This is a genomic window from Streptomyces sp. NPDC101152, assembly GCF_044768275.1.
Taxonomy (GTDB): domain Bacteria; phylum Actinomycetota; class Actinomycetes; order Streptomycetales; family Streptomycetaceae; genus Streptomyces.
The window spans coordinates 7799-53997 of record NZ_JBIWPO010000053.1; the positions used below are offsets into that span (position 1 = coordinate 7799).

General features: G+C 69.9%; 50 protein-coding genes. 35 read left to right on the forward strand and 15 right to left on the reverse strand.

Going from position 1 to position 46199, the window contains the following annotated elements:
• The first annotated feature begins 155 nt into the window (after window positions 1-155).
• Window positions 156-689, forward strand: a complete 534-nt coding sequence (locus tag ACIRVK_RS38250; RefSeq protein ID WP_404255528.1) for a GDSL-type esterase/lipase family protein — start codon at window positions 156-158, stop codon at window positions 687-689.
• Window positions 690-887: 198 nt separating this feature from the next.
• Here ACIRVK_RS38250 and ACIRVK_RS38255 read toward each other — a convergent pair whose 3' ends face one another.
• Window positions 888-1757 carry a helix-turn-helix transcriptional regulator gene (locus ACIRVK_RS38255; protein ID WP_404255530.1) on the reverse strand — a complete coding sequence of 290 codons (870 nt, stop codon included), beginning with the start codon at window positions 1755-1757 and terminating at the stop codon, window positions 888-890.
• A gap of 57 nt (window positions 1758-1814) precedes the next feature.
• Window positions 1815-2684 (reverse strand): helix-turn-helix domain-containing protein, encoded by an 870-nt coding sequence (locus tag ACIRVK_RS38260; RefSeq protein ID WP_404255532.1) that lies wholly within the window; start codon window positions 2682-2684, stop codon window positions 1815-1817.
• Between the two features lie 226 nt (window positions 2685-2910).
• On the opposite strand from ACIRVK_RS38260, the gene ACIRVK_RS38265 reads away from it, so the two are divergent.
• From ACIRVK_RS38265 to ACIRVK_RS38295, 7 genes are all read left to right on the forward strand, one after another.
• Window positions 2911-3243 carry a carboxymuconolactone decarboxylase family protein gene (locus ACIRVK_RS38265; protein WP_404255534.1) on the forward strand — a complete coding sequence of 111 codons (333 nt, stop codon included), beginning with the start codon at window positions 2911-2913 and terminating at the stop codon, window positions 3241-3243.
• A gap of 62 nt (window positions 3244-3305) precedes the next feature.
• Complete coding sequence (locus ACIRVK_RS38270) at window positions 3306-4322, forward strand: zinc-dependent alcohol dehydrogenase family protein (RefSeq protein WP_404255536.1); 1017 nt, start codon at window positions 3306-3308, stop codon at window positions 4320-4322.
• 23 nt (window positions 4323-4345) lie between these two features.
• Window positions 4346-4771, forward strand: coding sequence for a nuclear transport factor 2 family protein (locus tag ACIRVK_RS38275; RefSeq protein ID WP_404255538.1), 426 nt, complete (start codon window positions 4346-4348; stop codon window positions 4769-4771).
• 43 nt (window positions 4772-4814) lie between these two features.
• Window positions 4815-5186, forward strand: coding sequence for a DUF2255 family protein (locus ACIRVK_RS38280; RefSeq protein WP_360514899.1), 372 nt, complete (start codon window positions 4815-4817; stop codon window positions 5184-5186).
• 65 nt (window positions 5187-5251) lie between these two features.
• Window positions 5252-6838, forward strand: coding sequence for a Na+/H+ antiporter (locus ACIRVK_RS38285; protein ID WP_404255540.1), 1587 nt, complete (start codon window positions 5252-5254; stop codon window positions 6836-6838).
• A gap of 56 nt (window positions 6839-6894) precedes the next feature.
• The gene (locus ACIRVK_RS38290; RefSeq protein ID WP_404255542.1) at window positions 6895-7857 is read left to right on the forward strand and encodes an amidohydrolase family protein; all 963 of its coding nucleotides are present in this window, start codon (window positions 6895-6897) and stop codon (window positions 7855-7857) included.
• A 20-nt stretch (window positions 7858-7877) separates the two neighbouring features.
• A complete protein-coding gene (locus ACIRVK_RS38295; protein WP_404255544.1) occupies window positions 7878-8864 on the forward strand; it encodes an aldo/keto reductase in 987 nt (328 codons plus the stop codon).
• A gap of 67 nt (window positions 8865-8931) precedes the next feature.
• Here ACIRVK_RS38295 and ACIRVK_RS38300 read toward each other — a convergent pair whose 3' ends face one another.
• On the reverse strand, window positions 8932-9606 hold the full coding sequence (locus tag ACIRVK_RS38300; protein ID WP_404255546.1) for an SDR family NAD(P)-dependent oxidoreductase: 675 nt from the start codon (window positions 9604-9606) through the stop codon (window positions 8932-8934).
• A 196-nt stretch (window positions 9607-9802) separates the two neighbouring features.
• On the opposite strand from ACIRVK_RS38300, the gene ACIRVK_RS38305 reads away from it, so the two are divergent.
• Both ACIRVK_RS38305 and ACIRVK_RS38310 read left to right on the forward strand, forming a co-directional pair.
• A complete protein-coding gene (locus ACIRVK_RS38305) occupies window positions 9803-10501 on the forward strand; it encodes a TetR/AcrR family transcriptional regulator (RefSeq protein ID WP_404255548.1) in 699 nt (232 codons plus the stop codon).
• A 176-nt stretch (window positions 10502-10677) separates the two neighbouring features.
• Complete coding sequence (locus ACIRVK_RS38310; protein ID WP_404255550.1) at window positions 10678-11268, forward strand: TetR/AcrR family transcriptional regulator; 591 nt, start codon at window positions 10678-10680, stop codon at window positions 11266-11268.
• Between the two features lie 266 nt (window positions 11269-11534).
• On the opposite strand, the gene ACIRVK_RS38315 is transcribed toward ACIRVK_RS38310, so the two are convergent.
• Window positions 11535-11900 (reverse strand): hypothetical protein, encoded by a 366-nt coding sequence (locus ACIRVK_RS38315; RefSeq protein WP_404255552.1) that lies wholly within the window; start codon window positions 11898-11900, stop codon window positions 11535-11537.
• A gap of 14 nt (window positions 11901-11914) precedes the next feature.
• Here ACIRVK_RS38315 and ACIRVK_RS38320 point away from each other — a divergent pair, with 14 nt between their 5' ends.
• Entirely contained in the window at window positions 11915-12169 is a 255-nt protein-coding gene (locus ACIRVK_RS38320; RefSeq protein ID WP_404255554.1) for a hypothetical protein, read from the forward strand.
• A 59-nt stretch (window positions 12170-12228) separates the two neighbouring features.
• On the opposite strand, the gene ACIRVK_RS38325 is transcribed toward ACIRVK_RS38320, so the two are convergent.
• Window positions 12229-13113 (reverse strand): helix-turn-helix transcriptional regulator, encoded by an 885-nt coding sequence (locus tag ACIRVK_RS38325; protein ID WP_404255556.1) that lies wholly within the window; start codon window positions 13111-13113, stop codon window positions 12229-12231.
• Window positions 13114-13324: 211 nt separating this feature from the next.
• Between ACIRVK_RS38325 and ACIRVK_RS38330 the strand changes: the two genes are divergently transcribed.
• The 5 genes from ACIRVK_RS38330 to ACIRVK_RS38350 all read left to right on the forward strand — a co-directional run bounded on the left by ACIRVK_RS38330 (window position 13325) and on the right by ACIRVK_RS38350 (window position 18041).
• The gene (locus ACIRVK_RS38330) at window positions 13325-14581 is read left to right on the forward strand and encodes an MFS transporter (RefSeq protein WP_404255558.1); all 1257 of its coding nucleotides are present in this window, start codon (window positions 13325-13327) and stop codon (window positions 14579-14581) included.
• Between the two features lie 53 nt (window positions 14582-14634).
• Window positions 14635-15069 carry a cupin domain-containing protein gene (locus ACIRVK_RS38335; RefSeq protein ID WP_404255560.1) on the forward strand — a complete coding sequence of 145 codons (435 nt, stop codon included), beginning with the start codon at window positions 14635-14637 and terminating at the stop codon, window positions 15067-15069.
• The gene (locus ACIRVK_RS38340; RefSeq protein WP_404255562.1) at window positions 15066-15923 is read left to right on the forward strand and encodes an aldo/keto reductase; all 858 of its coding nucleotides are present in this window, start codon (window positions 15066-15068) and stop codon (window positions 15921-15923) included. Before ACIRVK_RS38335 ends, ACIRVK_RS38340 begins: the two co-directional genes overlap by 4 nt.
• A 120-nt stretch (window positions 15924-16043) precedes the next feature.
• Window positions 16044-17438, forward strand: a complete 1395-nt coding sequence (locus ACIRVK_RS38345) for an MFS transporter (protein ID WP_404255564.1) — start codon at window positions 16044-16046, stop codon at window positions 17436-17438.
• Window positions 17439-17873: 435 nt separating this feature from the next.
• A complete protein-coding gene (locus ACIRVK_RS38350; RefSeq protein WP_404255566.1) occupies window positions 17874-18041 on the forward strand; it encodes a hypothetical protein in 168 nt (55 codons plus the stop codon).
• 437 nt (window positions 18042-18478) lie between these two features.
• Here the strand turns inward: ACIRVK_RS38350 and ACIRVK_RS38355 are convergent, their stop codons facing one another.
• Entirely contained in the window at window positions 18479-19246 is a 768-nt protein-coding gene (locus ACIRVK_RS38355; RefSeq protein ID WP_404255568.1) for a transposase, read from the reverse strand.
• Window positions 19247-19444: 198 nt separating this feature from the next.
• Window positions 19445-19777 (reverse strand): hypothetical protein, encoded by a 333-nt coding sequence (locus ACIRVK_RS38360; protein ID WP_404255570.1) that lies wholly within the window; start codon window positions 19775-19777, stop codon window positions 19445-19447.
• Window positions 19778-20052: 275 nt separating this feature from the next.
• Here ACIRVK_RS38360 and ACIRVK_RS38365 point away from each other — a divergent pair, with 275 nt between their 5' ends.
• Complete coding sequence (locus ACIRVK_RS38365; RefSeq protein WP_404255572.1) at window positions 20053-20376, forward strand: hypothetical protein; 324 nt, start codon at window positions 20053-20055, stop codon at window positions 20374-20376.
• Window positions 20377-20924: 548 nt separating this feature from the next.
• Here the strand turns inward: ACIRVK_RS38365 and ACIRVK_RS38370 are convergent.
• From ACIRVK_RS38370 to ACIRVK_RS38385, 4 genes are all read right to left on the reverse strand, one after another.
• The gene (locus tag ACIRVK_RS38370) at window positions 20925-21215 is read right to left on the reverse strand and encodes a hypothetical protein (protein WP_404255574.1); all 291 of its coding nucleotides are present in this window, start codon (window positions 21213-21215) and stop codon (window positions 20925-20927) included.
• Between the two features lie 127 nt (window positions 21216-21342).
• On the reverse strand, window positions 21343-22656 hold the full coding sequence (locus tag ACIRVK_RS38375) for a replication-associated recombination protein A (protein ID WP_404255576.1): 1314 nt from the start codon (window positions 22654-22656) through the stop codon (window positions 21343-21345).
• A 122-nt stretch (window positions 22657-22778) separates the two neighbouring features.
• Window positions 22779-23147: an MmcQ/YjbR family DNA-binding protein gene (locus ACIRVK_RS38380; protein ID WP_404255578.1), complete on the reverse strand. Its 369-nt coding sequence runs from the start codon at window positions 23145-23147 to the stop codon at window positions 22779-22781.
• Complete coding sequence (locus ACIRVK_RS38385; protein WP_404255580.1) at window positions 23144-23539, reverse strand: MmcQ/YjbR family DNA-binding protein; 396 nt, start codon at window positions 23537-23539, stop codon at window positions 23144-23146. Before ACIRVK_RS38385 ends, ACIRVK_RS38380 begins: the two co-directional genes overlap by 4 nt.
• A gap of 235 nt (window positions 23540-23774) precedes the next feature.
• On the opposite strand from ACIRVK_RS38385, the gene ACIRVK_RS38390 reads away from it, so the two are divergent.
• The 4 genes from ACIRVK_RS38390 (at window position 23775) to ACIRVK_RS38405 (ending at window position 28708) form a co-directional block, all read left to right on the forward strand.
• On the forward strand, window positions 23775-24605 hold the full coding sequence (locus tag ACIRVK_RS38390) for a helix-turn-helix domain-containing protein (RefSeq protein WP_404255582.1): 831 nt from the start codon (window positions 23775-23777) through the stop codon (window positions 24603-24605).
• 455 nt (window positions 24606-25060) lie between these two features.
• A complete protein-coding gene (locus tag ACIRVK_RS38395; RefSeq protein ID WP_404255584.1) occupies window positions 25061-26497 on the forward strand; it encodes a carboxylesterase family protein in 1437 nt (478 codons plus the stop codon).
• Between the two features lie 44 nt (window positions 26498-26541).
• A complete protein-coding gene (locus ACIRVK_RS38400; RefSeq protein ID WP_404255586.1) occupies window positions 26542-27564 on the forward strand; it encodes an alcohol dehydrogenase catalytic domain-containing protein in 1023 nt (340 codons plus the stop codon).
• A 130-nt stretch (window positions 27565-27694) separates the two neighbouring features.
• On the forward strand, window positions 27695-28708 hold the full coding sequence (locus ACIRVK_RS38405; protein WP_404255588.1) for an alpha/beta hydrolase fold domain-containing protein: 1014 nt from the start codon (window positions 27695-27697) through the stop codon (window positions 28706-28708).
• A 746-nt stretch (window positions 28709-29454) separates the two neighbouring features.
• Here the strand turns inward: ACIRVK_RS38405 and ACIRVK_RS38410 are convergent.
• Window positions 29455-30033 carry a TetR/AcrR family transcriptional regulator gene (locus ACIRVK_RS38410; protein ID WP_404255590.1) on the reverse strand — a complete coding sequence of 193 codons (579 nt, stop codon included), beginning with the start codon at window positions 30031-30033 and terminating at the stop codon, window positions 29455-29457.
• Window positions 30034-30198: 165 nt separating this feature from the next.
• Between ACIRVK_RS38410 and ACIRVK_RS38415 the strand changes: the two genes are divergently transcribed.
• From ACIRVK_RS38415 to ACIRVK_RS38460, 10 genes are all read left to right on the forward strand, one after another.
• Window positions 30199-31017 carry an oxidoreductase gene (locus tag ACIRVK_RS38415; RefSeq protein ID WP_404255592.1) on the forward strand — a complete coding sequence of 273 codons (819 nt, stop codon included), beginning with the start codon at window positions 30199-30201 and terminating at the stop codon, window positions 31015-31017.
• Window positions 31018-31076: 59 nt separating this feature from the next.
• Complete coding sequence (locus ACIRVK_RS38420) at window positions 31077-31928, forward strand: alpha/beta fold hydrolase (protein ID WP_404255594.1); 852 nt, start codon at window positions 31077-31079, stop codon at window positions 31926-31928.
• A 162-nt stretch (window positions 31929-32090) separates the two neighbouring features.
• The gene (locus ACIRVK_RS38425) at window positions 32091-33257 is read left to right on the forward strand and encodes a low temperature requirement protein A (protein WP_404255596.1); all 1167 of its coding nucleotides are present in this window, start codon (window positions 32091-32093) and stop codon (window positions 33255-33257) included.
• Window positions 33258-33555: 298 nt separating this feature from the next.
• Window positions 33556-34215 (forward strand): response regulator, encoded by a 660-nt coding sequence (locus ACIRVK_RS38430; RefSeq protein WP_404255598.1) that lies wholly within the window; start codon window positions 33556-33558, stop codon window positions 34213-34215.
• A gap of 57 nt (window positions 34216-34272) precedes the next feature.
• Window positions 34273-34890, forward strand: a complete 618-nt coding sequence (locus tag ACIRVK_RS38435) for a class I SAM-dependent methyltransferase (protein ID WP_404255600.1) — start codon at window positions 34273-34275, stop codon at window positions 34888-34890.
• Between the two features lie 60 nt (window positions 34891-34950).
• The gene (locus tag ACIRVK_RS38440; protein WP_404255602.1) at window positions 34951-35784 is read left to right on the forward strand and encodes an enoyl-CoA hydratase/isomerase family protein; all 834 of its coding nucleotides are present in this window, start codon (window positions 34951-34953) and stop codon (window positions 35782-35784) included.
• A 93-nt stretch (window positions 35785-35877) separates the two neighbouring features.
• Complete coding sequence (locus ACIRVK_RS38445; RefSeq protein ID WP_404255604.1) at window positions 35878-36309, forward strand: nuclear transport factor 2 family protein; 432 nt, start codon at window positions 35878-35880, stop codon at window positions 36307-36309.
• Window positions 36310-36675: 366 nt separating this feature from the next.
• A complete protein-coding gene (locus ACIRVK_RS38450) occupies window positions 36676-38172 on the forward strand; it encodes an MFS transporter (protein WP_404255624.1) in 1497 nt (498 codons plus the stop codon).
• Entirely contained in the window at window positions 38169-38729 is a 561-nt protein-coding gene (locus ACIRVK_RS38455) for a PaaI family thioesterase (RefSeq protein WP_404255606.1), read from the forward strand. The genes ACIRVK_RS38450 and ACIRVK_RS38455 overlap by 4 nt, the downstream gene beginning before the upstream one ends.
• 33 nt (window positions 38730-38762) lie before the next feature.
• Entirely contained in the window at window positions 38763-39461 is a 699-nt protein-coding gene (locus ACIRVK_RS38460; protein WP_404255608.1) for an SDR family oxidoreductase, read from the forward strand.
• 480 nt (window positions 39462-39941) lie between these two features.
• On the opposite strand, the gene ACIRVK_RS38465 is transcribed toward ACIRVK_RS38460, so the two are convergent.
• Together ACIRVK_RS38465 and ACIRVK_RS38470 are read right to left on the reverse strand one after the other, a co-directional pair.
• On the reverse strand, window positions 39942-40379 hold the full coding sequence (locus tag ACIRVK_RS38465; RefSeq protein ID WP_404255610.1) for a hypothetical protein: 438 nt from the start codon (window positions 40377-40379) through the stop codon (window positions 39942-39944).
• A gap of 746 nt (window positions 40380-41125) precedes the next feature.
• A complete protein-coding gene (locus tag ACIRVK_RS38470) occupies window positions 41126-41359 on the reverse strand; it encodes a hypothetical protein (RefSeq protein WP_404255612.1) in 234 nt (77 codons plus the stop codon).
• A gap of 499 nt (window positions 41360-41858) precedes the next feature.
• Here ACIRVK_RS38470 and ACIRVK_RS38475 point away from each other — a divergent pair, with 499 nt between their 5' ends.
• Window positions 41859-42419, forward strand: coding sequence for a replication-relaxation family protein (locus tag ACIRVK_RS38475; RefSeq protein ID WP_404255614.1), 561 nt, complete (start codon window positions 41859-41861; stop codon window positions 42417-42419).
• The gene (locus tag ACIRVK_RS38480) at window positions 42389-42841 is read left to right on the forward strand and encodes a hypothetical protein (protein WP_404255616.1); all 453 of its coding nucleotides are present in this window, start codon (window positions 42389-42391) and stop codon (window positions 42839-42841) included. The genes ACIRVK_RS38475 and ACIRVK_RS38480 overlap by 31 nt, the downstream gene beginning before the upstream one ends.
• Window positions 42842-42891: 50 nt before the next feature.
• On the opposite strand, the gene ACIRVK_RS38485 is transcribed toward ACIRVK_RS38480, so the two are convergent.
• Entirely contained in the window at window positions 42892-43038 is a 147-nt protein-coding gene (locus ACIRVK_RS38485) for a hypothetical protein (protein ID WP_404255618.1), read from the reverse strand.
• A gap of 188 nt (window positions 43039-43226) precedes the next feature.
• Here ACIRVK_RS38485 and ACIRVK_RS38490 point away from each other — a divergent pair, with 188 nt between their 5' ends.
• Both ACIRVK_RS38490 and ACIRVK_RS38495 read left to right on the forward strand, forming a co-directional pair.
• A complete protein-coding gene (locus ACIRVK_RS38490; protein ID WP_404255620.1) occupies window positions 43227-44465 on the forward strand; it encodes a hypothetical protein in 1239 nt (412 codons plus the stop codon).
• A gap of 515 nt (window positions 44466-44980) precedes the next feature.
• Window positions 44981-46108, forward strand: a complete 1128-nt coding sequence (locus tag ACIRVK_RS38495; RefSeq protein WP_404255622.1) for a cellulase family glycosylhydrolase — start codon at window positions 44981-44983, stop codon at window positions 46106-46108.
• Window positions 46109-46199: the final 91 nt, after the last annotated feature.

Below are 46199 nucleotides of genomic sequence, written 5' to 3' on the forward strand. Positions count from 1 at the left end.
CGGAAGACATCCGGCCGCACCCGCGGGCTATGCGGCGAACGCGTTCACACTCGTCAGCTCCGCCGACAGCTCCCACAGGCGTGCTGCCTGCTCCGGGTCGGTCGCCCAGTCCTTGACGCCGCGCCGCGCAGCCGGGCGGCAGTCGCGTGGGCGTCGTGAACGCGTGCATCAGCGGCAACCGGGTCCTCACCGACGCACCGGCCGACCAGCCCGAACTCGGCATCAGCGGACTGGACCGCTTCGCCCACGACGCCCTCGGCAAACCCCGGGTCCGCAGCGTGATCCTGCTCGAAGGCATCAACGACATCGGCAACAACGCCGGCCCCGACGGCAGGCCACTCACCGCCCAAAACCTGATCGACGGCTACCGCACCCTGATCGCCAAGGCGCACGCCGCCCACGTCCGCATCTACGGCGGCACCCTCCTCTCCTACAAGGGCGCCGCCTACACAAACACCAAGGGCGGCCCCTACTACACCGCCGCCGGTGACGCGATCCGCCGGAAGGTCAACCACTGGATCCTCACCAGTCACGCCTTCGACGGCACCGTCGACTTCGCCAAGACCGTCGCCGACCCCTCCGACCCGCTGAAGCTCCGCGCCGCCTACGACAGCGGAGACCACCTGCACCCGAACTCCCTGGGCGACCAGGCGATGGCGAACGCCATAGACCTCGCGCAACTGCACTGACCGCGGGTCCGATGACCGAGTGGGGGCGCGGCGTTGCAGGCGAATGAGACGCGCGGCGCCCTGCGCGACGGGCGCGGTCCCGGGGCAGCTGGACATGCGGTCGTTCCCGACGGAACCGCGGCCCCCCGGGGCATACGCCCTTGCGGGCGGGCCCAAGCAGCACCTGTCCCCGCGGCGAGCCACCTGGGCTCCGAGACCTCAGACTGCCGCATCCTGTGCGGGCTCGTCCCGTTCCGCGGTCCACGATGCCAGGAACAGAAGGCCGTCGTGGGACGGGGCACCGGGAGCGGCGGTCGCGATCAACAGCTTCTGCGTGGGGTCGGCGGCGCAGGTCAGGCTGTCCCAGTCGAGGGTGAGGTCGCCGACGATCGGGTGGCGCACCCTCTTGGTGCCCATCCGCAGGCCAGTCATCTGGCGGCCCGCCCACCACTGCCGGAAGTCGGCGTCGGCGACGGACAACTCGCCGACGAGTGCGATCAGTCCGGGGTCGCCAGGGTATCGGGCTGCCTCCATGCGCAGATGGGCGACGCAGGTGCGGGCGTTGGTCCTCCAGTCGAGGCAGAGCTCTCGGAAGGCGGGGTCGGTGAACATCAGCCGCGCGTAGTTGCGCCTCTTGGCGGGCACGTTGTCGAAGTCGGTGAGCAGAGCGGCCGCCAGAGGATTCCAGCCGAGGATGTCGAGGCGCCGGCCGAGGACGAGTGCAGGGGTCGTGGACAGCTCGTCCAGGATGCGTCTGAGCTGCGAGTGAACCTTCTGCACCGGTCGACGGCGCGGTTCGCGGGCGCCCGCCGCGGCCAGCTCGAACAGGTGGTCCCGCTGGGCGTCGTCGAGGTGCAGGACGCGGGCGAGGGTGGCGAGCACCGTCCTCGGCACGGGGGCGCGCCCCTGTTCCAGCCGCGTGTAGGCGTGGGTGCTGATGCCCGCGAGGTGGGCGACCTCCTCCCGGCGCAGGCCGGGCACCCGCCGGGGCGCCCCGGACTCGGGCAGACCGACGGTCCGCGGGCTGAGTTGGGCCCGGCACACCTTGAGGAATTCTCCCAGTTCAGTCACATGACCTTTGGTGTACATAGCAGCGAGTGTCACAGTGTTCAGCCGAGATGTGAGGGGGAGGTTTCCCTCCCCGGTCTAGACGGCACGGCCGGCCGTGAGCCCGCCGGGCCGACCGGTGGCCTGCGAGGCGAGGGCGCGCAGTCCGTCGTACGACGGCGTGCCCGGCTCCGCCGTCCAGACGACGAGTTTCTGATCGGGATCGCTGCCGCAGACGAGGGTGTCCCGGCCCAGGACGAGTTCGCCGACGAGGGGATGGTTGAGCCTCTTGACGCCCGGCCTGCGCGACGGCTCGCGGCGGCTTCCCCACCACTGACCGAAGTCGCTGTCCTTCACGGAGAGTTCGCCGACCAGGCTCATCAACAGCGGATCCCCCGGGTGCTCGGCGGCCTCACCGCGCAGAAGGGACACGCAGGCACGGGCGACGGCCCGCCAGTCCGCGTAGAGCGTCCGCATGGCAGGATCGGTGAAGAGGATGCGGACGCAGTTCCGCCTGCCTTCCGGGACCTTCGCGAAATCGGTGAACAGGGCGACGGCGAGCGGGTTCCACGCCAGGATGTCCATGCGGCGACCGATCACCACGCCGGGACTCGCGGTGAGATCGTCGAGCAGACGGCGCAACTGCGGGTGGGGTCTCTGCGTGGCCGGCCGGCGGTGTAGTGCTGATGGCCGGCCGGCCAGCTCGAACAGGTCGTCCCGCTGATGGTCGGACAGGTGCAGAATGCGGGCGAGCGTGGCCAGCACGGACGCGGACGGCTGGACGCGGCCCTGCTCCACCCGCGTGTAGTAGTCGGTGCTGATGGAGGCGAGCAGGGCGACCTCCTCCCTGCGCAGGCCGGGCACACGTCGGTTGTGGGTGTCGGGCAGACCGAGAGTGCGCGGGGTCAGCTCGGCCCTGCGCGCCTTGAGGAATTCTCCCAGCTCATTCGGATGCGCGTCGCCGGTCATAGCGCCAGTGTGGCATCGCTCGGGCGCCGGGAGGGGGGTAAGGATTTCTCCCCTGGATAGAGAGTTCCCCGGAGGGAATTCTCCCCTTTGCGGGTCTCCGGGGAAGTGTCAAAGTCGGTGGCATGTCGGGCTGCCGGGATGACGAGCGTCCACTGGAATCCAGACCGGAATTTCACCGGTGCCCCGCACAGTCCCCCCACTCGAATCCACGCAGGAGCACCACCTCATGTCCGAACGGAAGAAGTTCGCCCCGCCGGCCATCCAGGAGTTCGCCCCCAAGCTCGCGGAGGTGACCGACACCGTCCTCTTCGGCGACATCTGGGAGCGGCCGGGCCTGTCCCCGCGCGATCGCAGCCTCGTCACCGTCACCGCTCTGGCCTCCCTGTACCGGGCCGACCAGCTCGGCTTCCACCTCGGCAAGGCCCTGGAGAACGGTGTCACCAAGGACGAACTGATCGAGGTCATCACCCATCTGGCCTTCTACGCCGGATGGCCCAACGCCATGACCGCGATGACGCAGCTCAAGGAGATCGTGGAGAAGGCGGAGCAGTCGGGCTGACGCCTGAGGAGCGCGCCCGCCCCTGACGGCACGACACACGCGAAGAGAGCTGGTAAGGCACCATGCGAGCAACCATCATTCACGCGCCGGGTGACATCCGGGTGGAGAACGCCCCCGAGCCGACGATCACGGCACCGACCGACGCGGTCATCCGCACCGTCGCCACCTGCGTGTGCGGCTCCGACCTGTGGAGCTACCGGGGCGTCCTGCCGGTCGCCGAACCGCAGCCGATCGGCCACGAGTACGTCGGCGTCGTCGAGGAGGTCGGCAGCGAGGTCTCGACCGTCCGGCCGGGACAGTTCGTCATCGGTTCCTTCGTGGCCTCCGACAACGTCTGCCCGATCTGTCAGGCCGGCTACCAGACCTCCTGCCAGCACGCGCAGTGGGTCAACGGCGCCCAGGCCGAGTACGTCCGCATCCCTCTCGCCGACGGCACCCTGGTCGCCACCCCGGAGCAGCCGGACGAGGAGCTGATCCCGAGCCTGCTGACCCTGTCCGATGTCATGGGCACGGGCTGGTACGCGGCCAGGGCCGCCGAGGTCAGGCCCGGTTCGACGGCCGTGGTCGTCGGTGACGGCGCGGTCGGCCTGTCCGGCGTCATCGCCGCGAAGGAACTCGGCGCCGAGCGGATCATCGCCATGAGCCGGCACGATTCCCGGCAGAAGCTGGCCCTGGAGTTCGGCGCCACCGACATCGTCACCGAGCGCGGCGAGGAAGGCGTAGCCCGCGTCAAGGAACTGACGAACGGCATCGGCGCCGACTCGGTCCTCGAGTGCGTCGGCACACAGGAGTCGATGCACCAGGGTCTCCAGTCCGCGCGTCCCGGTGGCAACGTCGGCTTCGTCGGCTTCCCGCACGGTACGCAGATCGACGGCCAGGAGCTCTTCTTCTCCCACGTCGGCCTGCGCGGTGGCCCCGCCCCCGTGCGCGCCTACCTTCCCGACCTGATCGACCGGGTCTTCGACGGCCGTATCAACCCGGGCAAGGTCTTCGACCTCACTCTCTCTCTGGACGAGGCCGCCGAGGGCTACAAAGCCATGGACGAGCGCCGCGCCATCAAGACGCTGCTGCGTCCGTGACCGGCGCAGCAGGACCGACAGCCATGACCAGCCGGGCGATCATCACCGTCGAGGCGTACTTGGATGCCTTCGGCGCGCGCGACATGGAGCGGACCCTCTCCCACTTCGCGGCCGACGCGACCTGGACGATCCCGGGCGATCCGGCTCTGACGCCCTGGGCCGGGACCCGCAGCGGACCAGAAGGGATCCGGCAGTCCCTCAACGCGTTCTTCACGGCCGTCGAGCCGCTCGCATTCGAACTGGGGACCCTGACGGAGGCCGACGCACGAGTCCTGGTGCCTGGCCGGTACTCCTCCCGGTTCCATCCCTCCGGGCAGGTGCTCGAAAGCGAGATGATCATGCGTTTCACCGTCACGGACGGCCTGATCACCGACTACCGCGTCTTCGAGGACTCACTCGGCATCACTCGCGCCCACCTCGGTGAGCCCCGCACCGCCGCTCCCGCCTGACGACGGCGTCTTCCCCACCGGATCACGAGGACAGGAACACCCGATGACGACCTGGACAGGCGACGAACTCGACCGCATCGCCGGGGCCGACGAACTGGAGATGGCCCCGGTCCGACGTGACGGCACGCTGCGCGCGCCGGTGCCGATCTGGGTCGTCCGCGACGGCGACGACCTGTACGTCCGTTCCTTCCGCGGTGAGCGGGGCGGCTGGTGGCGCACCGCTGTCGCGACCCACGCGGGCCACGTCCGCTCGGGCGGGGTCGACAAGGACGTCACGCTCGCCGAGGTGCCGGACCCCGAGACCAACGACCGCCTCGACACGGCGTACCGGAGCAAGTACGGCCGTTTCGGCGGCGCGTATGTCGATCCCATGGTGGCCGCGCGTGCCACGACGCTGCGGCTGCTGCCCAGATGACCAGGAAGATCCCCGCCCGACCCGCTGAGCCGTCACCGCCGGCCGGCCCCGCACCGGAGTAAGTCATGCTCGGTCTCGAACTCGTCGTCGTCCTGGGTGCGGCGGTGCTGGCGGGGAACTTCCTGGGACAGCGCTTCCGCGTCGCCCCGCCCGTCGTGCTCTTGGTCCTGGGTGCCCTCATCGGCCTCGTCCCGGCCGTCCGCCAGACCCAACTCCCTCCCGACGTCGTGCTGTTGCTCTTCCTTCCGGTACTGCTGTACTGGGAGAGCCTGACCACATCGATGCGGGAGATCCGGACGAACCTGCGCGGCATCGTCCTGCTCAGCACGGTGCTGGTGATCCTCACCGCGGGGGCGGTGGCGGTCGCCGGGCACGCGCTCGGGCTGCCGTGGGGACCGGCCTGGGCCCTGGGCGCGGCCGTGGCACCGACCGACGCCACGGCCGTGAGCGCCCTGGCCGGTTCCCTGCCGCGCCGTCAGATCACCGTCCTGCGTGCGGAAAGCCTCGTCAACGACGGCACCGCGCTGGTGATTTACGGCCTGGCGGTCGGCATCACCGTGGGCGAGGAACACCTCACCCTTCCGCATGTGGGCGCGCTGTTCCTGTTGGCGTACGGCGGCGGGGCCGCGGTCGGTGTCGCGGTCGCCTGGGTCAACATGAACCTGCGGCGTCGGCTGGACGATCCCCTGCTCGGCAACCTCGTCATGATTCTCGCCCCGTTCACGGCGTATCTGCTGGCCGAGTTGATCCACGCCTCGGGCGTCCTCGCGATCGTGGTCAGCGGCCTGATCATGGCCCAGGTGGCGCCCAGCCTCATCCGGGCCGAGCACCGCCGCCAGGCACTGGCATTCTGGCCGCTGGCCACGTTCATCATCAACGGCGCGCTGTTCGTCCTGGTGGGAGTGGAACTGCAGTACGCGCTGTACCACTTGAGCCGGTCCGACCTCGCGGACGCCCTCATCGCGATCGGGGCCGTCAGCGCGGTCCTCGTCGCGGTCCGGTTCGCCTTCCTGTTCTCCTCCGCCTACCTGATCCGCACGATCGACCGCCGTCCCGAACAGCGGCTGCGGAGAATGAGCGACCGGGCCCGTGTCGTCAGCGGGCTGGCGGGGTTCCGTGGCGCGGTGTCCCTGGCCGTGGCCCTGTCGGTGCCCGAGACCCTCGACTCCGGAGCGCCCTTCCCGGACCGCGCCTTCATCGTCTTCGTCACCTCCGGCGTCATCGTGGTGACCCTCGTCGTGCAGGGGCTGCTGCTGCCCGGCGTGGTGCGCTGGGCCAAGCTGCCCCGCGACACCTCCGTCGACGACGAGCAGATCCTCGCCGAGACCACAGCCGCCGAGGAAGCCATCAAGGCGCTCCCCCGGCTCTCGGCCGAACTGGGCACCACCCCCAAGGTCGCGGAGTGGCTGCGCCAGGAGTACGAGGCCAACCTGGCGACCGTACGGGCACGGGGCGCGGGCACCGACGACGATCCCGCACTGCTCCACAACCGCCACTACACCGACCTCCGCCTCGCCCTCATCGCCACCAAACGCGCGACCGTGGTCCGCCTGAGGGACGAGGCGCAAATCGACGACACCGTGCTCCGCCGACTCCAGGCAGCCCTGGACAACGAAGAGGTCCGGCTGGCCGGAGGCGAGCAGGTGGAGTAGGCGCAGCAGCCCCCCGGCCGCCACGTCCCAAGCCCCCGAGAAGGAAGCGCGTCACCATGACCACCGGCCTCATCGACGTCCACGCCCACCACCTGCCCGACTTCTATGTCGAGCAGGCGACCGCGGCCGGCCACGCCCACCCCGACGGCATGGGCGGCTGGCCGTCGTGGTCCGTACCCGACCACCTGAAGCTGATGGACCGCAACGGCATCGAGACCGCGATGCTCTCCCTGTCCTCGCCCGGCGTGCACTTCGGCGACGACAAGGCGGCCCGCCTCCTGGCCCGGCGCGTCAACGAGTACACCGCCGAACTGGCACGCGACCACCGCGGCCGCTTCGGCACCTTCGTGTCGCTGCCGCTGCCGGACGTGGACGGCGCGTTGGAGGAGATCGCCTTCGCCTACGACCAACTGGCCGCGGACGGTGTGGCGTTGCTGACCCACACCCACGGCATGTACCTGGGCGACGCACGCCTCGAACCGGTCTTCGCGGAGCTGAACCGCCGGAAGGCCGTGGTCTTCCTGCACCCCACCTCCCCGGTGTGCTGGGAGCAGTCCGCCCTCGGCAGACCGCGCCCGATGGTCGAGTACATCTTCGACACCGCCCGCACCGTCACGGACCTGGTGATGGCGGGCGTCCTGACCCGCCACCCCAACCTGCGGGTGATCGTCCCGCACTGCGGTGGCGCGATCCCCGTCCTGGCCGACCGCATCGACGAGTTCATGCACCTCTTCGTACCGTCACAAGATGCGCCCCCGCGCGACGCCGTGCAGCAACTGCGCTCCCTGTACTACGACATGGCGGGTACGGCCTTCCCGCGCCAGGTTCCCGCACTGCTGAACCTCGTCGACCCCGACCGCGTGCTGTACGGCAGTGACTACTGCTGGACGCCCGCGCCGCTTGCCGACGCCCACATCGCGGCGATCGACACGGCCGCCCCACCGGCCGAAGGCACCACGTGGCGCTCACTCACCACGGCCAACGCCCTGCGCCTGTTCCCGCAGGTCCCGCCACGGTGACACACCCCCAAGGAGGAAGCATGCACACGCGCACTCTCGGACGCGACCTACAGGTCTCCGCCATCGGCCTCGGCGCCATGGGCATGTCCCAGAGTTACGGCCCCAACCCCGGCGACCGCAGCGACATGATCGGCGTCCTGCGGGGCGCCGTGGATCTGGGCGTCACGTTCTTCGACACAGCGGAGGTGTACGGCCCCTACGTCAACGAAGAACTCGTCGGAGAGGCCCTGGCCCCGGTCCGCGACCAGGTGGTCATCGCCACCAAGTTCGGCTTCCGCATCGAGAACGGGGCGTCCATCGGGCTGAACAGCCGCCCCGAGCAGATCCGTTCCGTCGCGAACGCCTCGCTCAAACGGCTCGGGGTCGAGCGGCTCGACCTGTTCTACCAGCACCGCGTCGACCCGAACGTGCCCATCGAGGACGTCGCCGGCACGGTGGGCGAGCTCGTGCAGGAGGGCAAGGTCCGCTGCTTCGGACTCTCTGAGGCCGGCGCTCAGACCATCCGGCGCGCCCACGCCGTCCACCCCGTGACGGCGGTGCAGAGCGAGTACTCGCTGTGGACCCGGGACCCCGAGCCGGAGGTCCTGCCGACGTGCACGGCGCTCGGCATCGGACTCGTACCTTTCAGCCCCCTCGGCAAGGGGTTCCTGACCGGGGCGGTGGACGCCTCGACGCCGTTCGCCGCCAATGACGTACGCACCACCATTCCCCGGTTCACGGCCGAGAACCGGGCGGCGAACCAGGCACTCGTCGAACACATCGGGGCCCTCGCGACGACCAAGGGCGCCACACCGGGGCAGGTGGCCCTCGCCTGGCTGCTCGCCCAGCATCCGTCGATCGTCCCGATCCCCGGAACCCGCCGCACCACGCGCATCGAGGAGAACGCCGGCGCCACACGCCTCCCGCTCTCCGCGGACGAACTGTCGGATCTCAACGAGCTCGCAGGACGGATCGGGGTCAAGGGAGACCGCTACAACGAGCACCACATGTCGCTGGTGGATAAGTAGCCAACCCGTGTTCACCTGCCCGGTGAGGGTTGGCTGAGCCGCGCCAGGGGGGCGAGAGCCGGGCGGGTCAGAGGCTGAAGACGAGTTCGGCCTGGTCGCGCTTGGTGGTGTGCAGGTCCCAGTAGACGGGGGAGATCTGCTCGGGCTGGGCTGTCGGGAATCCGGGGAACGCCGGCACACCGATGGACACGTCGATGGCGACGTGGGCGGCCTGGACGCCGGTGCCTTCCAGCTCCTTGTGGAGGTTGATGACCCAGTTGCGCAGGGCCGCGGCGGCGGCGTTGACGTTGGCGATCTGCGGCACGGGGTCGATGGATCCGGCACCGGTGGTGTAGAGCAGGGTGCCCGCTTCGGCTTCGCGCATGGCGGGCAGCACCGCACGGGTGGCGGCGATCGCTCCGTAGAGCTGAAACTCCATCTCGTGCTGCACGTCGGCCGGCTCGGTCACGACCGGGTCGGTCATGACGGTCTGGAGGCCCCCGACCGGGGAGTACTCGAGGACGTCGATGCCGCCGAACTGTGTGGCGGCATCCTTGAGTGCCTGGGTGAGGGCGTCGCGGTCGAGTACGTCCGCGGGGAACGCGGCGGCGGTGATGCCGTCCGCCGTGAGCTGCTCGACGAGGCCCTCGAGCTTGGCGCGGTTCCGGGACACCAGGGCGACGTCGAAACCCTTCGAGCCGAAGGTGCGGGCGATGGCCAGGCCCAGCTGAGGGCCGGCTCCGACGATGGCGATGCTGGTCACAGCGATCCTTCCGTCATGCATGGGTGGGGATGTGAAGGGGAGCTCCGCGCCGCCGGTGTCCACACAGGAGCACGAGATCCCTCGCAAAAAATGGATAGGCCAATCCATTTAACAAACGGATAGGTCTCTCCGATTTCTTGCGAGGCCACCGTAACACAGAATCGGATAGGGGGCTCCAGTTGCTAGGGTGGTGGGTATGAGCCCTCGCGTCCCCCACCCTGATCCGCCCGTTGACAGGCCGTTGCGCAGCGATGCCGCGCGCAACCGTGAGCGGATCATCGCCGCCGCGCGCAGGGTCTACGCGCGTGACGGCCTGGATGCCTCCATGGCCTCCGTGGCCCGTGAGGCGGGCGTGGGGATCGCCACGCTGCTGCGCCACTTCCCCGCCAAGGCGGACCTGGTCGCGGCCGTGTTCGCTGACCGTATGGACGCCTACTTCGAGGCGGTCGCCACGGCACTGGACAACCCCGACCCGTGGGAGGCCTTCACCGGCTACATCGAGGCCGCCTGCGCGATGCAGGCCGCCGACTACGGCTTCGCCGACGTCCTGACCACGACCTTCCCCACCGCCAAAGCCCTCGAGCAGCGCCGCAACGAGGCGTACGTGGCCATGGTGGAGCTCATCAACCGTGCCAAGGCCACGGGCCGGCTACGCGAGGACTTCGACCCCTCGGACCTGGTCCTGATCCACATGGCCAACGCAGGAGTCGTCAACGCCACCGGCCACGCCGCCCCCGAGTCATGGCGACGCATCGTCGCCATGCTCATCCAGTCCTGCGAGGCACCAGCCCGCGGCCCCCTGCCCCCCTCACCCGACCACGAAGCCCTCTATAGGGCCATGCTCCGCTCCAGCCCGGCCGACCATGCGACACCGGCACCGGACGAAAACGCCTGACGAGGTGCTGAACTGCCGCGTGGCATCGTCGCCCGAGTGTGGGGCTGGAAGATCCACTATCTGCGCGGGGTGATACGGCCGGGGCTGACCGCGAGACGCATTAAAATGCGGTCGTAAGTCAATGGAGTGAGAGCCGACGGGCCAGTGACTCTCCTGGTGAGCGAGCGGGGAAACGTATGGTGCGCTACGCGAAAGACCACAAGCAGGCGACGAAGCAGCGGATCATCGAGACCGCCGGCCGCCGGTTCAAGCGGGACGGCATCGACGGCTCCGGCATCTCCACACTCATGGCCGATGCGGGCCTGACCAACGGCGCTTTCTACGCACACTTCGCGTCCAAGGACGACCTTGTCGCCACCACGATTGCCGACCAGCTGCGCACCCAGCACAAGAACATCTGCGAGCAGGCGGCACCCGGCCGCGCGGGCCTGGAGCAGATCGTGCGCGAATACCTTTCGCCCTGGCACCGCGACGCCCCCGACGACGGTTGCCCCTCCGCTGCCCTCCTCGACGAGATCGGGCGCACCACGGGCACCACCAAGCAGGCATACACCGACGGCATACTGCTCCTCGCGGACGAGATCGCCACCCGCCTGGCGCCCCGCGACCCGCCCTCGGCGCGCGCGAAAGCACTCGGCATCATCGCCCAGCTCGCTGGAACACTTCAGCTTTCCCGCGCCCTCGCCGACCGGCAACTCTCCGACCAGCTCCTCGAACAAGGGATCCAGGACGCCCTCACCCTGATCGGCACCGAGCGCAACGGCTGACGCACCAAGAACAACCGGTCGGCCTCCTTACCGGCGCCGTCGGCGCTGATGTTCAGCCCGCCTGAGCGCCCCCACCCCCATTCGATCAAGGGATACACGCCCTGACGCAGGGGGTTCTTGCTCGCGGCCCCGTCCCGGAGGCTGCGGCCGACCTCGTCGGCGTTGAACCCCATCACCTGCCTGAACGGCCGGTCGCCAATCTCCTCGGCAATGAGCGCATCACCCACCTCGCCCTTGGCGTGCAGGCTGCAGAGCCGGATGCCGCCCTAGGGAACGGTGCCGTTGCTCTCGTACTCGTCCTCCAGCGCCCAAGGGCCACGTGTGACGATCCGCTCGGGCTGGCGGGAGTCGTCCATGACCGCGATCTCCAACGAGCGGCTGGCCCGGGAAACTTGAACGAGCCGAACCTGGTGCTCGCGCAGAAGCGGCAGCACGTACTGAGCGGCGTGGGCACGGGTGGCCGGCCACTCGCTCCCGGTGAGCTCGTGCAACACCATGGTGCGGGCCAGATCGACTCCGTGGGCAGCCGGGTCCTCCAGCATCTTCACCAAGTACGCGGTGCTGTCGACGCCCAGGCCCCAGTTGATGACCAGCTCGACATCCTCACCGCCGGTGCGGGATACGGCGCTCATGCGGCCGCACCCCCTTGGTCGGCCTTCGGGTACGGGTAGGAGGTGGCGAACGGCCCGCCTCCGCGCGGGCCCGCGCGGCCAAGCAGCAGGACCTGGCCCGCCTTCGCGGCGAACGCGACGACCTGCGCGGGCAGGCGCAGCTCCTGGCCTGGATCGTCCACGTCCTGGAGATCGAGAACAGCAAGCTCAAGGAGACCAACGCCGCCCTGGAGCGGCATGTGGCCGCCCAGTTCCTCGTTCCCGACCTCGCCCGCCGGCGGCGGCCCTGACCCGGCGTCAACACCGAGCGGCGGCACCCGCCCGGGTGCCGCCGCACCAGGTGACGGTCTCAGTCGGCGCCCTGCTCCGCGGGCGAGCCGACGTTCTGAGTGGCGGCCCAGGAGGCGAGCAGGCGCAGGCCCTCCTCGTCGACCGAGCCGGGTTCGGCGGTGTAGATGGTGAGGGTGAGACCCGGCGCGGCGGCCATCTCCAGGCCCTCGTAGGCGAGGGTGAGGTCACCGACTGTGTGATGGTGGAAGCGTTTGGTGCCGGTGCCGTGGTGGCGGACGTTGTGGGCGCTCCAGCGGGTGCGGAACTCGTCGCTGCGGGTGGACAGCTCGCCGACGAGGTCGTGGAGGCCCTTGTCGTGGGGGTTGCGGCCGGCTTCAGTGCGCAGGATGGACACGGCGACATCGGCGGCCTGGTCCCAGTCGGGGTAGAAGCGGCGGGAAGCAGGGTCGAGGAACTGGAAGCGGGCCAGGTTCGCCTGATTGCCGGGCGTGGCATAGACGTCGTCATAGAAGGCGCGGGCGAGCTGGTTGGCGGCGAGCAGGTCCATGCGGCCGTTGCGGACGAAGGCCGGGCCGGCGGTGACGGCGTCCAGGACCCACTGCAGGCTGCGGTGGGCCTTCCACTGCGCGGCGCGGCGCCGGTGGCGGGTGAGGGCGGCAGAGCCGTCGGCGGCCTGCGCCAGGTTCAGCAGGTGGGCGCGTTCGGCGTCGTCGAGCCGGAGGGCGCGCGCGACAGCTTCGAGGACGGCCGGTGAGGCGCCGGCGAGGTTGCCGCGTTCCAGCTTGGCGTAGTACTCCACGCTGACATCGGCGAGCGCGGCGACCTCGCTGCGACGCAGGCCCGGTACCCGCCGGCGGCTCCCGGAGGGCAGGCCCGCCTGCTCGGGGCTGATCTTGGCTCGCCGCGAGGTCAGGAACTCGCGGACCTCTGCTTGGTTGTCCACGCCTTCGACGGTACGTCCCGCCCGCGTCCATAGGGATGTACTGGCAGTACACCCCTTGATGGTGTCTCGCTCCCCGCGCGAAGAGCGGGTTACCTGGGTGACGTGGTGCTTTTCGCCCGGTCATCACGACGGGATCTTGCGCCTGACCACCATCGAACCCGCCTCCTGACCCGGGCGCCCCGGGACCCCGACAGAAAGAGAAGGACCTTTTATGGCCTCCGCCGCCGGCACCCGCGAGGGCAAGCTGCCGTTCGTCGTCTGGGTGCTCGCCGCCGGCACGTTCCTTATGGGCACCACCGAGTTCGTCATCGCCGGGCTCCTCCCGCAGATCGCCGACGACCTCCACACCAGCGTCTCCCACGCCGGACTGCTGATCACCGCGTTCGCCGTCGGGATGATCGTCGGCGGGCCCACAATGGCCATGGCCACCCTGCGCCTACCCCGCCGCCTGACCCTCGTCGCCGCCCTGACGGTCTTCGCCTTCGGGCATGTCCTCGCCGTGCTCAGCTCCTCCTTCACCGTCATCCTGGCCGCCCGGGTGATCACCGCGCTGGCCACCGGCGCGTTCTGGGCCGTCGGCTTCGTCATCGTCACCGCCGCCGCCGGACCCGCCCGCGCCACCCGCGCCGTGGGCGTCATGATGGGCGGCCTGACCCTGGCCAACGTCGTCGGCGTGCCGGTCGGCTCCTTCGTCGGCCAGTACACCGGCTGGCGCGGACCCTTCTGGGCCCTCGCCGTCCTCGCCGCCCTGGCGGCCGTGTTCGTCGGCCGGTTCATCCCGCGCACGCAGCAGCAGGCCGCGGTGTCGGTGCGGGCCGAGGTCCGGGCCCTGCGCCAGGGCCGGCTCTGGCTGGCGCTGGCCGCCGCCGTGCTGATCATGGGCGGGGTCCTGGCCACCTACACCTACCTCACGCCGCTGCTGACCGACCGCGCCGGCATCCCGGCCGCAGCCGTGCCGCTGGTCCTGATCGTCTTCGGGCTCGGCGCGCTGGGCGGCACAGCGATCGGCGGCCGGCTCGGCGACCGCCGCCCGATGGCCACCACCCTCACCGCCGCCGCCGTGACCGCCCTGGCCCTGCTTGCGCTGATCCCGCTGTCCACCGGGCCCGTGGCCACCGTCGCCCTGGTCTTCCTCATGGCCCTGGCCGGGTTCACCGTCAACCCCGTGGTCACCACCCTCGCCGTCCGCTTCGCCGGCCACGCCCCCACCCTGACCTCGGCGCTGACCACGTCCGCCTACAACACCGGCATCGCCGCCGGCTCCGCGCTCGCCGGAACCGCGCTGAACAGCTCCCTGGGCCTGACCGGCCCGGCCCTGGTCGGCACGGTCTGCGCCACCCTCACCCTCCTGCCGCTCACCGCGCTGGCCCTCACCGGCGCCCGGCGCAGTCCCCGGATCGTCGCCCAGCGCACCGCTCCCGCCCACGCACCGGGCGAAGAGCAGGTCTCGGCGTCTACCAGCCGCTGACACCTGTCGGCAACCAGCCCACCCCCACCTCCCGAGAAGAAGCAGATCGACAGATGACTGACAACGGATTCGACCAGATCTTCCCCCTCGGGGAGAAGAACGACGCCTTCGCGCCGTACTTCATCGGCCAGAGCTACCTGGCCCCGCTCGCTTCGGGGATTGTGCCCGTCAGCAACGTCTCCTTCGAGCCGGGCTGCCGCAACAACTGGCACATCCACCACGGCACGGGCGGCGGCGGTGACCAGATCCTGCTGTGCACGGCGGGCAGCGGCTGGTACCAGACCGAGGGCGAAGAGCCCGTCAGCATGGAGCCGGGAACGGTCATCCGCGTCCCGGCGGGCACGAAGCACTGGCACGGCGCGAAGGCCGACTCGTGGTTCTCCCACGTCGCCTTCATCACGCCGGGCGAGAACGTCAGCAACGAATGGCTCGAGCCCGTCACCGACGAGGTGTACGGCAAGCTGCCGAAGAACGGAGCGAACGCATGACCCTCCTGGACGAGACCTACACACTGTCCAACGGAGTCGAGATCCCCAAGCTGGGGCTCGGCACCTGGTTCATCGACGACGACAAGGCGGCCGACGCGGTCCGCGCAGCCGTGGAGATCGGCTACCGCAACATCGACACCGCCCAGGCGTACGGCAACGAGCGCGGCGTCGGCGACGGCGTGCGCACCGCCGCCGTACCCCGGGACGAGCTGTTCGTCTCGACCAAACTCGCCGCCGAGATCAAGGACTACGACCAGGCGCTCACCGCGATCGACGGCTCCCTGGCCGCACTGGGCCTGGACCGCGTCGACCTGATGCTGGTCCACAGCCCGCAGCCGTGGGACGACTTCCGCGGCGGCGACTACGCCCAGGGCAACCGCGAGGCGTGGCGTGCCCTGGAGGACGCCCACCGCGCCGGCAAGATCCGGTCCATCGGCGTCTCCAACTTCCAGCAGCACGACCTGGAGAACATCCTGCGCGGCGCGAGCGTCGCCCCGCACGTGAACCAGCTGCTCGTGCACGCCGGCAACACCCCCTCCGACCTGCTGGCCTACTGCGAGAGCAAGCAGATCCTGGTCGAGGCGTACTCGCCGATCGCCCACGGCGCGATCCTGAAGAACGCCGAAGTCCAGGCGATGGCACAGAAGTACGGCGTGTCCGTCCCCCAGCTGTGCATCCGCTACACCCTGCAACTGGGCACGGTGTCGCTGCCCAAGACGGCGAACCCCGAGCACATGCGCTCCAACGCCGAAGTCGACTTCGAGATCTCCAGCGACGACATGGACGTCCTGCGGGACCTGCGCGACGTGGACTACGGCGAGCACAGCGCCTTCCCCGTCTACAGCGGAAAGTGACGCCAGACCGGCGCCACCTCACGCCGGCCCGGCCCGGCCGCGAGCACCGGGCCAGATCGCGCGCCGCGCCGTCAAGACGCTGCTGAACCCTGCCCCATCCCGATACGAGGACCCGCCGCCATGCACCGCACCGCGCTCACCCGCCCGCACGCCGCCACTGCCGCGCCGGCCCGGCCAAGCGGCGCCGCCCGGGCGGCGCTGGCGGCCGCGGTGCTCGGCTTCTTCGTCATCACCTTCGACGCCGTCGTCGTCAACGTCGCCCTGCCCTCCATCCGGCACGAAGTCGGCGGCGGCATCACCGGCCTGCAGTGGGTGGTGGACGGCTACACCCTGATGTTCGCCGCGCTGCTGCTGTCCGCCGGCTCCCTGGCCGACCGCATCGGCGCCCGCCGCGCACTGGCCGCGGGCCTGGCGGTGTTCGCCGCCGCATCGGCCGCCTGCGGCCTCGCCCCCGCCATCGGGGCGCTGGTCGCCGCCCGCTTCGTCCAAGGGGCGGCGGCCGCGGTGATGATGCCAGCCTCCATGGCACTGATCGGCCACGCCTACCCCGATGCGCGGAGCCGAGCGCGGGCGGTGGCGATCTGGGCGATGGGCGGGGCGGTGGCGTCCTCCTCCGGCCCCGTACTCGGCGGACTGCTCACACAGCTGTCCTGGCGGTGGATCTTCTTCATCAACCTGCCCGTCGCCGTGGCCGCCCTACTCCTGCTCGCCCGAACCCCCCGCTCGCCCCACCGGCGCGTCCCCCTCGACTGGGCCGGGCAGGCCACCGCAGTGATCGCGATGGGCGCCCTGACCTACGGGGCGATCGAGGCCGGCAGCGCCGGCTTCACCGCACCGCGAGTGATCACAGCGTTCGCGCTCGCCGCCGCCGCACTCGCCGCGTTCCTCGCCACCCAGGCCCGCGGCCGCCACCCGATGATGCCGCTAGAGCTGTTCCGCTCCCGCACGGTGAGCGTCGCCGTCGTCATCGGGTTCGCGTTCATCGTCGGGTACTACGGTCTGCCGTTCGTCATCAGCCTCTACCTCCAGCAGGTCAGGGGCCTGTCCGCGCTGGCCACCGGCGCGGCGTTCCTGCCCATGATGCTGATCGGCGCCGCCCTGACCCCCTTCAGCGCACGCCTCGCCGAACGGGCCGGCACCCGCACCCTCGCCATCGGCGGCCTGGCCCTGATGGCCACCGGACTCGTCCTGCTCGCCGTACTGCCCGCCTCCACACCCGTGTGGGAGATCGCCGCACTCATGGTCCTTGTCGGCCTCGCCGGCCCCTTGGTCATGCCGCCGGTCACCGCCGTCCTGCTCAACGCCGTCCCCGCCCACCAGGCTGGCGTCGCCAGCGGCGTGTTCAACACCAGCCGCCAGGTCGGCGGCGCACTCGCCGTCGCGGTCTTCGGCGCCCTGCTCGCCCAACCCGCTGGCTTCCTGACCGGCATGCGCACCAGCCTGCTCATCGCCGCCGCCGTCGCCCTCGCGGCCGCCGCGGTCAGCTTCCGCCTGGCACCGGCAAGGCACCACTGACCCGCCCCCACCGGCCAACCACCACTCCATCGCCACCCGCGAGCAGCAGCGCAAAGGCCTAGGGACGCCTGGTGGACCACGAGTCACTACATCCCCCGCAGCGCATATCGTCCCCGCGGCCAAGGTCGAGGTCCTTGAGGTGCTGGAAGAACGGCCGTTGCCGGAGGCCGGAATGTAGGGCGGTCCTCTTGGTCCGCACTGCGGGACGCTTGCGACGAATCACACCGGTTCCTGGCACCATGCCCGCTATGCAACAGCTGCCCATCCCCTGCCCGGGCCATCTGATCCCGGATGCCACCCACCGCTTCGATGCTGCCTATCGGGCGGCGAAGGCGCAGGGTGCCGTGTTCGTGGGCATTGAGCGCGAGGGTGAGCGGTGGACGGTGAAGGCGGATGCGCTGACCGCCGGCCCGGGGCCATGTCGTCGACGACGCGGTGAACGTTGCCCTGCGGGCCGCCGTCGTCCGCCTGGTCAGGGCGCGGGAGGCCGGCTCGGACGCCTTTGCGGGCCCGGTGTACTTCATGCTGCACGGGGTGCCGGGCGAGGGACGGGCTCGCGAGCTCGCCGCTCACAACGAACGACCGCAAATGACCGAGTTCTGAACGGAGTTGGGCTCACGATGCGTTCGATCAGCGGTCACTGTGACCGGTCCGCGAACGCTTCCTTCCTCCGCCTCCAGGCCCTCACGACGCATCGCCGTGAGCAGTAGCGGGCGTCCGAGCAGCGATCCACGCCGGGGACCCACCGGGCCCCGCACTCCGGGCACTCCGCCGCGCCGGCCTCGCCCTGGACGGCCGCCAGCCGCTTGCGCAGTCGCTGTTCCTTGCGCCACTGCCTGGAACGACACGCTGCCGAGCAGAACACGGCTCCAGGCCGGGCGTCTGGCCTCAGCCGTTCGCCACAAGCCCGACAGCTCCTCTCCCCGGCCCGTCCGGCGTCCTCGGACACCAGCCCAGCCTAGGGTCCAAGGCTACTGAGAACCGGGGATCAGAAACAGCTACTGAGCTTGACTGTGTCGGGGATCTTGGAGTTGCTGAGGTCAGGTACCCAGGGTCCGCCAGGACTTCGGCCGGGGGATCTCGCGCTGATCAAGGTAGTTCTGTAAGGCGGTCGGCCGACGGGGAGGGGGTGCTTCCTCGGTCGGTGGGAGACCGCTGAGACGCTCGATGTTGATGGCGATGGCGGTCAGGACGTGCTGGAGATGTACCTTGCCCTGGCCTCGGTAGCGGCAGCGGCGCATGCCGTGTCCATGGGCGAACTCGTTGACCGTTCCCTCTACTCCGGAGCGGACCGCGTAGCGGGCCTTCCACTCAGGTGTCTGTTGCTCGGCACGGACGCGGAGTTGCAGGTCGCGGAGTTCTCGCGGGGGAAAGCCGACGGTGCGGTGGCTTTCGCGGGAGGTGGTGCACTGGGCGCGGGCCGGGCAGGGGTGGCACTGGCTCTTGGTGAACCGGGCCACGATCAGCGGGGCCGCGGTGGGTGAGGAGGTCGGGTAGGGGCCGTGCCAGCCCTGGCTGACCTGCCCCTGGGGGCAGGTGACCTGCTGGCGGTCGTAGTCGATGTGGAAGTCGTCGCGGGCGAAGCCTTCACCACGGCGGTGTTGCCGGGTGGGGTTGCCCCGGAGCGGCCCGGAGACGGTGACCTGGTGGTCATGTGCGGCTTGTGCAAGGTGGGGCAGTGAGGTGTAGCCGCTGTCGATCAGGTGCTCGGCGGGCAGCAGGCCACGGCGGTGCAGGCGGGCGTGGATGCCAGTCAGGACCTTGCTGTCATGGGTGGTGGACGCGGTGGTGGCCACGTCCGTGATCACGTTGGGGCCATCAGGAGCGCACGTCTCCGTCAGATGGGCGGAGAACCCCTTCCAGCTGATGATGTGCCCGTGACGGGCATAGCGTGCCGAGATGTCGTAGGGCGAGACGATCGCCCGGGACGAGGGCGGCAGCCCGGGTCCGCCTTCGGTCTCGGCGGTGCGCCAGCGCAGGCGGCCCGCGGCGTCGCGGTGATAGTTCTACACCAGGATCTGGCGCAGGGCTTGGACACGAGGGCCCGACGCACGGTCCGCTCCGTGCCGGTAGAGGTGTTCCAGGAGCTGGACGGCGTCGTCGCCGGTGGCGAGAATCCTGGTCTTGGGCTTGGTGGGGTTCTTCCCCAGGCGGACCGGACGGCCGTAACGGCGCCCCCAATCCTCGTCGGCCACCTCGTCCAGCAGGTGCGGGGCGGTGCCGGCCACTTCCTCCAGCGCGGCGCGGACCGCTTCGGTGACCATCTCCAGCCGGGTCAGGTCACGGACCGCGGCCAGGACGTGGGTGGAGTCGGTGCGCTGCATGGTGCGCTCGCGCACCAGGTCGGCCTCCGAGGACCGAGGCGGTGAAGGCCGACCGGACGTCCAGTTGTCCGGAGTGCGGGAAGTCGTGGACGTCCGGCGTCGAACATCCCGCCTCGGCAAGGTACTGCTCTCTCCGCTGCCGCAAACGGTCCTGGCACAGGCGGCGCACGCAGCAGCGCGGGGTGTGAGGCCGCGCAACTGGCGGGCACAGGGCTGCTCCACGCGCCGGGTCTGCACGCCCTTTCCGGTGCCGAAGGGGGGACACCGTCGACTACGTCGACCGCGTCTTCATGCTCCGCGAGCACGACGGTCAGGTGTACGCGCCGATGCACCCGGAAGTGGCCGCGGGCCTCACCGCAGAAGAGCAGAGCGGCACCTGGCACACGGTGCGGGCCGACTTCCCCGAACACGCCTTCGCCCATGTACGCGGCCTCAGCGATGGTCCCGGGCACGCCGGAACCGGCGACTGCAGAAACTGCGCTGCTCATCACCTCGGCAGCGGCACCCACGAACTGGCCTTGCGGGCCGCCGAAGACGCCCTCGGTGTCGTCACACCCCGCAGGCCGCCCGCCGTTCGCGTCCCTGACTCGTTCTCCTGGCCACACAGATTCTGAGCTCACGGAAAGCTGATGGGAGGGTTCATCGGCCGACGCCCCTCATACAGCGCACCTATGTACTGCGACCAGGCGTAGGTGGAGGGGCGGCCCCCGGCCCAGGGCGCAGAGTGCCGGGGCCGCCCGAGCCCTGCGGTCCTGTCAACGCAGGGCACTACACCGCCGGGGTCCAGCAGCCGGCAGCGATGGGCGTCCGCGCCAGCGCTGTTCGTAGCACAGTTGGTCAGGCCCGGACTGCGGCATCACCCGCAGTGCGCGCCGCATGGCCGAGCGGACCGCGGTCACTGCCCCGGGCACGGTGGGGTCGGCCAGCAGCCGCACCACCTCGCCGATCGCAGCACAGCCCTGGAGGTAGCCCGGCAGCTCGCCCGGGGGACGCCTGGGCCGTGGACACGGACACGGTCGGCCGTGTCCACGGCCTGGCGCCATTCCCGGGCGCGGCTCGTCCTGCCGTGTCGCCATCGGCCCTCCGCCCGTTCCTTGCTGCGCCGGTTCTCCCTCCTTGTAGCGTCCGGGCTCCGGTCAGGTCGCTGGTGACACCGCCCTGTTCACCCGGACGGCCCCGGCTCGGCCGGCCCCAGGTCCTCGCGGAGACGAACGAACCGCACGGTGCGGTGCCGGGTGGTGCCCACCTCGATCTCAGCGAGCAGCGGCGTGACCACCCGGTGGCCCCCGCCGGGCAGCGCCTCCCGGACGCCGTCCGCGAGCGCCCGGCCGACGGCGGCGCACTGCCTGCTGTCCAGCTGCGCTGTCTGGGCGAGGGTGCCGTCCGGGAGCCGGACGACGAGGTAGGCGGGGCGGGCCGGGGAGCCCGCGATCGCCACGATCTCCGTGTCCACCGTGTCGACATGCCACTGGTGGCGTGTCGGTATTCGAGAGTTGCAGTATTCGCCCACAAGGTGGCTGCTACGTATGGTGCACGACATCTGCCGTGTGCTGACTGCTGGGCCGGCCCTCGTGTCCGCGTCAGCCGCGTTGCCGACGGGCGCGCAGAGTGGCCCAGTGGCGCAGGCGTTCGCTTATCTGGGCTTCGTAGCCGTTTCGGGTGGGCTGGTAGTACGTCTCGCGGTCCATGTCGTCGGGGAAGTAGTCGTCACCTGAGAAGCCGTCGGCCGTGTCCGGGTCGTACTGGTAGTCCTTGCCGTAGCCGAGGTCCTTCATCAGCCGGGTCGGGGCGTTGAGGATATGGGCGGGCGGCATGAGCGAGCCGGTGTGCCGGGCGGATCGGTGCGCCGCGTTGAAGCCGCGGTAGACGGCGATGGACTTGGGGGCGGTGGCGAGGTAGATGACGGCCTGGGCGATCGCCAACTCGCCCTCGGGGGAGCCGAGTCGCTCGTACACATCCCAGGCGGCCAGGGTCTGCTGAACGGCGTGCGGATCGGCCATGCCGATGTCCTCGTTCGCGAAGCGGATCAGACGGCGGGCGACGAACAGCGGATCTTCGCCTCCGTCGAGCATGCGGGAGAGCCAGTAAAGGGCCGCGTCCGGGTCGGAGCCGCGCATCGACTTGTGCAGCGCGGAGATCAGGTTGTAGTGGCCCTCCTGCGTCTTGTCGTACAGCGGGGCCCGCTGCTGGATGTGATGGGCGAGCCCGGCGGTGTCCAGGGTGGTTGCGGTGTCCGGGAGGGCCTGGAGCTGTTCGGCCATGTTGAGGAGGTAGCGGCCGTCGCCGTCCGCCATGGCGATCAGGGCGCGGCGGGCGTTGTCGTCCAGGGGCAGACGGTGGCCGGTGAGCTGTTCGGCACGGTCGAGGAGCGTGGACAGCGCTCTTTCGTCGAGGCGTTTGAGGACGAGGACCTGGGTGCGGGAGAGGAGGGCGCCGTTGAGTTCGAAGCTCGGGTTCTCCGTGGTGGCGCCGATCAGGGTGACGGTGCCGTCCTCGACGTAGGGGAGGAAGCTGTCCTGCTGGGCGCGGTTGAAGCGGTGGATCTCGTCGACGAACAGCAGGGTGCCCTGGCCGATGCCGCGCCGGCTTCGTGCGGCGGCGAAGACCTTGCGCAGGTCGGCCACGCCGGAGAAGGTGGCCGACACCGGTTCGAAGGCCAGGTCGCCGGCGTCCGCGAGGAGCCGGGCGATGGTCGTTTTCCCGACGCCGGGCGGGCCCCACAGGACGGCGGAGCTGAGGCGCTGCCGATCGACCATGCGGCCCAGCGGAGCGTCTGGGGCCAGGAGGTGGTCCTGCCCGACGACCTCTTCCAGCCGGGTGGGGCGCAGACGGTCAGCGAGGGGCCGGGCGGGCTCCTCGCCGAAGAGCGGCAGGGGCGCTTCGGTCGGTTCCATCGGTCTCTCGGGTCGCAGGCGGAGGGGGTACGGATGTGGCGAGCCTCGCACGGGGCACTGACATTGATGCCGACACTCAGTTCAGGCGTCGGCTCAGCCGCTCGTGGGGAGGCTCGCGGAACTCATCGAGCCCCGGGGCGGTCCCGTCGCGGCAGCCGCTCGACGGCCAGGTGGTAGGAGTCCTCGACCGCGTCGGTGACCAGTTGCTCGGTGATGCCGGGGCCTGCCCCGAGGGAGATCCAGTGGCGTTTGTCGAGGTAGCGGCCCGGTGTGATCGAGGCGTAGGCGCGTACGTGAGCGCGGGCGTGTTCGGGTTCGCACTTGACCGTGATGATCTGCTCGTCCGGGTCGTCGGTGACGATCAGGAACACCTTGCTCGCGACCTTGTACACGTCGAGTCCCGGGGTGAAGGGGTATCCGTGACTGACTTCGGGGAGGGCAAGGGCCGCCCGGCGGGCGGTGTCCTGGAGCCGGTCGCCGGCCGCGCTCACCGGGCCGGCTGCGTTCCGGTGCCGTAGGTGTTCGGGTCGACGGGCCGTTCGGCCTTGGGCAGATGAGCGACGACGAGCCGGTAGGAGTCGGTGACGAGCTCCCTGACGAGCTCTTTGTCGACGTCTTCCCCGCCCTCCAGGGTGATCCAGTGCTTCTTGTTCATGTGGTAGCCGGGTGAGATGTGGCTGTACTGCTCCCGCAGGGCGTCCGCCTCGTCGGGGTCCGCCTTGAGGATCACCACGGGACGCCCCGGGACCTCGGTCATCAGCATGAACACTTTGCCGCGCACCTTGTAGACCTCCCAGTCGGGACCGAAGGGGTGCTCTAGCTGGGCTCCGGGGAGTTCTTCCGCGCAGTCGGCGGCGGTCTTGTGCAGGGTCGGTCCGTTCATGGGTGACGAGCTCTTCTCGGGTGGTGGCGGGCTGTGGCATCGAAGGAGGGGGAGGGCGCACCGGGCGGGCGCGGTGGCAGGGCCCATCCTTCCGCCGAAGCCGACCACACAGGGGGTAAGGTGCGGACACGTGATGGTCGGCAAGCGACACTCAGGGTCCCGGGGGCAGGCCGGGCCGGCTGCGGTTCCGCTGTACGGTTTCAAGCCCCCGGTCGGTACTCCCTACGGCCTGGAAGTGAGTACCGTCGAGGATTTCTTCGTCCAGGACGACGACTGGCCGTGGAACCCACCCCGTCCGGGCCGTGCCACCTTCCACTACCTCATCGCCGTCACCGAGGGCGAGCTGCGGCACGACGTCGACCACGTCACGCGGACCGTCACCCCCGGCCAGTGGCTGTGGGTGCGTCCCGGGCACGCGCAGTGCTGGCATCCGCCCGGTGCGGCCCGCGGCACCTTCATCCTGTTCGAACCGGACGTGCTGCGGCCCGACCTTGCCCGTCTCCTGGCCCCGCTCACCGCGCACGAGGCCCCCGCGGTGCTCAGTCCCCGCCCCGACGACACCGCCTGGCTCCAGCAGACGGCACTCCAACTCCTGGACGAACACCGCGCACTGGGACGCCGCCCCCTCGACGTCCACCACTCCCTGCGCCGCAGTCTGCTCGAATCGCTGCTGCTGCGCCTGGCCAACTCCCCGGGCATCGTCCCCGCCGCCGCGGCCACGGCCGGCACCGGCCGAGCCGACAGGTACGGACGCTTCCTCGACGCCCTGGAGCTGCACTTCCGCGAGCTGCACCAGGCCGCGGACTACGCCGAGCTGCTCGGCTGCTCGGTCCGCACCCTCAGTCGTACGGCCCGGCAGGCCACCGGAAAGGGGGTACGTGAACTCATCGACGAGCGGCGCCTCCTCGAAGCCCGGCGCCTGCTGGGAGGTGCGCGGTGGGACGCCCGGACCGTGGCGGTCCACCTTGGCTTCACCGATCCCGCGAACTTCGGCCGCTTCTTCCGCGACCGCACCGGCCTCACCCCCGCCGCCTTCGCGGCCAGCGAGGCCCCGACCCACCCGTGAGTGGAGCTCGGCGGCTGGCGCACCCCCCTCTGACCACCCGCGGGCCGACCACCTTGCCGGGGCCCGGCTTGCGGTTGACTGGCGAACACCAGGTCGCGCACCGCTCTGGCTTTTCAGCCCGGCTGGCAAAGCCCGCCCTCCAGCTGTTTGCCGTAGAGCTGCGCGCCGACCTCGACCGCAGCTCCCCAGTGCCGCCGCCCCATGCCGTACCTGCTCGGCCGACTTCCCAAGCTCCTCCGGGCCCGCCGATGGCAGACCCGGCCACGGGGACCTCCCCTCGGCTGCCTGGGCCATGAGAGAAAGACAAGCATGGAAGTGTCACCTGTTGACCATCAGGTGACCGCTGTACGCCAGGCGTTTTGTCGGATCCCGGGAAACGATGGGAGCCGTCACCGCGAGCGACGAGCCGCCGACTCACCCCGCGAAGCATCCGCAACGCGCTGGAAGGACATGTCATGACCGCCTCCGCTCCCAAGGCTCCGACTGCACCAGGGGTGCGGTCCTGGTGGGGAATCCCGTACGCCACCGCCGAGCGGTACCGCCGTCCCGTGGTCGCGGACTTCGACCCGAACCTTCCCTACGACCGCAAGGGCGTCGTCTCGATCCAGCCCGACAGCGGCGACTGGCTCGAAGCGGACAGCGGGATGGGGGAGGACTGCCTGAACCTGAACGTGTGGGCCCCCGAGCAGCCGGCTTCGAAGGCGCTGCCGGTGACCGTGTACATCCACGGCGGCGGATTCGAGTACGGCGCCAACACCCAGATCACCTCGAACGTCGCCGGTCTCGCCGCGACGGGGCGCGTGGTGGGCGTGTCTATCAACTACCGGCTCGGCGCCCTGGGCCCGCTCTCGCTCTCGCACTACGGCGGGAAGCTCGCCGAGGCCAGCAACCTCTTCCTCCAGGACATCATCGCCGCGCTCACCTGGATCCAGCGGAACATCGCCCACTTCGGCGGCGACCCCGACAACGTCACCGTCTACGGTCACAGCGGCGGCGCCTATTCCACCTTCGGGCTGCTCGGCGCCTCCTCCGCCGACGGCCTGTACCGGCGCCTGGCCGGGTTCTCCGGCGGGCCGGCCCGCTCCGTCCCGGCCTGGTGGGCCGAGGAACTCGCGCACCTGTTCGTCACCGAACTCGGCGTGGCGGACAACCCGGAGAAGGTGCTCGACCTCGACCCGCTCTCCCTGCGGGACGCCCTGCGTAAGGTCCTCCCGACGGACCTCGGAGTCCGCGGCGGGGTGGACAACAAGGCCACCGGCGTCGTCCTGGACATCGGGCAGCCCGGCGCGGTGGTGCACGCCCACCCCCTGGACGTCCTCGCCTCGGGCGCCCACCGCGACGTGGACGTGCTGCTGAGCATGGCCAGCGACGACATGGGCTGGTGGGTGGCGAACGACCTCGACCGCTTCGACCCGGGCACCGTCGGCCGCGTCGTCGACGAGGTCGCGGGGTGGCGCGTTTCCCGCTCCCGCGCGCGGAAGATCGTCGACACCTACGACCAGGGCGGCCGCACCCCGGCCGAGGTCCGCGCCGCGGTCATGGCGGACTACCTCTTCGCGATCCCCGCCGCCCGCGGCGCCCTGGCCCACGCCGACGCCGGCGGCAACGCCCACCTCCTGATGATCGGTCCCGCCGAGGGTGCGCCCGCCGTGCACGGCACCGAGATGTACGCCCTGGTCGGCCAGGAAAAGCCGGGCCGCAGCGCGGAGCAGGCCGAGCGCGACACCCGTATCCGCGACATCGTGCTCGACTTCGCCACCGGCGAGCACTCCCGCCTGTGGCCCGCCGTCACGGACCAGCCGACCTCGGAAACCGTCGGCGACTCTCCCTTCGAGGGCACCGCCCACTACCAGCAGGTCCTCGACCTGTGGGAAGGCATCGACCGCCCCTGACGACCGACGGGCGATACGGAACAACACGGAGTGAGGTACTCGACATGAGCCGACCAAAAGCAATGGGCGGCGCCGCACCGGCGACGATGCGGGCCGTCGTCGTCACCCGCCCCGGCGGCCCGGACGCACTTCAGATCAAGGATGTTCCGGTGCCCGTCCGCAAGCCCGGCTGGGTGCGGATCCAGGTGAAGGCGTTCGGCGTCAACGAGTCCGAAGTAACCACCCGCAAAGGCGAGTCGGACGCGGAGGTCACCTACCCGCGCATCCCCGGCATCGAAGGCGTCGGCCTGGTCGACGAGGCTGACGAGGACAGCGGGCTGCGGCCGGGACAGCAGGTGGCCACGATGATGGGCGGCATGGGTCGCTCGTACGACGGCTCGTACGCCCACTACGTGACCGTCCCCGCCGGGCAGGTCATCCCGTTCGAGACCACCCTGCCGTGGGACGTGGTCGGCGCGCTTCCGGAGATGTTCCAGACCGCCTACGGATCGCTGGCCACCGGCCTGGACCTCAAGCCCGGCCAGACGCTGCTGATCCGCGGCGGCACCTCCACGGTCGGGCTGAGCGCGGCCACGATCGCGAAGGACCTCGGAGCCACCGTGCTGTCCACCACCCGCAGCGAGGCGAGGGCCGGGGAACTGCGGGCCGTCGGCGTCGACTATCCCCTCGTCGACAACGGAACCCTCGCCGACCAGGTGCGCGAGCTGATGCCGCACGGCGTCGACGCCGCACTGGAGCTGGTGGGCTGCTCGGTCCTCGCTGACACCCTCCGCACCGTTCGTCGGCACGGCATGGTCTGCTTCACCGGAGCCCTGGCCGGCCAGTGGACCATCCCCGACTTCTCCCCGTTCATGATCCCGGGCGGGGTGCGGCTGACCAGCTACGCGGGCGAGGCCGCCGACCTCCCGGCCGACGTCCTCGCCCACCAGCTCCAGGCCATCGCCGAAGGACGCCTCAACGTCCCGGTCGCGAAGGTCTATTACGGCCTGGAGCAGGTCCGTGACGCCCAGGCCGACCTTGAGTCCGGCACCACGCCGGGCAAGCACGTCGTCGTCCTGGACGACTGAAACGGATCGCGGGACGCGACCAGGTGACGCATCTCGAGTTGATCGGCTCGAACCCGCACATCGTGCCCAGTGAGTACCTCACCCGGCGGTGAGCGCCGCCGCTCCCCGTCGTTTCCGAAGGAGCGAACAGATGACGGACCGGACAGCGGCAGACCTCTTTGGTGCCTTGACCACCCGGCCTCCGCTGGACCCGGAGCTCGCGCCTGTAGAGGAGGCGCGGGGAGCTCTTTTCCCGGCCCTGTCGGACGAGACCCTGCCAGAGCTCCGGCGGCAGATCGCCGCGGGTTCCCCCGCTTTGGATTCGGAGGCACTCACGGCGGGCGGCAGAGTGCGGGTGGAAGAGCGCCAGGTACCAGGGCCGGAGGGGGCGCCGGACATCACTGTGCTGATTCTCAGTCCCGTCGAGGACCGAGGCCCCAGGGGAGGCATCCTCAGCCTCCACGGTGGCGGGATGATCATGGGGGGACGCCGGGACCATGTGGGTCATCTCCTTCCTCATGTGATCGAGGGGAGTGCGGTCGTTGTGTCGGTCGAGTACCGGCTGGCGCCGGATCACCCCGATCCGGCGCCGGTCGAGGACTGTTACGCGGGGCTGGTGTGGATGGCGAAGAGCGCGGCCGAGCTCGGCATCGACCCCGAGCGGCTTCTGATCGCCGGAGTCAGTGGCGGCGGCGGTCTCGCGGCGGGGACTGCGCTGCTCGCCCGCGACCGTGCCTTTCCCAGGCTCAGCCACCAGGTTCTGATCTGCCCCATGCTCGACGATCGCTTCGAGACGCACAGCAGTCGCATGGTGGACCGCGAAGGCGTATGGGACCGCCACAGCAACCTGTACGCGTGGACCTCCGTCCTGGGCGAGCGGCGCGGCGGCCTGGAGGTGTCGCCGTACGCCGCGCCGGCCCGTGCTGAGGACCTCAGCCGGCTGCCGCGCACCTACATCGACACCGGCTCGGCCGAGGGGTTCCGCGACGAGATCCTGGTCTACGCCGGCCGCTTGTCCGAGGCGGGTGTGAGCGTTGATCTCCACATGTGGGGCGGAGCCTTCCACGGATTCGACATGTCGGTGGGTCATGCGGCTGTCTCGCGCGCCTCCAATGCGACCCGTGAGGAGTTCATCCGACGGGCTCTTGGCGGGGAAGCGGTGTGACTATGGCTGGAGAGGCTCCATCGCGTGGCCTCATCGGCGAGGTGGAAGTCGTCGACGCGGCGGCCGTGCGGTGCGCGTCATTGGCCCCTTCGACAGCCTGATCGCGACGCGGCCCTCGGCCGCGGCCATGCTCCGGGCAGTGGCTGCCCTGACCCGCTGCCCCGCCGGTCCGTACGACGCCAGCTGCGGCATCAGCCCCTGGTACGGCCCCAGGGCACTCCTTCAGGGCGAGTCGGAGCTCACCGAGTGGCCAGTCACCGTTGTTAGGCAGAACTCGCTGTCTCAACGCCGCATGTATCGCAGGCGGCACATCACCCGCACGTGTATGCCGGTCTGAGGAGCGCGTCCCACTGCCGTGGCAGGCAGCCGCCACCGCAGGAACCTCCGGCAGGCATCCCGCCGCTGTTTCTCCGACCGCGGCGCATCAGGCTGATCAGCCACGCCGGGAGCGGCCTCGACGTGCCGTGCTCTGCCGTCGGCCAGTCGAAAGACAAGCCCACCACGGCCGCCCTGGCCGACGTCGACCTTCTCGCCGAGGTCCCGAGCGGTCCAGCAGCAGGTCGACGAAGTGCCGTATGCGCTCGGCGACGATCTACGCCGACCACGCCGCACGGATGCGGCACGCCCCATGGCCGGTCGAAGAACGCCGGAACAACGATGAGTGCAGATTGGGCAGGCGCAACAGGACGACCGCGAGGGTGTCCGCGAGGCGGGGGCGTCGAACTCACTCGGCCGAGCAGCCAGGCTCAGTCGTGTGGTCCGGCGCCGTGCAGCAGTGTGTCGATGACGAGTGTGGCCAGCGTGTCCGGATCCTGCGCGGCAGGGTCCTGGTCGGCGCTGGGCCTGTTGAGGGCTTCGCTCATCAGGGCGTAGTACACCTGCCCCGTCCATTCCAGATCCGCGTCCGGAGCGAGGAGTCCCTCGTGTTGTGCGCGGGTCAAGAGCTTGACAGTGTGGGCGTTGATCTCGGCCCAGAGAGCGGCGGCCGCTTCGGTGTGAGCCGTGGCGTGGCTGAGGGTGAAGCGCCAGGCGCTCTTGACCCGCAGCACATTCGCGGTCACCCGGTACAGGGCGACGAGGGCGGGAGCGGCGTCGGGGCGGGCCTCCTCGATGGCGTCGATGAGCTGCTGCTTCGCGGATACGGCGAGCGCCTCCAGGAGTGCCTGCCTGTTCGCGAACCGCCGGTGCACCGTGATCCTGGTCAGCCCCGCGGCCTCGGCGATCTGCTCCATCGAAGCATTCACGTCCTGGGCGAGGACTCGCTCGGCCGCCTCCAGGATCGCGCGCACACTGCGCTCGGCATCTGCCCGCAGTGCTCGGCCCATGTCTGTCTCCTGTCTCGTCGGCTCACGTCTTGACCCTCTGTAGAGGATACGTGAACGCTACGGCTATCTTATTAATTGATGCTCTCTTGTTGCTTCTTCTGAATTAACTGATACGTTAGTGATACCGATCGGGGGTCGCCCCGGTCCCGGAATCAGGAGTTCAAGATGACGACAACACGGCCGGTAGCCCTCGTGACGGGTGCTTCCTCCGGCATCGGGAAGGCGGCTGCCCTCGCGCTGGCCACGGCGGGCTACGAGGTGGTCGGCACCAGCCGCAACACCGCGCACGCCAGTGCACTCAAGGGCGTGACCTTCCTCGACCTCGACGTGACCAGCGACACCTCAGTGACCGCCGCGGTCGCAGAGGTCATGGACCGGTTCGGGCGGATCGACGTCCTGGTCAACAACGCGGGCATCGGTTCGGCGGGCGCCGCCGAGGAAAGCTCCGCCGCGCAGGCGCAGGGCCTCTTCGACATCAACGTCTTCGGCGTCATCCGCATGACGAACGCCGTCCTGCCATACATGCGCGCCCAGGGCAGCGGACGCATCATCAACATCTCGTCCATCGTCGGGTTCATGCCGCAGCCCTACATGGCCGCCTACGCGGCCTCCAAGCACGCCGTCGAGGGCTACTCGGAGTCCGTCGACCACGAGGTCCGCGAGTACGGCGTGCGGGTCCTGCTCGTCGAACCCGCCTGGACCAACACCGCGTTCGACGCGGCCAGCGTGCGTCCCGACCGCCCCCTGGACGTCTACGCCCACCAGCGCCACGTCTTCGAGGAGTACATGGCCGGCGCGGTCAAGGACGGCGACGACCCCGCCGTCGTCGCCAAGGAGATCGTCGCCGCCGCGACCGACGCCAAGCCCAAGCTGCGCTACACCGCCGGCGCCATCACCGGACGCGTCCGCACCATGCGGCGCATCGTCCCCACCCGCATGTTCGACCAACAGCTGCGCAAGCTGAACCGCCTGCCCGCCGCCTGACACCCCCACCACCCACACAGCCACCACCTGACGACAGCGACAGGAAAGCGAAGCTCGCCATGAGCACCTACCTGGCAGACGCAGCCGAGAACCTCACCGCCGAAGGTCCCTCCGCGACGTTCACCTACCGGCGCCTCGGACCGACCGGCGGCACCCCGCTAATCCTTCTGAACCGGGTCCGGGGAACCCTCGACTGGTGGGACCCGGAACTCCTGGACCACCTGGCCGCCGAGCACGACGTGATCGTGTTCGACAACATCGGCACCGGTTACACCACCGGCACCCCGCGCAACTCTGTCGCGGGACTCGCCGACGGCGCCGTCGAGTTCATCGAAGCCCTCGGCTTCAAGCAGGTCGACCTACTCGGCTGGACGCTGGGCGGCACCGTCGCCCAGCACGTCACCCGCACCCGGCCCGACCTGGTCCGCAGGCTGGTCGTGGCCGCCGCCAACCCCGGCGGCACGGTGCCCGGCGCCCCGGACCCGAACCCGAAGGTGCGCGCCACCATGACCAAGCCCGAGGTCACGGGAGACGACCTGGTGTTTCTGTTCTTCCCGGAGACGGACACCGGGCGCGCCGCCGGATACGCCCACCTCGCCAGGGTGGCCACCCGGCTGGCCACCGGGGTCCCCGAGGTGTCCGAGGCTGCGGCCACGGGCCAGATCACCGCGATCGGGAAAGACGCGGCGATTCCCTTCGAGCAGGTGCGAGCGGACCTGGAGAGCATCCAGCAGCCCCTCCTGTACGCGACCGGCATGCAGGACGTGATGATCCCCGCGCTGGCCGCCTACACCGCGGTACAGCACCTTCCCAACGCCACCCTCGTCGCCTACAGCGACGCCGGCCACGCCTTCCTCTTCCAGCACGCCAAGGACTTCACCGCCCAGGTGACGGCCTTCCTCGCCGACTGACCACTCGCCCCAGGCCCGACAGCCCGGAAACCGCAACGCCTCCCCGGTCATGGCCAAGGCCCAGGCCCGCCTCCCCTGACGACATATCCGTGAGCGGTTCCGCCGGCGGCTGGCCGGCAACTGCCAGACATCGCTCTCAGACCGTGCAACCGAGGAGACCCCGTGGAGTTGACCCGTAATCCGGCGCGCCGGGAGGTCACGCCGCTGGAGTTGTTCTTCGACCTGGTCTACGTCTTCGCGATCGGGCAGCTGTCGCATCAGCTGCTGGCGCACCCGACGTGGACCGGCGCGGCCCAGACGCTCGTGCTCTACCTCGCGGTCTACGCGGCGTGGGCGTACACCACGTGGGCGGTCACCCTCGTCCCGGCCGAGGACCCGCGGACCCGGCGGATGCTGCTGGCGGTCATGCTCGTCGGGCTGTTCATGAACGCCGCGATCCCACGAGCCTTCAGCGATGCCGGGTGGGTCTTCGTCGCCACCTTCCTGCTGATTCATATCGGCCGGACGGTTTGGCTGCTCAGGGTGGGCCTCGATGAGGTCAACCAGGAGCATTTCGTTCGCGTACTGATCTGGTTCATCGCGGCCGCACCCCTGTGGCTGACCGGCGCGGCGGTCGGCGACGGCGCGCGGCTGGCGTGGTGGGCGGCGGCGACCCTGGTCGAGTTGGCGGGTACCTGGACGGCGCATCCGTTGCCCGGCCGCAGGCTGGAGTCCCGGCAGGTCGGCTTCGCCGGCGGGCATCTGCTGGAACGCGGCCGCCTGTTTATGATCATCGCGTTGGGCGAGACGGTGATGACCACCGGCACCGCGCTCACCGCGGCGCCGCACGAGCCGATGACCCTCCTGACCGCAGGCGTGGCGCTCACCGGCACGATCGCGTTGTTCTGGCTGTTCTTCAGTCGCTCCGAACGTGTCGTGCGCCACTACGAGCGGACCGAAGACCCGATGCGGGCCGGGCGCAGCGGCGTCATCAGCCTCATGGCCTCCGTCACCGGGTTGATCGCCGCCGCTGTGGCCGATGAACGCGTCATCGCACACCCCATGGAGCACGTCGGCCTCACCACGAACCTGCTGCTGTTCGGCGGGCCGGCCCTCTTCATCGCCACGCAGACCTGGCACGGGGCCAACCTGTTCGACGACCTGCACTGGTCACGGCTGCTCGCCCTGTCCGCTCTGGTCATCGCAGGCATGCTCACGCTGGCGGCCACCGCGTACCTGGCGGCGGTCGTCGCCGCGGCGATCGTCGTCGCACTGGCCGCGCTCGAAGAACGCCGTCCGACCGGCGACGCGCATGCGAGGCCGGCCCCCTCAGGCCGCCCACACAACTGACCAGATCACCTGACCCCCGGTACACGCGTCCGGTCCGCACAGAAGATCGGCAAGCCGTTAGGTCACACCAGCACGCCTCTCACGCACCCCATTTGCACCAGGAGGATTTCATGGGCCTGTCCACCAGCACCGTTTTCGCCACCGAAGCCGACCAGGGCCTTGGCCCGACAACCGCCCTCGAGCCGTTCGGCCCTGGCACGGCCGTCCACGCTGGTACCCGCAACCCCGACCATCCGGTGTCCACACACAGGCGGAGCGGTGCGCGTGAGCGGGTGGCCGTGTCAGGAGGCGGGGCGCCATGACAAAAGCCGGCGTACTGATCTGTGACGCCCAGGAGTTGATGCGGGCCGGCCTGCGCGGGGTGGTCGACAGCCAGGCGGACCTCACGGTCGTCGGCGAGGCCGGGGACGGCGAGACAGCTGTGGCGCGGGCACTCGCGCTGCGTCCGGACCTCGTCGTCATGGGGGTGCGGATGCCGTGTCTGGACGGCATCTCGGCGACCGCACAGGTCCGCGCCGAACTGCCCGGGACACATGTACTGGTGCTCAGTGCCTGTGACCGCGACGAGTACGCGTACGCGGCGCTGCGTGCCGGAGCGAGTGGCTTCCTCATCAAGGACGCCTCGGCCGCCGAGATGCTCGTAGCCGTCCGCGGTGTGCTGCGCGGCGACACGATGATCGCCCCGTCGGTGGCGCGGCGGCTCGTCGACCGGTACGTCACAGGCGCCGTCGCTCCGCTCACCGACGCACGCCTCGACACACTCACCGACCGCGAGCGGGAGGTACTGGGGCTGGTCGGTCGCGGGCTGAGCAACGTGGAGATCGCCGAGAAGCTGTTCCTCGGCGAGACCACGGTCAAGACCCACGTAGCCCGGATTCTCACCAAACTGCATATCCGTGATCGCATACAGGCCGTTGTCGTGGCCTACGAGAGCGGGCTGGTTCGTCCTGGTGGATGAACCGGTCGGGCGCTGGGGAGGACGCCCGACGACACAGCCGATACCTAGGTTCGGGGCATGTCGATCATGCGGGAGTTCCTGCGCCGCCCCCGACTCACCGGTGCAATCGCTCCCAGTTCCTCCACCCTCGCTCAGGCCATGACCTCCGGACTCGGCCTGGACCGCGCCGAAGTCGTCGTGGAGCTGGGGCCCGGCACTGGCGCGATCACCGGGGCCATCCTGCGGCGGCTGGCTCCGGGGGCTCGGCTGGTGGCGGTCGAACTGAACACGGTGTTCGCCCGCCGGCTCGCGGACCGATACCAGGGCAGCACCGTCGAGGTGGTCCAGGGTTCCGCCGAGGAGCTGGCGACGCTCGTCCCGTATCCGGTCGACGTCATCGTGTCCGGTCTGCCGTGGACCGTCATGCCGCACGAGCGGCAGCGCCGGATCCTCGACGCGGCGGCCGGCGCACTCGGCCCGAGCGGCCGGTTCAGCACCTTCGCGTACGTGCATGCGGCGTGGACACCGCCGGCCCGACGGTTCGCCGCCGAGCTGGGCGCGCGATTCTCCACCGTCGAGCGCAGTCGGGTGGTGTGGCCGAACGTCCCGCCGGCGTACGTACATCGCGCCGCCATCCCCATCCACGAGAGGCCGCCGACGACAGCCTCCCCGAACACCTTGACAACGCCCCCCTGATTCCTTCCTTCGCCCGTTCGTCCCCGCAGCACTTTCAGAACTTCAGCACTGGAGCACACCATGACGCAGCACAGCATGTTCCGTATCGAGACAGTGGCGCCGAAGATCCGCAAGGTCACCTTCTCGAATCCGCCGGTGAACGTCGTCGGCGCGGACACTGTCACTCAACTGGTCGACGTTGTCGGTGAGCTGAGCCGGGACGAGCAGGTCCAGGTCGTCATTTTCGACAGCGGCACGCCCGGATACTTCTTCAACCACGCCGATCTCGGCCAAGTGCCCGAACTCCTGGCGCTGAACAGCGCCGACGGAACGCCGACGTGGGTCGACCTGGTCACGAGCCTGACCAGTGCCCCGTTCATCAGCATCGCTTCCATCCGCGGGCGCACGCGGGGCGGCGGGGACGAGATCACCCTGGCCTTCGACCTGCGCTACGCCAGCCGCGAGGAGGCGTTCTTCTGCCAGCCCGAGGTCGCGATCGGCATCGTCCCCGGCGGTGGCGGCAGCGATCGTCTGGCCCGGCTGCTCGGGCGGGACCGCGCACTCGAAGCGATCCTCACCAGCCAGGACTTCGACGCCGACACAGCCGAACGGTACGGATGGGTGACCCGGGCCGTCGCCGACGCCGAACTCGACGACCTCGTGAGCAGCGTGGCAGCGCGCATCGCCTCGTTCGACAAGCAGTCCGTCCTGGGTGCCAAGACACAGATCAACCGGTCGACCCTGCCGCCGGTCGCCGATCTGCGTGCGTCCTGGGCAGAGTTCGCGGAATCGGTCAACTGGCCGGGATTCCAGGCGCGCGTGCCGCAGCTGGGAAAGGCCATCGCCGAGGTCGGCCTCGAGGAGATCGAGCGGAACCTGGGCCACTACGCCGGCCTCATCAACGAACAGGCATAAACGCCGTCCACTCGCGATGACGCCCGCTTCGCGTCGCCTCCCTCCGTACGGAAACCGGCGAGAAGCACGTCGACCACCCGCAGCGAACCCGAAGTGAAAGACATCGACATCATGGCTCACATGCAGACGGCCCAGCCGCCCAAGGCGGCACAGGCTGGAATCACGGAGTGGCGACGCATCGTCGCGGAGCTGGACTGGGACCGGCTCCCCCAACTGCTCGCGGAGAACGTCACGTACCGCTCTCCTGCGGATTACGAGCCGTACCAGGGCAAAGAAACGATGGCGGCGATCCTGCGTGTCGTGTTCGGCATCATGGAGGATTTCACCTACCTGAGGCACTTCAGCAGCGGAACGGGCTACGTTCTGGAGTTCAGCACCCGCGTCGGCGACGCACGCCTGTCCGGCGCCGACTTCGTCGAGTTCGACGACGACGGCAAGATCACCGACTTCATGGTGATGATGCGCCCCGCCGACGCGGTGCAGATCCTTTCATCGCAAGCGGCCACGCGCATGGCCGCCGACTGACCCCGACAGGGGCTGAACCGGCCACGCGCCACCCGTTGTACGTCGTGACTGGGTGCAATGAGGAATTCGTCTCTTGCCGCAGTCACGGCGGCTTCTCCCAGTGGCCCTTTCCCCTGTGAGAGAAGAACGCGGTTCACCGTGCGAGGACGGTGAACGATCGGCACGGCTGCGCTCGTTCCGTTGTCCCCGACTTCCTCGCCGAACGATGAAGGATTCTCCATGACCACGGACCGGGTCCGCAGCAGTCGCTCGGCTGGCACCTCCGCGCCGGCTTCGGACCGACTGCCGACTGGCGGAGGCGGCCGCAGGGCCGGCACAGATCCGGAAACGTCCGCACGGCGCAGGGAAACGCTGACGCTGGTGGCGATGTGCCTGGGCGTGATGATGACGTTCCTGCTCGTCACCGCCACGATCTCGGCGCTGTCGGCGATCCGGGACGCTCTGCACGTCAGCCCGAGCGCGCTCATCTGGATCCCGAGCGCGTACACGCTGGTCGTGGCCAGTCTGGTGCTGTCGGCCGGCACGTTGGGCAACCTGTGGGGCCGTAAGCGGATGTTCTGTGTCGGCGTGGTCGTCATGATCGGTGGAGGTCTGCTGGCCGCGTCCGCCGGCACTACCACCATGGTGATCGCCGCACAGCTGGTCTCGGGCGTCGGCGGTGCGCTGATCCTGCCCAACAGCCTGGCGATCCTTGGCGCGACCTTCACCGATCCGCACCGGCGGACCGAGGTGATCACCGTGTGGGCGGCGTCGTCGGGCATCGGCCTGGCCATCGGCCCGCTGCTCGCCGGCGTCCTGCTCGGCCGCTCCGGCTGGCAGGCGGTGTTCGTCCCGAACGCCGTCCTCGGAGTCATCACCCTGCTGGTCGCGGTCCCGTTCGCCACGGAGTCCCTGGGCCCCGGCGGGCGCCTCGACATCCCCGGCGCCCTGCTCGGCACCGTCGCGATCGCGAGTCTCGTCTACGCGCTCATCCAGGGCGGCCGGGACGGATACACCGCCGTCCCCGTCATCACCGCCTGCATCGTGGCCGCGGTCGGCGTGGCGGCGTTCGTCGTCGTCGAGCTGCGGGTCGCGGCGCCGATGCTCGATGTGCGGCTGTTCGCCTCGCGCTCGTTCAGCGCCGTGATGATCATTGCCGCGGTGGCACTGTTCGGCTTCACCGGCGTGGCCGTCCTCGTCGTGATGTTCTACAACAACGTCCAGCACCTGAACGCACTGGACACCAGCTGGCGGATGCTGCCGCTGTTCGGCGTCTACGTCGGCTCGGCCTACCTCACCGGCCGCGTGATCCGCCGTACCGGCTTCAAGGCACCCCTGACGCTCGGCCTGCTGCTCTGCGCTCTCGCTGTCCTGGGCCTGACCACGATCGGGCCGGACACCCCCTACAGCCAGGTATGGCCGCTGTTCGTCCTGTTCGGGGCCGCCTGCGGCCTGGTCATCGCGCCCAGTACAGCCGCCGCGCTGGTCAGTGTGGCTCCCGAGCGTGCGGGCATGGCCTCCGGCGCGGTCAACACCGCACGGCAGGTCGGCGCGGTCATGGGCACCGCACTGCTCGGCTCGCTGTTCACCAGCCGCGTCACCGCGGACCTGCCGCACGAGCTCGCCGCCCACGACGTCCCCTCTGCCGCCCGAGCGCCCGTCGAGGCGGCCGTCGCCTCCGGGAGCACCGGAACCCGACCTCTGTCCAGCGCCGGCCGCGCGGCGATAGAGAGCGCCTTCACCGCCGGAATACACGCCGGCCTGGCCGTCACCGCCGCCGTGTTCCTCGCCGCCGCCGTGACGGCCCTGACCGCCGTACACAACCGCCCCCACCAGAACGGAACACCCATGCCCACCCCCACAACCACCGCCGCCGCCTCATGAACACGCGCCCCACGCCCCGACACCGCGCCTACACCTGGCAGGACCCCCGTCCCTCCGTCGAGGCCATCCAGCATCTGAGCGGCCTCGAGGTGCTGCAGAGCTTCGGCAAGGGAACGCTGCCGCCACCTCCGGCCACAGCGACCCTCGCCATCGAGCTCGGCGAAGTCGAACCGGGCCGCACCGTGTTCGAGATGACCCCCGCGGAATGGCACTACAACGCGCTGGGCACCGTCCACGGCGGCGTCCTTGCCACCCTCGCCGACAACGCGCTGGGCGCCGCCGTCTACAGCAGCCTCCCAGCCGGAACCGGCTACACCACGCAGGGCGTCAACGTCACCTTCCTGCGCCCGGTCACCGTCGACACCGGCCGTATCCGCTGCGAAGGCACCGCCCTCCACATCGGCCGGCGCACCGCCTACGCCACCGCCACCATCACCGACCTCAACGGGAGGCTGCTCGCCCACGCCACCACCAGCTGCCAGATCTTCCCCGTCGGCGGTCACCAGCCGACGCGCATCAGTCAGCACGCCGCCAGGGGCACCGACCCGACCGCCTGACCTTCCCCCCACTCAACGCACCAGGGACTTCTCATGGACCTCTCCACCAGCACCGTCCTCGTCACCGGCGCCAACCGCGGCCTCGGCCGCGCACTCGCCGCCGAACTGCTCAGCCGCGGCGCCACCGTCTACGCCGGGGCCCGCAACCCCGACAAGGTCGACCTGCCGGGCGTCCGGCCGATCGCGCTCGACATCACGGACCCGGACTCGGTCGCGCATGCGGCCAAGGCCACGGGTGACGTGACGGTCCTGATCAACAATGCCGGCATAGGGACCACCACCGACCTGCTCGCGGGTGACCTGGACAACGTCCGCCTGGAGATGGACACCCACTACTTCGGCACCCTCTCCGTGGTCCGCGCCTTCGCACCCCAGATCGCGGCCAACGGCGGCGGCACCATCCTGAACGTCCTGTCCGTCCTGAGCTGGTTCAGCTTCCCGCAGTCCGGCGCCTACTGCGCCGCCAAGTCCGCCGAGTGGTCGCTCACCAACGCACTGCGCGCGCAACTCGCCGAGCAGGGCATCCGGGTGGCCGGACTGCACGTCGGGCCCATGGACACCGACATGATCCGGGAGGTCTCCGGACCCAAGACCGCCCCCGCCGAGGTCGCCCGGCTCGCTGTCGACGGCATCGCCGCCGACGCGTACGAGATCCTCGCGGACGACATCAGCCGTCAGGTCCAGGCCGGACTGGCCGGAGGCGTCACAGCGCTCTACCCGGAACTGCCCTGAGGGCCGGCTGCCCGGGAACCTTCGGTACACGTCGATCATGCGGGCGTTTCTTCGGCCCCTGGCTCACCGGCGCGGTCACTCCCCGCTCCCCGCACTTGTGCAGTCCCTGACCTCCGGCCCCGATCCGATCGTGAGGTCACCTGCCCTAGCCGGGCCTTCAGATCCATACGGCGGCGGGCCCGGCTCGACGAAGTCGCCGGGTCAGGAACAGCCCCCACGATCCGTGCGTCCCGCAGAACATCCGGACGCGCAGCGCACAGCAGGTTCAACGCGCCGGCGGAGACCTCGGTCCGACCCCAAGGAATCAGCATGTCCTCAACCAAGCGACGTATCCGTATCTCCCGGCGCGCTGCGACAGCCCTGGCCACCATGTCGGTCGTTGCCGCTGTCGCCGGCGCGGTGCCGAACATGGCCACCGCCGCGGGCGACAGCGCGCGCCCGACGCGCCACGCTGTCACCCAGACGCGAGCGGCGCGTCGGTCAGTATCGGCGGCCGTCGTACCGTAGCGCCGGTCGGCGCAGGATCTCGCCGAGCCAGTCGGTAGTGAAGGCCGCCAGGTCCTCGACCGGTCCGGTACGCTCGCGCGGCACGATGTCCGGGCGCTCCTGCGTCAACGCGAGGTTGCAGATGTGCAGTTCGCTGCACCGTACGGTGTCCGCCTCCAGGGAGGCACCGAGTGCAAGGAAGTGCACTCGGTGGTGGCTGAGGTCCACCACGAGACGCATCTCGTCGTGCTCCGCGGTGTTGCCGTCCTCATCGAGTTCGTCGCGGGGGAAGAACAGTACGTAGGTGTCGCTGGGCCGGCAAGGCCATTCCTGGGCTCCCTCTCGAACCAGGCGCAGGAACTCGCGCTGGGACGGGTCGCAGTTCTCCGGGGTCTTGTCGTGTTCGTCGAACTCGAACCAGGGCGGGTGCACAGGTGTCATCGTAGGTTCGGGGGGCCCTGTCGTTCGACTGGGTTTCGGCCCGCGATGTTGACGGTTCAGCCGGAAACGTCTGCGCCATCGGACAGGACATGGGCCAGGCCCATCGCCCCGGCCGGACGATGCGCTCAACTCGACACCTCAACAGCGAACTCGCCAACTGAAGCGCTCTGTCACAGATCAAGACTTACAGCTGCCGTGTCAGTGCAACCCCCCATTCGCTCATGGTCGCCGACGTAGCGCCCTGTGGCCTGCCCCTTGTTGCCGCGTCGGCCCCGTCCGTCGCTCGAGCGCGGAGGTCCCGCCGACTCGCACGAGAAGAGAGGCGCCACGATCCCCCGAGGCGCGCCCGCCCGTCCCGCCCGCCTTCCCTTCCTTTTTTTCTGTCTGGGAGTGGCGCGGGGGTGTGCAGAGGGGGATGTCGGGCACCCCGACCACGGCCGGATCGCGTGGTGACCTGCTGAAACGTCGCCACCTGCCCTGAGGGCGCGGTGGGTTGTGGGCGGGGTTGTCGGTGGGGGTTGTGGTCGGGGATTTGGGCCTGGTCGGGGGCGGGGTTATCGCATCGTGACTCTGGTCGGGACCCGGTGGTCGGGATCCGGCGTCCGGGTCGACGGAGATGACGACCAGGGTGCGGTCCAGGGCGTGGATTTCCGCTTCGGTGGTGATGTTCTCCAGCTGCTTCGCGGCGGTGTCGGAGAAGGCGATGCGGGCGCGGCGTGGGCCGTGCTGTGGGGGCATCAGGCGACGGCCGGGCGTTGCTTGGCGAGGCGGGCGAGGTGGGTTTCGCGCAGCTCTTCCCGCGGCGTGCAGTCCTCTACCGAGGGCAGCCCGTTCTCGGCGATGTCCTCCAGGACCGCAGCGAGCTGGTCGGCGTTCGCGCGGGTGCGGGCGGCGTAGGCGCGGACCGCGTCGGCGGCCGCGGGCTCCAGCTGCTGGCGGACGTGGTCAGCGGGGGCCGGCTGTTCGGTCATCGAGGACTCCCCATGCGCAAAACGGCGTGCCTGACCACGGTATCGCTGGTTTCCCAGCGGCGGGACCTGCCCGGGTGAAACCGTCACTGGCCTGCCCCGTCCGGTACTTGAGCGCGGAGGCCCCGCCGACGCGCAACGAGAGGAGAGGGCGCCCGATCCCCCGAGGCGCACCGGCCCGTCCCGCCCGCCCTTCCCTTCTTTTTTCTTGTCTGGCAGGGGCGTGGAGGTGTGCAGAGGGGGATGTCGGGCTGGCGACCACGCCGGAAAGGCGTGGTGAGCAGCGGATACGTCGTCACCTGCCAGAGAAAGGCGGTCAGTTGTGGGTGGGGATGCCGGAGGGGCATTCGGATCGGTTGTGGGCGTGGTCGGGGGCGGGGTTATCGCTTCGTGACGCTGGTCGGGTCTTGATGGTCGGGATCGTGGTCGGGGGTGGCTGTTGGCCTGGGTGGTACGCGCGGCGCCGGAGGGACGGTGCCGCACCGTACGGAGGGCACGGGCGATGGTGAACGTGGATACGGGCGGGGCGGACCGGCTGGCGCTGGCGGTGGTGGCGCAGTACCGGATGGCCACTACCGAGCAGATGCATCTGGTCATCGCGCCGGGGGTGCGGATCGAGCAGACGAGGCGTCGGCTGGCGAAGCTGCGGGAGGAGGGCCTGGTCGACCGCATCACCCTGCCGCGCGCGGGCCGGACGCGGGTGTGGTTTGCCACCGAGTACGGGGTGGAGGTGGCGTCGGAGTGGCCGGAGTTGCGGGAGTGGCGGCCGCCGCGGCTGGTTGCCGACCGGACCGCCGCCCGGCTGCGGGTCGGGCACACGCTGACAGTGACGGAGACCGGCCTCGCCTTCGTGCAGGACGCCCGCCGGCGCGGAGACGTATGCCGGCCCCTGGACTGGATTCCCGAGGTCTACCACCCCCTCGGTAACGGTGAGGCGGTCATCCCCGACGCCTGCTGTACTACCGGCGCGGCGGTGACGGCGGTGAGGGTGGGTCGATGCTGCGGGCGTTCGTGGAAGTCGACCGGGCCACCATGGGACCCGAGCGGCTGGCGGCGAAGCTGACCGCCTACGCCCGCCTGCACGACTACGTCCCTACGCCCGTCGGGCGGCCGCGGCTGCGGGTCACCGGGACGCCGCCGGGGCAGTCGTGGAAGCGCCGCTACGCGCGCTTCCCGCGGCTGCTGTTCGTCCTGGACGGCACCGGGCCCGCCGGCATCGAGGCACGGATCCGCGCCCTGCACGCCAGCACCACCGAAGTCGCAGGCCTGCACGGTCTGCGGCGCGCCGTTCCTATCCTGGCATCCCCTCTGGTCGACCTCCTGCGCGACGGGCCGTCAGCGCCCGTGTGGCGGCCCATCCAGGACCCTGAGCAGCGGGTCAGCTGGATGGGTTCTTACCGCCATCCAGCTGCCCCCGTGCAGCCCACCGCCCCGGAACCGGACCGGTCCTGGCCGGCCACACCGTGGGGAGCCCGCGGCACCTGAGCACTGTGAGACGGCGGGCATCGTCTGCTCTCCACTGCGACCACCGGGCCCTACAGCTCCAGGAAGGCGGCCAGGACCACCCACACGGTGAGGGCGAGCGTCAGGACCGGGATGAGCTCGGGATGCTCCTGGGCGATCAGGGCGGCAACTGCCGTGCCGAGCAGGGCTACGGCGAGCCGAAGGCGTATATCGTCCACGATTCCTCCTGTGTCGGGGTGTCCACGGACCACGACACAAGGGCTGTGAGTGGGGCGGAAGAGGCACCAGCGGTGCAGCACAAAAGGCACCAGAGGCTGCGGTGGTGCCGGTCGAGCACCACACCGCCTCCCACTCTCAGTGCTATCCCAAGTACAATCGGTCAACTTTCAAGGGGGGCGATTGTGCTATGCCGGACAAACAGCCAGACAGCGGAGCTGCAGACAAGAACACCGGACGGGAGCAGACGCAGGAGGAGACGGCGTTCGCGCAGGCGCTGAAGGAAGAGTTCCTGAGCGTGTACGGACCCGGGAACATGCGCGCGTTCGCCAGCCGAGTCAAGATCGACCACGGCACCGTCTCGCGCTACCTGTCGGGGAAGAGACTCCCCGACGAGGCCTTCCTGCGCTGTCTCGAGCAGGACGCCGGCATCAACGGCAATCGCCCCATCGCGCCGGCCAAGCTGCAGGAACTGCGGACACTGCGCACCGCCGCCTTGCGCAGCAGCGGAAACAACACCTATCAGCTGCAGGCAACAGTCAAGGAACTGGAAGTCCTCGTGGAAGGGTTGCGCCTCCAGAGGATCCTGGATCGAGAACTGATCGACGTGCAGCAACATCTGCGAGCTGCGGTGCTGGAGGAGCACCGCGGGCTGCTGAACCGCTTCGAGCAGCTGCAGCGCAGACTCACCGCGGTCTGCGACCAGCTCAGCCTGGCCCAGGACACGCGGGAGCAGGCCGAGGCGGGAAGGGAACAGGCCGAACAGGACAACGCCACCTTGCTGCGGCAGCTCAAGGCCGCATCGGCCTACGTCCAGGATCTCCACACCCAGCTCGCGGACAAGGAACGCTCGGGCGAGAACCTGGCACGGGCTCACCGCGGCCTGCAGCAAGAGGTGTCACTCCTGCGCCGCCAGATCAGCGCCTACCAGCAGGAACGGGAAGTTCAGTATCGGTGCGCAGAGCAGCCGGGGAAAGCTGGTGCAGCATCCGCAACCGTCACCGCCCCCGGCTCCACACCGGTCACTGAAAGCGCAGTTCAGACTGCCGGTGCGGCTGCTGCACCATCGCCGAGTGGTGAACTTCCACGCAGGAGGCGAGCAGGCCAGGGCGCCCAGGAACCGGCGGGCAACCGCGAAGAGATCCGGTGGTTCCTGGCAGCCATGAGCAGCCTGGCGGCGGCGGTGGGAAGCTTCCTGTGGGGGACAAGCCAGGTCGAACAGGGCCACGGCTGGCCCGCATCCGGTATCGCAGGCATGGCCACCGGCCTGGCCCTCCTGCTCACCCTCGTCCCCTACACCTCCAGCCGCTTGGCCAAAACCCCAGACTCCACCAGCCCCTCCAGCCCCGGCCACTCCGCAGCAGCCGGCGACCCAGCGCAGTCCGACACCCCCAGCGACCACTCCTACGGCTACTACCCCATGACGTGAACAGCCAGATACCAAGCCGAGCGACACCCTGCACCCAGGAACCGTGGGCGCGACCCGGGCCCACCCGTAGACAGCAGCCCACCACCCCACCGATCACGCCGGACACCCCACTGCGCAGCCGCGATCCGCTGTGGCCTCTGATCCAGTCGGCGAGCTGGGCGCCGGTGACCGCGCCGGGCAGCAGGCTGGTGATCAGGTAGACGCGCTCGATGGTGAGCTTGCCGCTGGTGAAGTCCTTGGAAAATCCCTGTGTGCCGCACGAACAGATTGCCCTGGGACACCAGTCGTTCCGCATGCCGCTCGCGTCCCGGACGCCGGGCTCGACGCTCAAGCGTGAAGGTTAGGCTGCACAGGTGTCTCACCAGCCCGTATCGCCCGTCCCCGGCCGCCGGCGTTTCTACGCAGACCGGTCGGGGATAAGACGACGCCTCCTCGGCGCGGTCGTGTCCGTCGTCGTGCTCAGTGGTGCCGTGGCCGGGGCGGTGGCTCTGACCGGGGGCGGCTCACTGTCCCGTATGCCTGACGATGGCATCGGAGCGTCGGCCTCCGCGCCGGGTTCGGCCGCCTCTGCCTCGGCGGGCGTCCGCGGGCGGGATCTGAGGTTCGGGCTCTCCTTCGGCGACACCTTGACCTGGACGACGGACGCGAAGCTGGCCAAGGCGATGGATGACGCCGAGGAGTTGGGCGTCCGCTGGTTGCGGGTGGACCTGTCGTGGCGAACCATCCAGCCCGATTCTCCGAGCCAGTACCTGTGGGAGCGCTTCGACCGTGTGGTGGACGCGGCCCGCGCACACGGGCTGGACGTCCTGCCCACGATTTCCTATACCCCGGGCTGGGCCGCCGACCCGAACTGCGCGAGCACGAGCCCGACGTGCCCGCCCGCCGACGACGGCCGGTTCGCCGAGTTCGCGCGGCAGGCCGCCGAGCGGTACGCACCTAAGGGCGTGCACACCTGGGAGATCTGGAACGAGCCCAACATCAAGCCGTTCTGGCGGACCGGCCCGGACGCCGGCCGCTACGCCGCGCTCCTGGCTGCGACCGCTCCCGCCATCCGCTCCGCCGACCCCCGTGCCTACCTGCTGCTCGGCGGGCTCGCCGCAGTGGACACGATTCCGTCGCGGCAGTACGTGTCCCATCAGACGTTCCTCGCGGAGCTGGGCCGGCTCGGGGCCCTGAAGCAGGTGAACGCCATCTCGTACCACCCGTACACGTTTCCCCTGCTGCCCAGTACGAGGACCGCGACCGGTACCCGTTTCGAGGAGATCGATCGCACCAAGGACAGTCTCGTCGCCGTCCTCGCGCGGTACGGCGAGCGGGGCATGCCGATCTGGCTCACCGAGACCGGCGCGCCCACGTGGGCTCCCGGTAAGGCGGCGGACACCCCGTCTGCACCGGACACCACGCATGCCACGCCCCGGCTGCAGGCCGAGATCGCCAAGGACACGGTGACCGCGGCGGCGGCGATCCCCTCGGTGGATGTCGTGTTCTGGTTCTCCTACCAGGACGTGGCGCCCGAGACTGCGACCAGCCGTAAGTCGCAGCACTACGGGCTGATGTACTACGACGGCCGGCGCAAGCCCGCCTTCGACGCCCTGGAGCAGGCCATCCGCGCCTACCAGGAGAAGAAGGGGAAGCAGGGCTAGTGCTCTGACCGGGAAGGTTTACCGGGTTAGCGGGGGTCACTCCTGCTCGGAGGCAGCTGCGAGGTGGCGGCGGCAGAGGTCGGCAGCCGTG

Coding starts and splice junctions, on each gene's coding strand:
- ACIRVK_RS38430 (WP_404255598.1), top strand. CDS start 33,556: ATGACAAAAGCCGGCGTACTGATCTGTGACGCCCAGGAGTTGATGCGG.
- ACIRVK_RS38460 (WP_404255608.1), top strand. CDS start 38,763: ATGGACCTCTCCACCAGCACCGTCCTCGTCACCGGCGCCAACCGCGGC.
- ACIRVK_RS38385 (WP_404255580.1), bottom strand. CDS start 23,539: ATGAACGGACCGACCCTGCACAAGACCGCCGCCGACTGCGCGGAAGAA.
- ACIRVK_RS38410 (WP_404255590.1), bottom strand. CDS start 30,033: ATGGGCCGAGCACTGCGGGCAGATGCCGAGCGCAGTGTGCGCGCGATC.
- ACIRVK_RS38270 (WP_404255536.1), top strand. CDS start 3,306: ATGCGAGCAACCATCATTCACGCGCCGGGTGACATCCGGGTGGAGAAC.
- ACIRVK_RS38290 (WP_404255542.1), top strand. CDS start 6,895: ATGACCACCGGCCTCATCGACGTCCACGCCCACCACCTGCCCGACTTC.
- ACIRVK_RS38405 (WP_404255588.1), top strand. CDS start 27,695: ATGACGGACCGGACAGCGGCAGACCTCTTTGGTGCCTTGACCACCCGG.
- ACIRVK_RS38495 (WP_404255622.1), top strand. CDS start 44,981: ATGCCTGACGATGGCATCGGAGCGTCGGCCTCCGCGCCGGGTTCGGCC.
- ACIRVK_RS38480 (WP_404255616.1), top strand. CDS start 42,389: ATGGGACCCGAGCGGCTGGCGGCGAAGCTGACCGCCTACGCCCGCCTG.
- ACIRVK_RS38400 (WP_404255586.1), top strand. CDS start 26,542: ATGAGCCGACCAAAAGCAATGGGCGGCGCCGCACCGGCGACGATGCGG.
- ACIRVK_RS38435 (WP_404255600.1), top strand. CDS start 34,273: ATGTCGATCATGCGGGAGTTCCTGCGCCGCCCCCGACTCACCGGTGCA.
- ACIRVK_RS38475 (WP_404255614.1), top strand. CDS start 41,859: ATGGTGAACGTGGATACGGGCGGGGCGGACCGGCTGGCGCTGGCGGTG.
- ACIRVK_RS38375 (WP_404255576.1), bottom strand. CDS start 22,656: ATGGAACCGACCGAAGCGCCCCTGCCGCTCTTCGGCGAGGAGCCCGCC.
- ACIRVK_RS38455 (WP_404255606.1), top strand. CDS start 38,169: ATGAACACGCGCCCCACGCCCCGACACCGCGCCTACACCTGGCAGGAC.
- ACIRVK_RS38365 (WP_404255572.1), top strand. CDS start 20,053: ATGCTCCGCGAGCACGACGGTCAGGTGTACGCGCCGATGCACCCGGAA.
- ACIRVK_RS38315 (WP_404255552.1), bottom strand. CDS start 11,900: ATGAGCGCCGTATCCCGCACCGGCGGTGAGGATGTCGAGCTGGTCATC.
- ACIRVK_RS38395 (WP_404255584.1), top strand. CDS start 25,061: ATGACCGCCTCCGCTCCCAAGGCTCCGACTGCACCAGGGGTGCGGTCC.
- ACIRVK_RS38275 (WP_404255538.1), top strand. CDS start 4,346: ATGACCAGCCGGGCGATCATCACCGTCGAGGCGTACTTGGATGCCTTC.
- ACIRVK_RS38470 (WP_404255612.1), bottom strand. CDS start 41,359: ATGACCGAACAGCCGGCCCCCGCTGACCACGTCCGCCAGCAGCTGGAG.
- ACIRVK_RS38490 (WP_404255620.1), top strand. CDS start 43,227: ATGCCGGACAAACAGCCAGACAGCGGAGCTGCAGACAAGAACACCGGA.
- ACIRVK_RS38450 (WP_404255624.1), top strand. CDS start 36,676: ATGTGCCTGGGCGTGATGATGACGTTCCTGCTCGTCACCGCCACGATC.
- ACIRVK_RS38310 (WP_404255550.1), top strand. CDS start 10,678: ATGGTGCGCTACGCGAAAGACCACAAGCAGGCGACGAAGCAGCGGATC.
- ACIRVK_RS38280 (WP_360514899.1), top strand. CDS start 4,815: ATGACGACCTGGACAGGCGACGAACTCGACCGCATCGCCGGGGCCGAC.
- ACIRVK_RS38340 (WP_404255562.1), top strand. CDS start 15,066: ATGACCCTCCTGGACGAGACCTACACACTGTCCAACGGAGTCGAGATC.
- ACIRVK_RS38415 (WP_404255592.1), top strand. CDS start 30,199: ATGACGACAACACGGCCGGTAGCCCTCGTGACGGGTGCTTCCTCCGGC.
- ACIRVK_RS38265 (WP_404255534.1), top strand. CDS start 2,911: ATGTCCGAACGGAAGAAGTTCGCCCCGCCGGCCATCCAGGAGTTCGCC.
- ACIRVK_RS38260 (WP_404255532.1), bottom strand. CDS start 2,684: ATGACCGGCGACGCGCATCCGAATGAGCTGGGAGAATTCCTCAAGGCG.
- ACIRVK_RS38255 (WP_404255530.1), bottom strand. CDS start 1,757: ATGTACACCAAAGGTCATGTGACTGAACTGGGAGAATTCCTCAAGGTG.
- ACIRVK_RS38295 (WP_404255544.1), top strand. CDS start 7,878: ATGCACACGCGCACTCTCGGACGCGACCTACAGGTCTCCGCCATCGGC.
- ACIRVK_RS38420 (WP_404255594.1), top strand. CDS start 31,077: ATGAGCACCTACCTGGCAGACGCAGCCGAGAACCTCACCGCCGAAGGT.
- ACIRVK_RS38305 (WP_404255548.1), top strand. CDS start 9,803: ATGAGCCCTCGCGTCCCCCACCCTGATCCGCCCGTTGACAGGCCGTTG.
- ACIRVK_RS38285 (WP_404255540.1), top strand. CDS start 5,252: ATGCTCGGTCTCGAACTCGTCGTCGTCCTGGGTGCGGCGGTGCTGGCG.
- ACIRVK_RS38335 (WP_404255560.1), top strand. CDS start 14,635: ATGACTGACAACGGATTCGACCAGATCTTCCCCCTCGGGGAGAAGAAC.
- ACIRVK_RS38345 (WP_404255564.1), top strand. CDS start 16,044: ATGCACCGCACCGCGCTCACCCGCCCGCACGCCGCCACTGCCGCGCCG.
- ACIRVK_RS38440 (WP_404255602.1), top strand. CDS start 34,951: ATGACGCAGCACAGCATGTTCCGTATCGAGACAGTGGCGCCGAAGATC.
- ACIRVK_RS38330 (WP_404255558.1), top strand. CDS start 13,325: ATGGCCTCCGCCGCCGGCACCCGCGAGGGCAAGCTGCCGTTCGTCGTC.